The 46436-nt window shown below is 71.5% G+C and carries 48 protein-coding genes and 1 pseudogene; 25 read left to right on the forward strand and 24 right to left on the reverse strand.

All coding sequences use genetic code 11. The features are described 5' to 3' along the window. Together E6U81_RS35035 and E6U81_RS35040 are read left to right on the forward strand one after the other, a co-directional pair. Positions 1 to 911 (forward strand): annotated as a pseudogene (locus tag E6U81_RS35035) (zinc ribbon domain-containing protein); the annotation flags it as partial. A gap of 56 nt (positions 912 to 967) precedes the next feature. Beyond that, a complete protein-coding gene (locus E6U81_RS35040) occupies positions 968 to 1507 on the forward strand; it encodes a GNAT family N-acetyltransferase (RefSeq protein ID WP_136234044.1) in 540 nt (179 codons plus the stop codon). Here the strand turns inward: E6U81_RS35040 and E6U81_RS35045 are convergent. Further along, complete coding sequence (locus E6U81_RS35045) at positions 1491 to 2387, reverse strand: NADP-dependent oxidoreductase (protein WP_136234086.1); 897 nt, start codon at positions 2385 to 2387, stop codon at positions 1491 to 1493. The genes E6U81_RS35040 and E6U81_RS35045 overlap by 17 nt on opposite strands. Positions 2388 to 2533: 146 nt before the next feature. On the opposite strand from E6U81_RS35045, the gene E6U81_RS35050 reads away from it, so the two are divergent. Both E6U81_RS35050 and E6U81_RS35055 read left to right on the forward strand, forming a co-directional pair. Then, positions 2534 to 2950: a helix-turn-helix domain-containing protein gene (locus E6U81_RS35050; protein ID WP_136234045.1), complete on the forward strand. Its 417-nt coding sequence runs from the start codon at positions 2534 to 2536 to the stop codon at positions 2948 to 2950. Between the two features lie 42 nt (positions 2951 to 2992). Continuing rightward, positions 2993 to 3721, forward strand: a complete 729-nt coding sequence (locus tag E6U81_RS35055; protein WP_136234046.1) for a Mut7-C RNAse domain-containing protein — start codon at positions 2993 to 2995, stop codon at positions 3719 to 3721. Between the two features lie 72 nt (positions 3722 to 3793). Here the strand turns inward: E6U81_RS35055 and E6U81_RS35060 are convergent, their stop codons facing one another. Continuing rightward, positions 3794 to 4279: a hypothetical protein gene (locus tag E6U81_RS35060; protein ID WP_240804197.1), complete on the reverse strand. Its 486-nt coding sequence runs from the start codon at positions 4277 to 4279 to the stop codon at positions 3794 to 3796. Positions 4280 to 4394: 115 nt separating this feature from the next. On the opposite strand from E6U81_RS35060, the gene E6U81_RS35065 reads away from it, so the two are divergent. The 3 genes from E6U81_RS35065 to E6U81_RS35075 all read left to right on the forward strand — a co-directional run bounded on the left by E6U81_RS35065 (position 4395) and on the right by E6U81_RS35075 (position 6031). Further along, entirely contained in the window at positions 4395 to 4730 is a 336-nt protein-coding gene (locus tag E6U81_RS35065; protein WP_136234048.1) for a YnfA family protein, read from the forward strand. Between the two features lie 62 nt (positions 4731 to 4792). Next, positions 4793 to 5557 (forward strand): SDR family oxidoreductase, encoded by a 765-nt coding sequence (locus tag E6U81_RS35070; protein WP_136234049.1) that lies wholly within the window; start codon positions 4793 to 4795, stop codon positions 5555 to 5557. A gap of 33 nt (positions 5558 to 5590) precedes the next feature. Further along, positions 5591 to 6031, forward strand: a complete 441-nt coding sequence (locus tag E6U81_RS35075) for a Uma2 family endonuclease (protein ID WP_136234050.1) — start codon at positions 5591 to 5593, stop codon at positions 6029 to 6031. A 79-nt stretch (positions 6032 to 6110) separates the two neighbouring features. Here E6U81_RS35075 and E6U81_RS35080 read toward each other — a convergent pair whose 3' ends face one another. Then, entirely contained in the window at positions 6111 to 7304 is a 1194-nt protein-coding gene (locus tag E6U81_RS35080) for an RtcB family protein (RefSeq protein WP_136234051.1), read from the reverse strand. Between the two features lie 190 nt (positions 7305 to 7494). Between E6U81_RS35080 and E6U81_RS35085 the strand changes: the two genes are divergently transcribed. From E6U81_RS35085 to E6U81_RS35095, 3 genes are all read left to right on the forward strand, one after another. Further along, positions 7495 to 8367, forward strand: a complete 873-nt coding sequence (locus E6U81_RS35085) for a DUF3558 domain-containing protein (protein ID WP_240804198.1) — start codon at positions 7495 to 7497, stop codon at positions 8365 to 8367. 113 nt (positions 8368 to 8480) lie between these two features. Further along, complete coding sequence (locus E6U81_RS35090) at positions 8481 to 9239, forward strand: DUF3558 family protein (protein WP_136234052.1); 759 nt, start codon at positions 8481 to 8483, stop codon at positions 9237 to 9239. A 125-nt stretch (positions 9240 to 9364) separates the two neighbouring features. Then, the gene (locus tag E6U81_RS35095; RefSeq protein WP_136234053.1) at positions 9365 to 10711 is read left to right on the forward strand and encodes a DUF2637 domain-containing protein; all 1347 of its coding nucleotides are present in this window, start codon (positions 9365 to 9367) and stop codon (positions 10709 to 10711) included. Between the two features lie 94 nt (positions 10712 to 10805). Here E6U81_RS35095 and lysS read toward each other — a convergent pair whose 3' ends face one another. Beyond that, positions 10806 to 12545, reverse strand: coding sequence for a lysine--tRNA ligase (gene lysS / locus E6U81_RS35100; RefSeq protein ID WP_136234054.1), 1740 nt, complete (start codon positions 12543 to 12545; stop codon positions 10806 to 10808). A gap of 181 nt (positions 12546 to 12726) precedes the next feature. On the opposite strand from lysS, the gene argS reads away from it, so the two are divergent. The 3 genes from argS to E6U81_RS35115 all read left to right on the forward strand — a co-directional run bounded on the left by argS (position 12727) and on the right by E6U81_RS35115 (position 16115). Continuing rightward, on the forward strand, positions 12727 to 14496 hold the full coding sequence (gene argS, locus E6U81_RS35105) for an arginine--tRNA ligase (RefSeq protein ID WP_136234055.1): 1770 nt from the start codon (positions 12727 to 12729) through the stop codon (positions 14494 to 14496). Positions 14497 to 14672: 176 nt separating this feature from the next. Further along, a complete protein-coding gene (locus tag E6U81_RS35110) occupies positions 14673 to 15197 on the forward strand; it encodes a hypothetical protein (RefSeq protein WP_136234056.1) in 525 nt (174 codons plus the stop codon). Between the two features lie 120 nt (positions 15198 to 15317). Further along, positions 15318 to 16115 carry a VOC family protein gene (locus tag E6U81_RS35115; RefSeq protein WP_136234088.1) on the forward strand — a complete coding sequence of 266 codons (798 nt, stop codon included), beginning with the start codon at positions 15318 to 15320 and terminating at the stop codon, positions 16113 to 16115. Positions 16116 to 16120: 5 nt separating this feature from the next. On the opposite strand, the gene E6U81_RS35120 is transcribed toward E6U81_RS35115, so the two are convergent. Next, complete coding sequence (locus E6U81_RS35120; protein WP_240804199.1) at positions 16121 to 16555, reverse strand: ATP-binding protein; 435 nt, start codon at positions 16553 to 16555, stop codon at positions 16121 to 16123. Positions 16556 to 16668: 113 nt separating this feature from the next. Between E6U81_RS35120 and E6U81_RS35125 the strand changes: the two genes are divergently transcribed. The 4 genes from E6U81_RS35125 (at position 16669) to E6U81_RS35145 (ending at position 20095) form a co-directional block, all read left to right on the forward strand. Next, positions 16669 to 17493: a helix-turn-helix transcriptional regulator gene (locus tag E6U81_RS35125; protein ID WP_136234058.1), complete on the forward strand. Its 825-nt coding sequence runs from the start codon at positions 16669 to 16671 to the stop codon at positions 17491 to 17493. After that, positions 17490 to 17678, forward strand: a complete 189-nt coding sequence (locus E6U81_RS35130) for a DUF397 domain-containing protein (RefSeq protein ID WP_136234059.1) — start codon at positions 17490 to 17492, stop codon at positions 17676 to 17678. Before E6U81_RS35125 ends, E6U81_RS35130 begins: the two co-directional genes overlap by 4 nt. Positions 17679 to 18150: 472 nt before the next feature. Then, entirely contained in the window at positions 18151 to 19359 is a 1209-nt protein-coding gene (locus E6U81_RS35140) for a hypothetical protein (protein ID WP_136234061.1), read from the forward strand. A 16-nt stretch (positions 19360 to 19375) separates the two neighbouring features. Then, entirely contained in the window at positions 19376 to 20095 is a 720-nt protein-coding gene (locus tag E6U81_RS35145; protein ID WP_240804200.1) for an alpha-ketoglutarate-dependent dioxygenase AlkB, read from the forward strand. Positions 20096 to 20586: 491 nt separating this feature from the next. On the opposite strand, the gene E6U81_RS35150 is transcribed toward E6U81_RS35145, so the two are convergent. Beyond that, positions 20587 to 21372: a TetR/AcrR family transcriptional regulator gene (locus E6U81_RS35150; protein WP_136234063.1), complete on the reverse strand. Its 786-nt coding sequence runs from the start codon at positions 21370 to 21372 to the stop codon at positions 20587 to 20589. 112 nt (positions 21373 to 21484) lie between these two features. Between E6U81_RS35150 and E6U81_RS35155 the strand changes: the two genes are divergently transcribed. Together E6U81_RS35155 and E6U81_RS35160 are read left to right on the forward strand one after the other, a co-directional pair. Next, positions 21485 to 22420, forward strand: a complete 936-nt coding sequence (locus E6U81_RS35155) for an ATP-binding cassette domain-containing protein (RefSeq protein WP_136234064.1) — start codon at positions 21485 to 21487, stop codon at positions 22418 to 22420. After that, complete coding sequence (locus tag E6U81_RS35160; protein WP_136234065.1) at positions 22417 to 23172, forward strand: ABC transporter permease; 756 nt, start codon at positions 22417 to 22419, stop codon at positions 23170 to 23172. The genes E6U81_RS35155 and E6U81_RS35160 overlap by 4 nt, the downstream gene beginning before the upstream one ends. Before the next feature lie 47 nt (positions 23173 to 23219). On the opposite strand, the gene E6U81_RS35165 is transcribed toward E6U81_RS35160, so the two are convergent. Continuing rightward, on the reverse strand, positions 23220 to 23492 hold the full coding sequence (locus tag E6U81_RS35165; protein ID WP_030027023.1) for a DUF1876 domain-containing protein: 273 nt from the start codon (positions 23490 to 23492) through the stop codon (positions 23220 to 23222). A gap of 605 nt (positions 23493 to 24097) precedes the next feature. On the opposite strand from E6U81_RS35165, the gene E6U81_RS35170 reads away from it, so the two are divergent. After that, positions 24098 to 24460, forward strand: coding sequence for a hypothetical protein (locus E6U81_RS35170; protein WP_136234066.1), 363 nt, complete (start codon positions 24098 to 24100; stop codon positions 24458 to 24460). A 6-nt stretch (positions 24461 to 24466) separates the two neighbouring features. Here the strand turns inward: E6U81_RS35170 and hemB are convergent, their stop codons facing one another. Both hemB and E6U81_RS35180 read right to left on the reverse strand, forming a co-directional pair. Next, positions 24467 to 25465 carry a porphobilinogen synthase gene (gene hemB, locus E6U81_RS35175; RefSeq protein ID WP_136234067.1) on the reverse strand — a complete coding sequence of 333 codons (999 nt, stop codon included), beginning with the start codon at positions 25463 to 25465 and terminating at the stop codon, positions 24467 to 24469. A gap of 43 nt (positions 25466 to 25508) precedes the next feature. Further along, complete coding sequence (locus E6U81_RS35180) at positions 25509 to 25967, reverse strand: ATP-binding protein (RefSeq protein ID WP_136234068.1); 459 nt, start codon at positions 25965 to 25967, stop codon at positions 25509 to 25511. Between the two features lie 79 nt (positions 25968 to 26046). Here E6U81_RS35180 and E6U81_RS35185 point away from each other — a divergent pair, with 79 nt between their 5' ends. Together E6U81_RS35185 and E6U81_RS35190 are read left to right on the forward strand one after the other, a co-directional pair. Beyond that, positions 26047 to 26871, forward strand: a complete 825-nt coding sequence (locus E6U81_RS35185; RefSeq protein WP_168714832.1) for a helix-turn-helix transcriptional regulator — start codon at positions 26047 to 26049, stop codon at positions 26869 to 26871. Continuing rightward, the gene (locus E6U81_RS35190; RefSeq protein WP_136234070.1) at positions 26868 to 27053 is read left to right on the forward strand and encodes a DUF397 domain-containing protein; all 186 of its coding nucleotides are present in this window, start codon (positions 26868 to 26870) and stop codon (positions 27051 to 27053) included. The genes E6U81_RS35185 and E6U81_RS35190 overlap by 4 nt, the downstream gene beginning before the upstream one ends. Here the strand turns inward: E6U81_RS35190 and E6U81_RS35195 are convergent. From E6U81_RS35195 to E6U81_RS35225, 7 genes are all read right to left on the reverse strand, one after another. Beyond that, entirely contained in the window at positions 27031 to 28371 is a 1341-nt protein-coding gene (locus tag E6U81_RS35195; RefSeq protein ID WP_240804201.1) for a HEAT repeat domain-containing protein, read from the reverse strand. The two genes, E6U81_RS35190 and E6U81_RS35195, sit on opposite strands and share 23 nt — an antisense overlap. Continuing rightward, complete coding sequence (locus E6U81_RS35200) at positions 28368 to 29843, reverse strand: HEAT repeat domain-containing protein (RefSeq protein ID WP_136234071.1); 1476 nt, start codon at positions 29841 to 29843, stop codon at positions 28368 to 28370. The genes E6U81_RS35195 and E6U81_RS35200 overlap by 4 nt, the downstream gene beginning before the upstream one ends. Positions 29844 to 29996: 153 nt before the next feature. Continuing rightward, positions 29997 to 31664: a bifunctional uroporphyrinogen-III C-methyltransferase/uroporphyrinogen-III synthase gene (locus E6U81_RS35205; RefSeq protein ID WP_136234072.1), complete on the reverse strand. Its 1668-nt coding sequence runs from the start codon at positions 31662 to 31664 to the stop codon at positions 29997 to 29999. Then, complete coding sequence (gene hemC, locus E6U81_RS35210) at positions 31661 to 32629, reverse strand: hydroxymethylbilane synthase (protein ID WP_136234073.1); 969 nt, start codon at positions 32627 to 32629, stop codon at positions 31661 to 31663. The genes E6U81_RS35205 and hemC overlap by 4 nt, the downstream gene beginning before the upstream one ends. Next, positions 32626 to 34365 (reverse strand): glutamyl-tRNA reductase, encoded by a 1740-nt coding sequence (locus E6U81_RS35215; protein WP_136234074.1) that lies wholly within the window; start codon positions 34363 to 34365, stop codon positions 32626 to 32628. Before E6U81_RS35215 ends, hemC begins: the two co-directional genes overlap by 4 nt. Beyond that, a complete protein-coding gene (locus E6U81_RS35220; RefSeq protein WP_136234075.1) occupies positions 34362 to 35171 on the reverse strand; it encodes a redox-sensing transcriptional repressor Rex in 810 nt (269 codons plus the stop codon). Before E6U81_RS35220 ends, E6U81_RS35215 begins: the two co-directional genes overlap by 4 nt. A 272-nt stretch (positions 35172 to 35443) precedes the next feature. Beyond that, entirely contained in the window at positions 35444 to 35731 is a 288-nt protein-coding gene (locus tag E6U81_RS35225) for a glutaredoxin family protein (RefSeq protein ID WP_136234076.1), read from the reverse strand. A gap of 122 nt (positions 35732 to 35853) precedes the next feature. Between E6U81_RS35225 and E6U81_RS35230 the strand changes: the two genes are divergently transcribed. The 3 genes from E6U81_RS35230 (at position 35854) to E6U81_RS35240 (ending at position 39467) form a co-directional block, all read left to right on the forward strand. Next, positions 35854 to 36837: an HAD-IB family hydrolase gene (locus E6U81_RS35230; RefSeq protein ID WP_136234077.1), complete on the forward strand. Its 984-nt coding sequence runs from the start codon at positions 35854 to 35856 to the stop codon at positions 36835 to 36837. Positions 36838 to 37207: 370 nt separating this feature from the next. After that, a complete protein-coding gene (locus E6U81_RS35235) occupies positions 37208 to 38026 on the forward strand; it encodes an ECF subfamily RNA polymerase sigma factor, BldN family (protein WP_136234078.1) in 819 nt (272 codons plus the stop codon). 235 nt (positions 38027 to 38261) lie between these two features. Beyond that, the gene (locus E6U81_RS35240; protein WP_136234079.1) at positions 38262 to 39467 is read left to right on the forward strand and encodes a DUF5667 domain-containing protein; all 1206 of its coding nucleotides are present in this window, start codon (positions 38262 to 38264) and stop codon (positions 39465 to 39467) included. Positions 39468 to 39521: 54 nt separating this feature from the next. Here the strand turns inward: E6U81_RS35240 and E6U81_RS35245 are convergent, their stop codons facing one another. The 8 genes from E6U81_RS35245 to E6U81_RS35280 form a co-directional block, all read right to left on the reverse strand. Beyond that, positions 39522 to 40523, reverse strand: a complete 1002-nt coding sequence (locus E6U81_RS35245) for a lysophospholipid acyltransferase family protein (protein ID WP_136234080.1) — start codon at positions 40521 to 40523, stop codon at positions 39522 to 39524. After that, positions 40523 to 41599, reverse strand: coding sequence for an NAD-dependent epimerase/dehydratase family protein (locus E6U81_RS35250; protein ID WP_136234081.1), 1077 nt, complete (start codon positions 41597 to 41599; stop codon positions 40523 to 40525). Before E6U81_RS35250 ends, E6U81_RS35245 begins: the two co-directional genes overlap by 1 nt. Positions 41600 to 41694: 95 nt before the next feature. Next, complete coding sequence (locus E6U81_RS35255) at positions 41695 to 41793, reverse strand: AURKAIP1/COX24 domain-containing protein (RefSeq protein WP_003948845.1); 99 nt, start codon at positions 41791 to 41793, stop codon at positions 41695 to 41697. A gap of 142 nt (positions 41794 to 41935) precedes the next feature. Then, entirely contained in the window at positions 41936 to 42145 is a 210-nt protein-coding gene (locus tag E6U81_RS35260; RefSeq protein ID WP_008738568.1) for a helix-turn-helix domain-containing protein, read from the reverse strand. Between the two features lie 114 nt (positions 42146 to 42259). Next, entirely contained in the window at positions 42260 to 43090 is an 831-nt protein-coding gene (locus E6U81_RS35265; RefSeq protein ID WP_136234082.1) for a phosphatase, read from the reverse strand. A gap of 94 nt (positions 43091 to 43184) precedes the next feature. Continuing rightward, positions 43185 to 44333, reverse strand: a complete 1149-nt coding sequence (locus tag E6U81_RS35270) for an acetoin utilization protein AcuC (RefSeq protein ID WP_136234090.1) — start codon at positions 44331 to 44333, stop codon at positions 43185 to 43187. Beyond that, entirely contained in the window at positions 44305 to 45537 is a 1233-nt protein-coding gene (locus E6U81_RS35275) for an MFS transporter (protein ID WP_136234083.1), read from the reverse strand. Before E6U81_RS35275 ends, E6U81_RS35270 begins: the two co-directional genes overlap by 29 nt. Positions 45538 to 45580: 43 nt before the next feature. Continuing rightward, entirely contained in the window at positions 45581 to 46234 is a 654-nt protein-coding gene (locus tag E6U81_RS35280; RefSeq protein ID WP_136234084.1) for an HAD family hydrolase, read from the reverse strand. Between the last annotated feature and the right edge of the window lie 202 nt (positions 46235 to 46436).

Genomic DNA, 46436 nt, shown 5'->3' on the forward strand with positions numbered 1-46436 from the left:
TGGCCACCGCCTACGTGCCGGGCCCGTCGCTGCACGAAGTGGTGCGGCGGCACGGGCCGTTGCCGACGCGCACCGTACTGCTGCTCGTCGCGGGCATCGCCGAGGCGCTCCAGGCCATTCACCGGGCGGCCGCGTCCCCCGCTCCCGTGCTGCCGGCCATGCCCGTCGCGCCGCGCCCCGTCGTGCGTCCCCTCGCGGTGAGCGACGACGTCGCCGGCGTGCCGTGCCCGGCCTGCCGCACACCCAACCCGCCCGACCGCCGGTTCTGCCGCCGCTGCGCGACACCCCTGACGCCGTCCACCGCCGCCGCCCCCCTGCCGTGGTGGCGCACGGTCTGGCCGTTCCGCCGCCGCACACGCGCCGGCTCCGGCCGGATGGTCCGCTTCCTGGTGGTCCTGACCGTCGTACTGGCGCTGTGCGCCGCCGGCTTCCTGCTCCTGCCGGCCGGACGCCACCTGGTGCAGGACACCCTGGACAAGCTCGGCAAGGCCAAGGCCGTGACCCCCACCCGCGTCCGGGCGAGCGCCGAGCTCCCCGGCCACCCGGTGGGCGAGAGCACGGACGGGCTCAGCAACCGCTACTGGGGCGCGCCCGGACCCGGCACCTCGGCGACGTACACCTTCGGCAAGCCGTTCCGGCTGGTCGCCGTGATCGTCACCAACGGCGCCTCGCCGGCACCCGAGGAGTACGCGAAGCGGGGACGGGCGCTGCGGATCGACATGGAGGTCACGGACCGGGACGGCGTCACGGTCCGCAAGAAGCTCGTCCTCAGCGACAAGCCCGGACCGCAGACCTTCTCCACGGGCATCAGCGACGCCACGACGATCCGGCTGATCCTCGAAGAACCCGCCGGTTCGGCTCCCCAGGGCCCCCTCGCCCTCGCGGAGGTGGAGTTCTTCCAGCGCAGCTAGTGGCCCCGGCGGGGGCTCACCCGATGCGGCTGCGGCACCGTCCGTAGGGTGGGCCCGTGGAGGAGACACGCGTACGACTCGAACCGTGGTCCGACCGGGACTTCCGGCTGCTGCAACGCGCGAACGAGCCGGTCATGACCGAGCACCTCGGCGGCCCCGAGTCCGACGAGCGGCTCCGCGACCGCCAGCGGCGCTACGAGGCCCTGAGCGCGCGGGAGCCGGCCGCCGGCCGGATGTTCCGCGTGGTCCTGGAGGCCTCCGGCGACAGCGTCGGGTCCATCGGCTTCTGGGAACGGCAGTGGCGGGGCGAGCCGGTCTACGAGGCCGGCTGGGGCATCCTGCCCGAGTTCCAGGGCCGGGGGCTGGCCGTGGCGGCCCTGGCGGAGCTCCTGGCCCACGTACGGGCGCACGGCTCCCGCGACAGCGTGCACGCCTTCCCCGGAACGGACCACCCCGCCTCCAACGCCGTCTGCCGGCGCGCCGGGTTCGAACGCCTCGGCGAGGTCGACTTCGAGTACCCGCCCGGCGTGCCCCACCCGAGCGTCGACTGGCGCTACCGGGTGGGGCCGCGACCCGCGGTCACGCCGTCAGGATGATCCGGCCGCGCACGCCCGGCGTCGCGAGCCGGTCGTGCGCCTTCGCCACCTCGGCGAGCGGGAAGACGTCCGCGACCCGCAGGGTGAGCGCGCCCTCCTCGACGAGGGACACCAGGTGGGCCAGCAGCTCCCCGTCCGCGGCGACCTCCTGCTCCTCCACCCGGATCCCGCGCTCCGCCGCCGGGGCGTGGTGCGGGATCAGGCCCACGTAGACACCGCCGTCGCGGACCGGGGCCAGCGCGGCCCCGCCCAGGACGGCCGCGTCCAGGACCCCGTCCACCGGCCCGGCCGGAGCCCCGCCGCGCGGGACGAAGGCGGCCGCGCCCAGCGACCGTACGAGCTCCTCGTCCCCCGGGCCCGCCAGGGCCGTCACCACCAGGCCGGCCCGCGTGGCGAGCTGCACCGCCATGCCGCCCACCACGCCCGCCGCGCCGGTGACCAGCACCGAGGCGCCGGGGGCGAGCCCCAGCTGCTCCACGGCGCGGGCGGCGGTCAGGCCGGCCAGCGGAAGCGACGCCGCGGCCAGGTCGTCCGCCGCGGTCGGCGCGGCGGCCACGGCGGTGGCGTCGAGCACCGCGTACTCGGCGTGCGTGCCCAGCGGCTTCACCGTGCCGTGGTGCAGGCCCACCACCCGGTCGCCGCGGCTCCAGCCGGTCACCTCGGGGCCGGTCTCGTCGATCTGTCCGGCGACGTCCCAGCCGAGGCCGAGCCGCTGTCCGGCGCCGCCGAAGATCCCGGCGCGGACCCCCGCGTCCACCGGGTTGAGCCCGGCGGCCACGACCCGGATCCTGACCTGGCCCGCCGCGGGACGCGGCACCGGCACCTCGGCCAGTTCGAGCCGCTCCGGGCCGCCGAACCCGTTCACCACGGCCGCCAGCATCGTCCGCTCGCCCATCGCCCGCTCGCTCATCGTTCTCCCCGTTCCGTCGTCTTCGCTCGTTCCGATGACCACTAACCTAGGGAGAGGTACTCTCCTTTCGTAAGTGCGTACTCCGAGGTGCGTACCGGACTTGGAAGTGGGTGCCCATGGCCACCAGTACCGCCGCGGCCCGCCGCGAGGAAGCCCGTTCCGCCTACGACGCCTTCCTCAAGGAATGCCCCACCGGCCAGCTCCTGGCCCGGATCAGCGACAAGTGGGTCGGCCTCATCGTCAGCGCCCTCGGCGAGGCCGACGACCGCTCCTTGCGCTACAGCGACCTCGGCCGCAAGATCCCCGGCGTCAGCCAGAAGATGCTCACCCAGACCCTGCGCTCCCTCGAGCGCGACGGCCTCGTCACCCGCCACGTCACCCCCACCGTCCCCGTCCGCGTCGACTACCGGCTCACCGACCTCGGCAGCAGCCTCGGCTGCCTGCTCTCCTCCGTGAAGGTCTGGGCCGAGAACCACTTCGACGAGGTCAGCGCCCACCGCGACACCTACGACCGGGCCGCCGCGGCCTCCTGAAATCAGGCGCGACCACCCGCCCCGCAATGGCATGCTGACAGGGTGAACGGACCCGGCATTCAGCTCACCCTCGCCCCTGAACTGCGCCTCTTCGCCCCGCCCAGCCGGCGCACGGACCGCGTACCGACCGCTACCGACGGCTCCTCCAGCCTCGGCCACGTCGTCGAATCCGCCGGGGTTCCGCTCACCGAGGTCGGCCGACTCCTCGTCGACGGCCACGAGGTCCCCGTCTCCTACGTGCCCCAAGACGGCCAGACCGTAGAGGTGTTCGGGGTCGAGCGCCCCCAGCAGGTCACCGGCGCCCCGCTCCGCTTCCTCCTCGACGTCCACCTCGGCACGCTCGCCCGCCGCCTGCGCCTGCTCGGCGTCGACGCCGCCTACGAGAACGAGGACATCGGCGACCCCGCCCTCGCCACCCGCTCCGCCGCCGAGCGGCGCGTCCTGCTCTCCCGCGACCGCGGCCTGCTCCGCCGCCGCGAGATCTTCGCCGGCGCGTACGTCTACAGCGACAACCCCGACGAGCAACTGCGCGACGTCCTCGGCCGCTTCGCACCCGCGCTCGCCCCGTGGACCCGCTGCACCGCCTGCAACGGGCCGCTCCACGAAGCCGACAAGGAGAGCGTCGGCGACCGCCTGGAACACGGCACGCACCGCTCCTACGACGTCTTCGCGCAGTGCACCGCGTGCGAGCGCGTCTACTGGCGCGGCGCCCACCACGCCCGCCTGGAGCGGATCGTCGACGAGGCACTCGTCGAATTCGGCACCGCCTGACGGAACGCCTGCCCCTCCGAGGACCCTGACCGGTCCGGGGCCGGTCCCGGACCGGCCCCGGACCCAGGCCGCCTAGAAGGCGTAGGCGTCACCCGTGTCCAGGGCCAGCACCACGTGCTCGTTGTTCGCGCGGTTCCGGTCCGTCGCACCGCCGTTCCACCACGTGTCCACCCCCACCACCACCTCCGCCGCCGGCTCCCGCAGCTCCAGCGCCAGCCCCACGTGCCGGCCCCGCCCGTGCAGCGGCAGCGGTCCCGTCTCGCACACCACCTCGCGCAGACCGGCCCGCGCACAGCCCGCCGCCAGCTGCTGCCGGTCCGCGAGGTCCGCCGACAGCCGCACCCGCAGCGTCGCGTTCGGCAGCGCGGCCGGCCCGTCGTTCTCCGGGACCAGCCAGACCCGCAACTGCGAGCCGGACAGGGCCACCCGGCCGTGGTAGGACACGTCGGCCTCCGGGCCGGCCCACCCCGCACCCCACGCCTGCGCCGGCCCGGGCACACCCGCCCCCAGCGCCAGCAACCCCGCCACCACCACACTCCGTACGGCGACACGGCGCACCGCCACCACCTCCTCGCGTCTCGCGCGGAGGCTAGCCCCCACCCGCCCCGAAAAGTCGGACCATCACACGAAAGAGGGCGCGCCCTCCCCCATCTGCCCTGCGTACCTTTGAGCCATGCTGATCGCCCGCTCCGCCGCCCTCTTCTCCCTCGCCGCGCTCCTGGAGATCGGCGGCGCCTGGCTCGTCTGGCAGGGCGTGCGCGAACACAAGGGGTGGGCCTGGATCGGCGCCGGCGTGATTGCCCTCGGCCTCTACGGCTTCGTCGCCACCCTCCAGCCCCAGGGCGACTTCGCCCGGGTCCTCGCCGCCTACGGCGGGGTCTTCGTCGCCGGCTCCCTCGTCTGGGGCGCCGTCGCCGACGGCTACCGCCCCGACCGCTGGGACATCGTCGGCGCCCTCGTCTGCCTCGCCGGAATGGCCGTGATCATGTACGTCCCGCGCGGCCGCTGAGCGGCCCGGCCGCGCCTATGCTGGCGGGTAATCGCCCGTACGAACGACCGAGGAGCACGCACATGAGCACGGCCGCCACCCGAACCGCCGTAGTCACCGGCGCGAGCAGCGGCATCGGCGCGGCCACCGCCCGGCAGCTCGCCGCAGCCGGCTACCACGTCGTCCTCACCGCCCGCCGCAAGGACCGCATCGAGGCCCTCGCCGCCGAGCTCACCGACGCCGGGCACACCGCGACCGCCCACGCCCTCGACGTCACCGACCGAACCGCCGTCGACGCCCTCGCCGCCTCCCTCGACCGCTGCGACGTACTCGTCAACAACGCGGGCGGCGCCATCGGCGCCGAGCCCGTCGCCACCGGCGACCCCGCCGACTGGCGCACCATGTACGAGGTCAACGTCATCGGCACGCTCAACGTCACCCAGGCGCTGCTCCCCGCCCTCACCGCCTCCGGCGACGGCACCGTCGTCGTCCTCTCCTCCACCGCCGGCCACGCCACGTACGAGGGCGGCGCCGGCTACGTCGCCGCCAAGAACGGCGCGCGCGTCCTCGCCGAGACCCTCCGCCTGGAGATCGTGGGCCAGCCCGTACGCGTCATCGAGATCGCCCCCGGCATGGTCCGCACGGAGGAGTTCGCGAAGACCCGCTTCCGCGGCGACGCGGACAAGGCGGAGAAGGTCTACGCGGGCGTCGCCGAGCCCCTCACCGCCGACGACGTGGCCGACACCATCACCTGGGCGGTGACCCGCCCCAGCCACGTCAACATCGACCTCCTGGTGGTCCGCCCCCGCGCCCAGGCCTCGAACACGAAGGTCCACCGCGAGCTCTAGGGCGTCCGCCCACAGCACCCCGGCACTCCTCAGGTGCGGCATCAGGGCCGCCGGCCTCAGCCCGGCGGCCCGCGCCGCGTCCAGGGCCCTCAGGGCATCGGAATCTGGCTGCCGACCGACCCCGACGACTACGCCATCGCGGACTTCTCCCCGGTGGAAGGAGACTTCCTGGACTCCAGGGGAGGGAACAACCGGTACTCGCCCGAGGTGTTCCGCCTCGTGGTCGAGGTGACCTCGTCGGACTGGTCGGACGACCTCGGCACCCAGGCCGAGAGCTACGCCGCAGCCGGCATCCCCGTCTACATCATCGCCGACCGTCACCACGACGAGGTCGTCGTCTGCCGCGATCCGCGCGAGGGCACCTGCCGACTCCGCACCACGCACAAGCGGGGCACTTCCATCGGCGCCCCCGAGTGCGTGGGCGTCTGTCTCGAACTCCCGGTCGACCTGCTCCTTGACGGCATCACCGGCTGACGCACGCGGAGGGGCCCGGACCGGTCTGCACCGGTCCGGGCCCCTCCACTCCCCCGACAGCCTCGCCCAGGCTCAGACCTCAGCCCTTGACGCAGATGACCTGCTTGAGCTTGGCCACGACCTGGACGAGGTCGGTCTGCTGGTCGATGACCTGCTCGATCGACTTGTACGCGCCCGGGATCTCGTCCACGACGCCCGCGTCCTTACGGCACTCGACGCCCTTGGTCTGCTCCGCCAGGTCGCGCGCCGAGAACTTCTTCTTCGCCGCCGTCCGGCTCATCTTCCGGCCCGCGCCGTGCGAGGCCGAGTTGAAGGACTTCTCGTTGCCGAGGCCCTTCACGATGTACGAGCCGGTGCCCATGGAGCCCGGGATGATCCCGTAGTCGCCGCTGCCGGCGCGGATCGCGCCCTTGCGGGTGACCAGCAGGTCCATGCCGTCGTACCGCTCCTCCGCCACGTAGTTGTGGTGGCAGCTGATCTCGCGGTCGAAGGAGACCTTGGCCTTGCGGAACTCCTTGCGGACGACCTCCTTGAAGAGGCTCATCATCGCCGCGCGGTTGAACTTCGCGTACTCCTGGGCCCAGAAGAGGTCGTTGCGGTAAGCCTCCATCTCGGGCGTCGCCGCGAGGAAGACCGCCAGGTCCCGGTCGACCAGGTTCTGGTTGTGCGCGAGGCCCCGAGCCACGCCGATGTGGTGCATGGCGAGCTCGTTGCCGATGTTCCTGGAGCCGGAGTGCAGCATCAGCCAGACCGAACCTGACTCATCGAGACAGAACTCGATGAAGTGATTGCCTGTTCCGAGCGTTCCGATCTGCTTCGTGGCACGTTCTTGACGGAATTTGACCGAGTCGGTGAGGTAGTCGAACCGCTTCCACAGGTCCTCGTACCCCTCCACCGAGAAGCCGTAGAGCCGCGACGGGTCCACCGCCTCCTTGTGGAGGCCCATCCCCACCGGGATCGCCTGCTCGATCTTCGAGCGGAGCTTGGAGAGGTCGCCCGGCAGGTCGTTCGCCGTCAGGGAGGTCTTCACCGCCGACATGCCGCAGCCGATGTCCACCCCCACCGCCGCCGGACAGACCGCGTCCTTCATGGCGATCACCGAGCCGACCGTGGCCCCCTTGCCGTAGTGGACGTCCGGCATGACCGCCAAGCCCTTGATCCACGGAAGCGTGGCGACGTTGTGGAGCTGCTGCATCGCTCCCGCCTCGACCGACGCCGGGTCGGTCCACATCCGGATCGGGACCTGCGCCCCCGGTACCTCTACATACGACATAGGAATCAATCCCCCGAAACCAACAGAAAGGTGAGAATGCGCAAAAGCCTCGCTCTTGATCCCAAATACGACAGGGGACCGGCGCCAGCACCAGCGTGTGCGATAGACATTGTGTCCAGCCGCGCCCAAGTCGCGGCAACGCATTTTCCTGACCGTCGGGGGGCCCGCCGGTCGAAGGGAGCCAGTGGACGTGCAGCGCACAGCGGTACGGCGAGTCCTGCCCGGCCTCGCGATGCTCACCGCGCTCGCGGCCGGTGCGGCCGGCCTGACCGGGTGCAGCGGCGCGAGCGACGGCGGAAGCACCAGCGACTCGAAGGCCGGCGGCAGCTCCGCCGCGCCCGCCCAGCCGGGGAAGTACCGCAGCCTGCCCGCGCCGTGCAGGGCGGCCGCCGACAGCAAGAAGCTCAAGCCCATGCTCCCCGAGGCGGAAGGCCTCACCCCCGAACAGCGCGACCAGATGTACGCGGGCGTCGCCGACGCCTCGTACGACGGCGACCGGCACGTCGGCTGCCGCTGGACCGCGCAGACCCCCGAGGAGACCCGGCTGCTGTCCGTCGGCTTCGAGCGCGTGGTCTCCTACGACCGCGGCGCCGCCAGCGACGACGACAAGGCGAAGCAGGTCTACGTACGCCTGCTCACCGACGCGCGCCTGCCCTTCCCCGGCCCCGCCACCACCCCCGGCCAGGGCGCCGCCAACCCGGCCAACCCGGCCGCCTCCCCGCCCCCGCCCGCCGCACCGCCCGCGAGCGGCTCGCCGTCGGCCGGGGCGCCGGCCGCGGGGACGCCCGCCCCCGGCACCAGCCCGTCGGCCCAGCCCGAGCTCGGCTCCCGCGTCCTGGAAGGGCTCGGCACCGAGGCCTTCCTGGACGACAAGCTGAGCGCCGCCGGGGCCACGGCCGCCCAGTCGCGCACCGTGCGGATTGTGTTCCGCACCTCGAATGTCATCGTCAAGGTCGAGTACAGCGTGCAGCCGACCCTGCCCGGCACCATCCCGCCGAGCGGTGAAACCCAGGACAAGGCACGGCAGTTGGCGCAGGCTCTCGCCGAACGCTTCAACGAGTGAGCGGTGCGCGCCACACCCCCGCGTGACGGCGCGCACAGCAGTGCGACACCCAATCGGGCTACCGTTGACCGGGTCCCGCGTCCGAAGAAGACCCCCAGAGCACTGAAGGAACCATGCACCGATCAGCCTCGCGCCTCACCCGCGTTCTCGCCTGCGCAGCCGTCCCGGTGATCCTCACCGTGGCCGGGTGTTCGTCCGACTCGGGCAAGGAATCGGCCGCGAAGGACGAGAAGAAGTCCGGTTCGTCCGCCTCCTCGAAGCCCGGCGAGAAGTCCAAGCCGGAGCTGGAGAAGGCCGCCTTCGCCGCGCTCCCGGACCCCTGCAAGGCGCTCCAGGCAGGGACGATAGACACCCTCGTCCCGGAGGCGAAGGACAAGAACGGTACGGCGACCAAGTCGAACGACCTGGCCACCCGCGCCAGCTGCTCCTGGAACGGCCTGGACGAGGACGGCCTGAAGGGCTCGCAGTACCGCTGGCTGTCGCTCTCCTTCTTCCGCACCGACTCGCACGCCTCCCTCGGCAGCGCCAACAAGCGCGCCGAGGAGCAGTACGGCAAGCAGGTCGAGGCGGCGAAGGCCACCGAGGGCGCGCAGAACGTCAAGGCCGAGGCCGTCGAGGGCCTGGGCGACCAGGGCACCTCGATCGTCTACTCGGTGAAGAAGGACGGCGACTTCTTCAACACCACGATCGTGGCGCGCACCCAGAACGTGGTCGTGACGCTCGACTACAACGGCGCCGCCTACGAGGGCGCCGGTGCCCCGGACCAGGCGAAGCTGCTCCAGGACGCGATCACCGCGGCCAAGGAGGCCGTGGGCTCGGTCGCGGGCGCCAACAAGCCTGCGGAGCAGCCGCAGTCCCCCCAGCCCCAGTAGGAGCGGTGGCAGGTCGGGGCCTCCTGGAGCGCTGACTTCCGGTCACCCGTACGCTGTGCCTGCCGCAGCTCCGTAAAGGCGCGGTAAGCGCTCGGTCTGTGCTCGACAAGGGGAGGGGATCGCGGGTGGCCGCGATGCAGCTGACTCGTACGCACCGAATACTCATCGGTGTCGTGGTCGCCGGAGCCGTCGTCATCGCGGGAATCGGCTTCGCGGGCTCGTACGCCGCGGTGCGCGAGCTCGCGGAGAAGAAGGGGTTCGGCAGCTTCTCCCTGGTGTTCCCGATAGGCATCGACGCCGGTATCTGCGTGCTCCTGGCGCTGGACCTGCTGCTGACCTGGATGCGGATCCCCTTCCCCCTGCTGCGCCAGACGGCGTGGCTGCTGACGGCTGCGACGATCGCGTTCAACGGCGCGGCCTCGTGGCCGGATCCGCTCGGTGTCGGCATGCACGCCGTGATCCCGATCCTGTTCGTGGTGACGGTGGAGGCCGCCCGGCACGCGGTGGGCCGGATCGCCGACATCACGGCGGACCGGCACATGGAGGGCGTGCGCATCACGCGGTGGCTGCTGTCGCCGGTGCCGACGTTCAAGCTGTGGCGCCGCATGAAGCTGTGGGAGCTGCGGTCGTACGAGCAGGCGATCGGCATGGAGCAGGACCGGCTGATCTACCAGGCGCGCCTGCAGGCGCGGTACGGGCGTTTCTGGCGGCAGAAGGCGCCGGTGGAGGCGCTGATGCCGCTGAAGCTGGCCCGGATCGGTGTCCCGCTCTCGCAGACGACGCCGGACGCGTTGGCGGCGACCGGGATCGACCCGGCGGTGCTGCCTCCGCTGGAGCCGCAGGTCGCGGGTGTGGGTGCGGCTCCGGCTCCGGCCCTGGAGGCCGCGGCGGCCGGCCCTGCGGCGGGCGCCCCGGAGCTGGAGCTGGACGGGCCGGACCGGCAGTTCCAGCAGCAGGCCCAGGTACAGCAGGCACAGGCACAGCAGGCCGCAGCGGCCTCGGCGGCCGCCACCCACGCCCCGCCGGCCTTCGCGGTGGACCCGACGGCTATGCCCGCGGCCCACAACAGCGCCTGGTTCGCGGCGCCGCTCGCGCCGCAGGCCGCGTACGAGGGCGGCTACAACCCGCAGTACGTCGAGGGCCTGGAGCCGACCCCGGTGCAGGCCCCGATGGGCCCGGACGAGCCGCAGGCGCAGGCGCCCGTACCCGGCCCCCGCGCCGAGGCGGACGCGGCCGCCGAGGCCGGGGCCGACGTCGACGGGGACGCGGAGAAGTTCGCGGAGGCGGCGTACGAGGTCTTCCGCACCCACCTGGTGGAGAGCGGCGAGGTGCTGACCGCCGAGCAGCTCGACATACTGCTGGCCGACCGCTACGGGGTGGTCCACCCGCGCAGCGGCTCGCTGATCCGCAAGATCTTCCCGCAGCTGAAGCTGCGCTACCAGCGGGAGCTGGAGAACGAGCACATCGCCTAGAGACGGCCCGCCGCTGTCGCCGTACGCGGGAAGGGCCCGCACCCCGAGGGGTGCGGGCCCTTCCGCGTGCCCGGGCACGGCCCGCGGCGGGGTCTCAGACGGCGAGCAGCTTGCGCACGCGGTCCGCGCCCACCGCCAGCAGCAGCGTGGGCAGTCGCGGCCCGGTCTCCCGGGTCACGAGGAGCCGGTAGAGCAGGGCGAAGAAGGTGCGCTGCGCGACCTTGAGCTCGGGGGTCGGCTTGGCGTCGGGCTCCAGCCCGGCCATGACCTTCGGGACGCCGTAGACGAGCGTGGTCAGTCCGTCGAGCGACCAGTGCGAGTCGAGGCCTTCCAGGAGCAGGCGCAGGGACTCGCGGCCCTCGTCGTCCAGGGAGGACAGGAGCTCGGTGTCGGCGTCCTCGCGTACGAGGGTCCGCTGGTCGGCCGGGACCTGGGTGGTGATCCAGTTCTCGGCGCGGTCCAGGCGCGGCCGTACCTCGTCGAGGGAGGTGAGCGGCTTCTCCGGCTCCAGGTCGGAGAGGATGCGCAGGGTCTGCTCGTCGTGTCCTGCGGTGATGTCGACGACCGACGCGAGCGTGCGGTACGGCAGCGCGCGCGGGGTGCGCGGCAGCTCGTGGGAGGCGACGCGTACGGCGCGGGCGTGCGCGGCGGCGTCGGCGGGCAGCACGCTGCCGTCCGCGACCTTGGCCTCCAGCTTGTCCCACTCGTCGTAGAGGCGCTGGATCTCCTGGTCGAAGGCGATCTTGAAGGACTGGTTGGGCCTGCGGCGGGCGTAGAGCCAGCGCAGGAGCTGCGGCTCCATGATCTTCAGGGCGTCGCCGGGGGTGAAGACCCCGCCCTTGCTGGAGGACATCTTGGCCATGCCGCTGATGCCGACGAAGGCGTACATCGGGCCGATCGGCTGCTCGCCGCCGAAGATGTGGACGATCTGGCCGCCGACCTGGAAGGAGGAGCCGGGCGAGGAGTGGTCGACGCCGGAGGGCTCGAAGATCACGCCCTCGTAGGCCCAGCGCATCGGCCAGTCGACCTTCCAGACGAGCTTGCCGCGGTTGAACTCGCTGAGCTTGACGGTCTCGGTGAACTCGTCCTCGGTGCAGACGTAGGTCAGCTCGGTGGTGTCGTCGTCGTACGAGGTGACCTTGGTGAAGTCCTTGCCGCACCGGCCGCAGTACGGCTTGTACGGGAAGTACCCGCCCTCGCCGGCGCTGCCGTCGTCCTCGGCGGCCGCGCCGGAGCCCTCGGCGGCCTCCAGCTCGGCCTCGTCGACCTGCTTCTGCTGGGGCTTCTTGCCGCCCGGCTTGACCTTGGTGCGGTACTGGGCGAGGACGGCGTCGATGTCGCCGCGGTGCTTCATCGCGTGCAGGATCTGCTCGCGGTAGACACCGGTGGTGTACTGCTCGGTCTGGCTGATCGGGTCGTACTCGACGCCGAGCTCGGCCAGCGACTCGGCCATGGCGGCCTTGAAGTGCTCGGCCCAGTTCGGGTACGCGGAGCCCTCGGGGGCGGGGACGGCGGTCAGCGGGCGCCCGATGTGCTGGGCGTGCGACTCCTCGGTGACGCCGGGGATGCCCTTGGGGACCTTGCGGAAGCGGTCGTAGTCGTCCCAGGAGATGAGGTGGCGGACCTCGTGGCCGCGGCGGCGGATCTCGTCGGCGACCAGGTGCGGGGTCATGACCTCGCGGAGGTTGCCCAGGTGGACCGGGCCGGAGGGGGAGAGTCCGGACGCGACGACGACGGTTTTGCCCGGGGCTCGGCGCTCCGCCTCGGCGATGACCTCGTCCGCGAAACGGGAGACCCAGTCGGTCTCGGTGCTGCTCTGCGCGCTCTGAGCCACGACACGTCCTTCTATCTCGAATGATGGCTTCGGCCATTCTCCCAGACGGAACGGGCCACTCCGGGGTTGCTTCCCACCCGGTGATATCCCGCGAAACGGATGGCGCCCCCGTGGGATACTCGGCACTTGTCGGAAGACCCAAGTCCGACCCCAGTACCAGACCTCACAGGAACGGCAGCTCATGGCCTCGGTCCCTTCGCTCGCTTCGTCCGTCAACCAGCGCGTCGCCGACGCCCTCGCCTCCGCCCTGCCGGAGGCCGGTGGCGCCGACCCGCTGCTGCGACGAAGCGACCGGGCCGACTTCCAGGCCAACGGCATCCTGGCGCTCGCGAAGAAGGCGAAGGCCAACCCGCGCGAGCTGGCCACGACCGTGGTCGAGGGCATCCCGACCGGTGACCTGATCCAGGAGATCGAGGTCTCGGGCCCGGGCTTCCTGAACATCACCGTCGCCGACGGGGCGATCATCTCGACGCTGGCCGCCCGCGCCGCGGACGACCGGCTCGGCGTTCCGCTGAACGCCTCCGCCGGCACCACGGTGATCGACTACGCGCAGCCGAACGTCGCCAAGGAGATGCACGTCGGGCACCTGCGGTCCGCGGTGATCGGTGCGGCGATGGTGGAGATCCTGGAGTTCACGGGCGAGAAGGTGGTCCGGCGCCACCACATCGGCGACTGGGGCACCCAGTTCGGCATGCTCATCCAGTACCTGCTGGAGCACCCGCACGAGCTGGACCACAAGTCGGACGCGCAGGTCTCCGGCGAGGAGGCCATGTCCAACCTCAACCGCCTCTACAAGGCCTCGCGCGCCCTCTTCGACTCCGACGAGGAGTTCAAGACGCGGGCCCGGGCGCGGGTGGTGGACCTGCAGGCGGGCGAGCCGGAGACGCTGGCGCTGTGGCAGCGGTTCGTGGACGAGTCGAAGATCTACTTCTACTCCGTCTTCAACAAGCTGGACATGGACATCCAGGACCCGGACGTCGTCGGCGAGTCCGGCTACAACGACATGCTGGTCGAGACGTGCAAGCTGCTGGAGGAGTCGGGCGTCGCGGTCCGCTCCAACGGTGCGCTGTGCGTGTTCTTCGAGGACGTCAAGGGCCCGGACGGCAACCCGACCCCGCTGATCGTGCAGAAGTCGGACGGCGGCTTCGGTTACGCGGCCACCGACCTGTCGGCGATCCGTGACCGCGTGACCAACCTCGGCGCGACCGAGCTGATCTACGTGGTCGACGCGCGGCAGTCGCTGCACTTCAAGATGGTCTTCGAGACGGCGCGCCGGGCGGGCTGGCTGAACGACGACGTCAAGGCCGTGCAGCTGGCCTTCGGCACCGTCCTCGGCAAGGACGGCAAGCCGTTCAAGACCCGTGAGGGCGAGACGGTCCGGCTGGTGGACCTCCTCGACGAGGCCGTGGAGCGGGCGACCGCCGTGGTCCGGGAGAAGGCCGAGAAGGTGGGCCTGACGGAGTCGGAGATCGTCGAGAACGGCCAGTACGTCGGCATCGGCGCGGTGAAGTACGCCGACCTGTCGACGTCCGCCTCGCGCGACTACAAGTTCGACCTGGACCAGATGGTCTCCCTGAACGGCGACACGTCCGTGTACCTCCAGTACGCGTACGCCCGGATCAGGTCGATCCTGCGCCGGGCCGGTGACCGCAAGCCGGTCGCCCACCCGGAGCTGGAACTGGCCCCGGCGGAGCGCGCACTGGGCCTGCACCTGGACGGCTTCGGCGAACTGATCTCCGAGGCGGCCGCGGAGCACGCCCCGCACAAGGTGGCGGCGTACCTCTACCAGCTGTCGTCGCTGTTCACGACGTTCTACACCGAGTGCCCGGTCGTGAAGCCGGAGCCGGAGCTCGTCGTGGGCGAGAACCGCCTGTTCCTGTGCGAGCTGACGGCCCGCACCCTCTCGAAGGGCATGTCCCTCCTGGGCATCCGCACCCCCGAGAAGCTCTGACGCACCTCGTACGCCGGCGGCCCCGTCTCCTCCCGGAGGTGGGGCCTTCCGCGTTCCGTCACGGCACGGAGGCCGGCGCCGGACGTGTCAGGAAACGGCCGGTTTCCTCCTGCTGCGGCTGGGGTTCCGCTGCGAGTCTGCGGGCGTCCATCCGGATCACACCGCACGGAGTCCGCATGAACCGATTACGCATCCGCCCGTCCCTGGTGGCCGCTGCCGCGATCCTGGCCCTGGCCCCGACCGGGCTGGCCGCCACGGCGGCGCAGGCCGCCCCTGCCGCCGCGGCGACAGCCGTGAACAGTGACACCGAAACGATCATCACGGGAACTGCCGGGCTGAACCGGGGCGAGGCCTGGTACTCGCCCGACCGGCAAACCATGCTCGTGCAGCAGACGGACGGCCACGTCGTGCTCTACCACCAGGGCAGGGCCATCTGGACGGCCGTCGGCAGCTACGGCTACGGCAACACCTTCTACATGCAGGCCGACGGCAACCTCGTCTCCTACGACGCCGCCATGCGCCCGCTGTGGAACAGTGCCACCGACCGCCACTGGGGCGCGCACCTGGCGATCCAGAACGGCGGCAACATCGCCGTCTACTACGGCGGAACCCCGATCTGGTGGTCCAACTTCCGGCCGGGCGGCCCGGTCGACCCGGACCCCGGCGAGTGCCACCCGCGCCCCGGCCACCTCTGCCCGTAGCCGTCTGCTCCCACTGATGCCCGCCCAGATTCACCCGTACGGCCCGATTCGGGCCGCACGGGCCGGGTAGGGGACGGCGCGTCCTTCCCCCATCCACCAGCGGAGGCATCCGTGCCCGACATGAACGGCCCCTACAAGCCCGGCACCCCGTGCTGGATCGACCTGATGGTCCCCGACCAGCAGGCGGCCCTCGACTTCTACTGCGACCTCTTCGGCTGGCAGGGCGAGGTCGGCCCGGCGGAGCAGGGCGGCTACTCCGTCTGCCTCCTCAAGGGCAGGCCCGTCGCCGGGATCATGAAGGCGTCCAACCCGGACGGCTCCGTGCCCGACCCGATGCCGCCGACCGCGTGGACCACGTACCTGGCCACCGACTCCATCGACTCCACCCTCAAGTCCGTCACCGACGCCGGCGGCTCGGTGATGATGGGCGCGATGGACGTCATGGACCTCGGCCGGATGGCCGTGATCATCGACCCGACGGGCGCCGCGGTCGGCCTGTGGCAGGCCGGCACCTTCGACGGCGCGGGCATCGTCAACGAGCACGGCGCGCTGATCTGGAACGAGCTGAGCACCGGCGACGTCCCCGCCGCGGCTGCCTTCTACACCTCCGTCCTCCCCGTCACCACGGCCAGGTCCGAGATGCCCGACGCCGGGGAGTACACCGAGTTCAAGGTCGGCGACCGCGCCGTCGGCGGAATGATGGACCTCGCCAAGCTCCCGCCCGGCGTGCCGCCGCACTGGATGCCGTACTTCCACGTCGACGACGTCGACGAGATCCAGGCCGCCGCGGTGCGCTCCGGGGGCAGCGTCATGGCCCCGGCCTTCGACATGGTCGCGGGCCGCATGGCCGTCCTCTCCGACCCCCAGGGCGGCACGTTCTCGGTGATCAAGGCGACCGCCCCGGAGCAGCCCGCCTGATCCGGTCATTCCCTGCGCGAGTGCCCTCCGGCTGATTCCGGTAGTCGGGGGGCGTTCCGGAACTCGCACCAGACGACCTTCCCGGGCGTCCGCGCCAGCACCCCCCACTCGTCGGCGAGCGCCTGGACGAGAGTGAGGCCCCGTCCGTACGGCCGCCCGGTGATCCGCGACAGCCCGGGCCCACTGTCGTGCACCTCGGCCCGGACGGTCGCGTCCTCGAAGCCGAACAGCCGCAGGAGATAGCCGCGGCCGTGCGGGACGCCGTACCGCACGGCGTTGGTCGCCAGCTCGCTCACGCAGAGCGACATGTCGTCGAGGCGTTGGTCCACGCCCCACGCCTGCAAGGTGTCACGTGTGAACTGGCGCGCAGCTGCGACGGTCCGGGGTGAGCGCAGGTAGAGCCGCTCGCGCACGAGCGCCGCCTGAATAGTTGGATTCACGGCACGATCGTCGCGCTGCGTCACTAGCGTATGGCTGAGCGCCGACCCGTACTCCTCGATGAGTACGGGTCCGCACGGGGTATTCCGCATGTGCGGGTGGGGAGTTCGCTGTCATGCCACCGAGGAAACGCGCACGGCCGAACGCGACGACCATGAAGATGGTCGGCTCGCAGGTGGCCGCCGGCCGAGTCGCCAAGAACCTGACCCAGCGACAGCTGGGCGAGCTGGTCCGCCTGGACGCGGAGACGATCGCGTCGATCGAACAGGGCCGGCGCGCCCTGATGCCGAACGTCGCCGAACTGATGGACCAGCATCTGGGGTTGCCGGGGTTGCTGACGCTGGCGGCCGTCGGAATGCCGGCGGTCGACGCGACTCCGCCGTGGGCGGAGGAGTACATGGCCCTTGAGGACAGCGCGATCGCACTCTCCTGGTTCGACAACCAGGTGGTACCTGGCCTGCTCCAGACGGAGAACTACGCCCGGGCCGTCTTCAGGTGCCGCGTCCCCGCCTACCCGGAAGCAGAGATCGACGCCCTGACCGCCCGCCGCCTCGCCCGCCAAGACATCCTGCGCCGCAGCACTCCTCCGACGCTGAGCTTCGTCGTCTGGGAAGCGGTACTGCGTGACCGCCTCGGCGGGGACGAGGTGTACGCGGAGCAGCTGCGCCACCTCCACAGGTGCACGGGCCTCCCGGACGTGAGCCTTCAGGTGCTGCCTCTGGGGCGGACCTCACACGCCGCTCTCGACGGCCCGTTCACCATCGTCGAGACCCAGGAGCACCAGCACCTCGGCTACACCGAAACCCAACGTGGCAGCCAGCTCATCTCGAAACCCAACGAGGTCAGCATCATGGCGCGCAGGTATGCGATGCTGCGGACTCAGGCCCTCAACACCGAGCAGACAAGAGGCCTGTTGGAGCGCCTGCTAGGAGAGACATGAGCGCTACGACCTCACTGAAGTGGTTCAAGTCCAGCTACAGCGGCAGCGACGGCGGTCAGTGTGTGGAGGTAGCCACCAGCGGCCCGGACGCGGTCCACGTCCGGGACTCGAAGGTCCAGGACGGCCCGGTCCTGGCGCTCGCGCCGGCGAGCTGGACGGCACTGACGGGCTGGCTCGCTCGCTAGCCCGCGGTTGAGCGGCGGCAGACAGAGACAGGCCCGTCGCGAACCGAAGCCGCGCCCTGGGGACGGCATCCACGACGGGCGGCATCAGGGATGTGCTGGGGGTTTCCCGTCAGTCCCATCGTCTCTCCGTGTCGTGCCGGTCCCTCAAGGGCGCTCGTTCCTCGCGTCGCTTCGCGATGGCCTTCGGCGACCCTTGACCGCCCGTCCCGCCCCGGAAATACGAGGACAGCCGGGAAGCCCCCAGAGGAACGGGCCGGGACAGAAGGAGAGAGACGGGACGTCGGAGAGAGCCGGGCAGAGCCCGGTGCGCCTCAGATCGCTACGCGGTCCTGTCCGTCGGCGCCTGCGGGCCTCTGTGGCTGGCGTAGGACGCCTCTGACCGCTACGCGCTTCTCGATCACGCGACTGCAGACCGTTCGGGGCCGGTCCGCGGTTCAATTGATCAAGATCTACGAAGGGGAGGTGCCGTTCTATGCACCCGGCAGGGCTGACAGAGGCCCGCATTGATGATGCGAGCAACATCCTGGTTGCGCCTTCGGCGTTGCAGGACGACGACTTGATCAGGGACTTCTTCGGGTCCACGATCACGCCGGAGGAGCTGGGGTCGACTGACCTCACCCAGAAGACCGTCTACCTGTGCGGCGACGCGTCCGGGATCAGCAGGCACCAACTGGATTCGGCAGAGCGGGTGTTCATCGTCCGGGAGCTGTCGCACGAATACCACGAGAACGACACAGGTTGGACCGTCGTCGATGGGGGCCGAGTTCCCATCCGGGTGCACGGCGCGGGGGTGTACTACCGCCGCTTCTTCGACCTCGACGCCGATCACTTCGGGCGGATCCGTGCGGAGCACGCCTTCCAGTCGCTGACGGAGTCCAACAAGCCTGGAACGGCTCATCGCAGCGGGATCTATCTGACGCCCGTCACACGAGAGGGTGACGAGCTGCATTTCCGTCTGCTCCGGTGCTCCACGAATCTCTCAGGGCCGACCGAGGGGTTTCGACCGACGGACATCCGAATGGTCGAGGATCTGAACCGCGAGGCCGCCACCGTATTCCGGAACCACGCGCCGCTCAATCATGTCCTCGCGCAGGTCTACCACAACACCCTGGCCACGGCCGAGCGCAAGCAGTCCAAGGCGAAAATATCGGCGCACGCCGACAAGACCAAGGACATGCCCGGCAACGGAATCATGGCTTTCTGCACGTTCTATGACGGACTCGACAAGCTGCATCCGATGGCGGAAGACGCCTTCGACTACGGCGTGAAGCGTGCCAGCGGGCTGACCCGACTGCATTTCCGTCTCAAGGAACCGGCAACGGACGCCCTGCCCCCTCAGTTCACCGTGACCCTTTATCCCGGCTCTGTGTTCTTCATGCCGCTGTCCACCAACCGGCTGTACACGCACGAAATCCGGCCCTCGACGCTGGACGCTGGCATGCTCCCCACCCGCCTGGGCTACGTGGTGCGCTGTTCGGACACCGAAGCGGTCCACAAGAACGGCCGGACGTTCCTCAAAGCGGCGGAAGACCTGGTGGAGCTGGGGCCGCCCACGCCCGAGGGCATGGACGAGCTGCGCAAGCTGTACGCCGAGGAGAACAGGACCTCGTCCCTCATCGACTACGGCGACAGGTTTCTCTTCAGCATGAACACGGGAGACTACGTTGCCCCCCGAGCCTAGGATCACCTCGCTTTCCTTGCCGACCGAGCGGGACCTCTTCGCGGAGCTGTCGGCATCGGCTGCTCTGGAAGACGTAGGGAAGGGCCGGCGAGGCGCCACGCTCACCCACGTCGACGAGGAAAACGGAGTGCCTCTCGTACGCACCACCACTCAGTACAGCGGTCCGACGCAGCGTTTCCGTGCGGTGCACGAATGGCTGGCGCACCAGATCCAAGAACACGCGGCGATCCCCGTCGGCTTCAACAACGCCCTCATCGAGAGCTACACGAATGCCTACAGAACCATGGGCAGCCATTCCGACCAGGCCCTGGATCTGGCCGACGACTCTTTCATCGCCGTCCTCTCCTGCTACCAGCACCCCGAAGTGAGCCCGAGGAAGCTGGTCTTCGAATCCAAGGAGTCGGATTCCGACGGGTTCGAGATCCCCCTCACCCACAACAGTGTGGTCGTGTTCTCCGTCGAGTCGAATCGGCGGTTCAAGCACAAGATCGTGCTGGACACCGACCCGACGGCGGACAACCAATGGCTGGGCGTGACGTTCAGAACGTCAAAGACCCTCCTTCGGTTTCGCGATGGACACGCCTACCTCCCGCAGGGCGCGCGCCTCACGTCGGCCGACGACGAGCAGCGGCGCGAGTTCTACCGACTGCGGCGCCGCGAGAACGACGAAACGGACTTCACCTACCCCCCGTTGACGTACACCGTCAGCGAGAGCGATCTGCTGCCACCCGTCTGACCTGTGCTTCCGCCCCCCCCCCCGTCAGCCCCGAACGAGGGGCGGACGCCGTCTCGCAGAAGCGTGTAGCGATCGATGGCGGCTTATGCCCAGCCCAAGGGGTCTGCGGACGCCGTCGGGCGGGACCGTGTAGCGATCTGAGGCGCTCCCCCGACCACCCCGCGCATCGCTGATGTGCCCGTCCCTCTATCTCTCCCCCCGGCCCGTTCTTCTGGGGGCTTCCCGGCTGTCCTCGATTTTCCGGGGCGGGACGGGCGGTCAAGGGTGGAGCGCAGCGACATCGCGAAGCGACGCGACGAAGGAGCGCCCTTGAGGGACCGGCACGAACCGGAAGACGATAGGACGGACGGGAAACCCCCAGCACAACCCTGATGCCGCCCCGCACAGGCCCCGCCCCCGCACCACCGCCCCGCGCTCAGCCATCCCGCCCACCGAAGCCCCGCCCCCTCCGGCGCCGCCCGCCGCCCGACCTCTCCCGGGCCCCCGCCCCCTCAGGCTCCGCCCGTCCGCACCGCCACCAGCGCGGCCAGGCCGTCCAGGATCCGGTCGAGGCCGAAGCGGAATTGGAAGTCCGGCTCGTCCGAGCCCGTGAACGCGTCCGACTCCAGCAGTCGCGTCACGGCCGGGTGGCTGTCCGGGCCCGTCATCAGCCGCAGCGTGCGCACGTACTGGCCCAGGACCTGGTCCGGTGCGACGCCGGACTTCACGATGGCGTCCATCATGTCCGCGGCCATGGTCGCCTCGTTGCGGACCAGGCCGCCGATCAGGATGATCGTCGAGATCTTCTCGCCCTCGGTCAGGGCCGTGCCGGCCATCGCCGCCAGCCCGCGCTCCATCCAGGCCAGCTGGTTCGGGCTGACCGGCGCCCCGGTGATCGGGATGCGCAGGATCCAGGAGTTGACCATCAGCACGGCCCGCTGCGCGTACGCCCACTGGGTCAGCAGCTCGCGCCAGCCCCACCCCTCCGCCTCCGGCGGCAGCGCCGGCGGCGCGCCGACACCCGCGTCCGACATCAGGATGTAGAGCTCCTCCTTCGCCGTGACGTACCGGTAGAGGGACATCGTCGAGACGCCCAGCTCCTTGGCCACCCGGCCCATGGAAACTGCGTCCATCCCCTCACCGGCCGCCAGTGTCACGGCCGTCTCCACGATGCGCGGCAGCGTGAGCGTGGGGCGCGGCCCCTTGCCGGGGCGTTCGCGCAGGCCCCAGGCCATTTCCAGGCTGGCCGGGAGCCCGGTTCCACCGCCTGCGCCGCCCTCGTCGTCCTCGTCCGCCATGACCGCCCACTCCTCGATTGACCCCCATCCTAGTTCTGTGTATTACTTACACAGAAGAGCGTAAGGCATACGCAGAAGCGCAGCAGAGCCCACGAAGGGAGCGCATCCCCTCATGACCACGCACGCCTCCGGCGCCCTCGGGATCCACGCCACCGGCCTGACCAAGTCCTACGGCGACGTCCGCGTCCTCGACGGCATCGACCTCGCCGTCCCCCGCGGCAGCGTCCTCGCCCTCCTCGGCCCCAACGGCGCCGGGAAGACCACCACCGTCCGGATCCTCGCCACCCTCACCGCCCCCGACGCGGGCACCGCCCGCGTCGCCGGGCACGACACCGTCACCGAGCGGGCCCTCGTCCGCGAACGCATCAGCCTCACCGGCCAGTTCGCCGCAGTCGACGACCTCCAGACCGGTGCCGAAATGCTCCGCATGATGGGCCGGCTCAGCGGACTCACCCCGCGCGCCGCCCGCACCCGCGCCGACGAGCTCCTCACCCGCTTCGGCCTCGCCGACGCCGCCGCGCGCACGGCCAAGACCTACTCGGGCGGCATGCGACGCCGCCTCGACCTCGCCGCGAGCCTCGTCTCCCGCCCCGAGGTGATCTTCCTGGACGAGCCGACCACCGGCCTCGACCCGCGCAGCCGCCAGGACCTGTGGGAACTCGTACGGGAACTGCGCGCCGACGGCACGACCGTGCTGCTCACCACCCAGTACCTGGAGGAGGCCGACCGGCTCGCCGACCGCGTCGCCGTCCTCGCCGAGGGACGGATCGCCGCCGAGGGGACGCCCGCCGAGCTCAAGGCCCGCGTGTCGGGCCACCGCCTGGACCTCACCCTCACCACGCAGGCTGCCTACGAGGCCCTGGTCCCGCGCGCCGTCCACCTCGCCCCGGACGAGCTCACCCTCGGCGTCGCCACCGACGGCAGCGCCGCCCACGTCCGCGCCCTGCTCGACGAACTCGACCCGGACCGCACCTGCGTGGACCGCTTCGCCGTCCGCACCGCCACCCTCGACGACGTGTTCCTCACCCTGACGGGAGCCGACCGATGACCGCCGTACCTGTGAGCGCCCTCGCCCTGGCCGGCCGCAGCCTGCGCATCAGCCGCCGCAGCCCGGACGCCCTGATCGCCGCCCTGATGCTGCCCGTGATGCTGATGCTGATCTTCGTCTACTTCTTCGGCGGGGCCATCGACACCGGCACGGAGTACGTGACGTACGTGGTCCCCGGCGCCATGCTCCTCTGCGCGGGCTTCGGCGCGGCCGGCACCGCCGTCAGCGTCGCCGACGACATGCGCAACGGCGTCATCGACCGCTTCCGCACCCTCGACATCGGCGGGATCCCCATCCTGGCCGGACACGTCACGGCCTCCGTCCTGCGCAACCTGATCTCCACCACCCTGGTCCTCACCGTCGCCCTCGCCATCGGCTTCCGCCCCCAGGCGGGCCCGGCCGCCTTCCTCGCCGCGGCCGGCCTGCTGTTCGCGTACATCACGGCGATCTCGTGGCTGGCCGCCACGCTCGGACTGCTCGCCAAGACGCCGGAGGCGGCGGGCGGCTTCACCTTCCTGATGATGTTCCTGCCCTACCCGTCGAGCGCCTTCGTCCCCATCGAGACGATGCCCGGCTGGCTGCACGGCTTCGCCGAGCACCAACCGCTCACCCCGGTGATCGAATCCCTGCGCGCGCTGCTCCTCGCGCAGCCCGCCGGAAGCACCCCCTGGACGGCCCTGACCTGGTGCGCCGGCATCACGGCCGTGGCCGTGACCTTGGCCGCCGTCCTCTTCCGCAGCAGGACCCGCTGAGCGGCTCCGGCAGGAGCCCCTCAGCGGGCCGGTGGTCCGCCCGCCGCTCAGCGGTTGAGCGGGTAGGAATGACGGCCCGTCGCCTCGTCGATCTCCGAGTGGGCCTTCTGCAACATCTGCTGCGCGAGATCCATGAGCGCACGGGCGCCCGCGATCTCTTCCCCGACCCTCATCTGCTCCGGGTCGGAGGGGTGGCGCAAGGCATAGCCCCGCGCCCTGATCTCGGAGCCGTCCCCGAGCCGTACCAGGGCCGCCGCACTGGTGCGGTGGCCCTCCTCGGTGAATTCCAGCTCCACATGCCACCCGACGAGCGTGGCCATGGTGCATCACCTCCAGGGTCACCTGTTCCCTCCAGAGTGCGCCTACACCCCGACACGCGCGAGCGGGGGTTCGCCCCACCGCCAGGCGGTGGGGCAGCGGCCCTCCGGCCCATCCGCAGTCAGCGGACGACAACGGGGGGCGGGGCCGGAGCCTCGGGAGCGGGCGGGGCCGGAGCCTCGGGAACCGACGGGTAGCCGCTGTCGTCCTCGGGGGGCTTCGGTGTCGTGGGCTTGTCGGGGCACGGGGGACCGTCGTTGCCGTTGGTGCCGGTGCCGTTCGTACCGTTGCCGTTGCGGCCACCGCAGCGGCCGTTACCGCCGCGGCCGATGCCTCCGGTCCCGGTGCCGCCCGGAGCCGTGCAGACAGGGGCGTCCCCTGGTGCGGTTCTTGCCGCACCACCAGTAGGCCTCCCGAACAGGGCCGGCACAGGTTCCGGATACTCGGGGCTTGTCAGGGGTCACCGACATCAGGTAAGCGTCCCGTGCGCCTCTGCGGGCGCGACGCACGTGCGTGCCTATACCTACGAGGCGCACGGCCCCTGCGTGCCGCGCACCCGAGTACGTGCGCTCATGTCCGGGACCAACTCGCGGAGTTCACTGGATCCATGACCACGACCCCGACCCCGGTCGCCGGCACCGACCGGCACCCGCACGCGTTCGTCGCGCCGCTCGTCTCCACCCTGCTGACACTGCCGGTGGCGGCCGTCGCGTTCTTCTTCGTCGGGCTGGCCCCGATGGCCTGCGACTCCTGCGAGGGCGAGGTGAGCGACCGGTTCGACGCCTCCTACGACCTGGCCTTCCCGGTCTTCGGGTTCGGCCTGGTGGTGGTCCTGGTCGTGCTGCTCTCCGCGTGGGCGCTGCCCTGGCGGCGGCGCAACGCCGCCGCCAGGGTGTGGCCGGCCGTGATCGCCCCGGCCGCCGTCGTCCTCGACTTCATCGTCTTCCACGGCCTCGTCGACTGGCCGTAGAACGGATCAGGCGTTGCGCAGCCAGCCCGCCACCTCGGTGGCCCAGTAAGTGAGGATCGTGTCCGCGCCCGCGCGCTTGATGCCCATCAGGGACTCCAGGATCGCGCGGTCGCGCTCGATCCAGCCCTTCTCCGCGGCCGCCTCGATCATCGCGAACTCACCGCTGATCTGGTACGCCGCCACCGGTACGTCCACGGCCTGCGCGACCCGGTACAGGATGTCGAGGTAGGGGCCGGCCGGCTTGACCATCACCATGTCCGCGCCCTCCTCCAGGTCGAGGGCGAGCTCCCGCAGGGACTCGCGGGCGTTCGCCGGGTCCTGCTGGTACGTCTTGCGGTCACCCTGGAGGGACGAGGCGACGGCCTCGCGGAAGGGGCCGTAGAAGGCGGAGGTGTACTTCGCCGTGTAGGCGAGGATCGAGACGTCCTCGTGCCCGGTCTCGTCGAGGGCGTCGCGGATGACGCCGACCTGGCCGTCCATCATGCCGCTGGGCCCCACGACGTGGACGCCCGCGTCGGCCTGGACCTGCGCCATCTCGGCGTAGCGCTCCAGCGTCGCGTCGTTGTCGACGCGCCCGTGCTCGTCGAGGACGCCGCAGTGGCCGTGGTCGGTGTACTCGTCGAGGCACAGGTCCGACATGATCACCAGGTCGTCGCCGACCTCGGCCTTCACGTCGCGGATCGCGACCTGCAGGATTCCGTCCGGCTCGGTGCCCGCCGTGCCCAGCGCGTCCTTGTTCTCGTCCGCCGGAACGCCGAAGAGCATGATCCCCGCGACGCCCGCCTCGACCGCCTCCACGGCCGCCTTCCGCAGCGTGTCCCGCGTGTGCTGGACCACGCCCGGCATCGCCGAGATGGCGAGGGGCTCGCTGATGCCCTCGCGCACGAAGGCCGGGAGGATCAGGTCCGAGGGGTGCAGCCGGTTCTCCGCGACCATCCGCCGCATCGCCGGGGTGGTACGCAGCCGGCGGGGCCGCGAACCGGGGAAGGATCCGTACGTGCTCATGTTCCAGTCGCCTCTTCGAGCATCGACAGCAGTCGCCCCAAGCCTAGAGCCCGTCCGGTGGCGCTCCCGCCCCGACGGCGAACTCGCACCACACCGCCTTGCCCGGTACCCGTGCCACGGTGCCCCACCGGTCCGCGACCGCCGCCACCAGCAGCAACCCGCGCCCGCCCTCGGCGGCCGGGTCCCGCCGCCCGATGCGCGGCCGGCCGCCTCCGCTGTCGTGGACCTCGACCCGTACGGTGCCGTCGTAGCGCAGCATCCGCAGCCGGTAGCCCCGGCCGGGCGGGACCCCGTGCAGCAGGGCGTTGGTCGCCAGCTCGCTCACGCAGAGCAACACGTCGTCGCGGCGGCATGTGACACCCCACGCGTGAAGTGTTTCTGCCGCGAACTCCCTGGCAGGGCAGACGGTTTGACGACTGCGGGGATAGAACCGCTCGCGCAGCAGGGCCGGTTGGATTTCTACGTTCACGGGGTGATCGTTGCCGTGCGTGACTAGCGTCATCAAGGCAAGCGACCCGTACTCCTTGATGAGTACGGGTTGGCAGCCGCATCACGCCTGTGCCCATGGGGAGTTCACCGGTATGTCACCACGCAAGAGACCCCGGCTGAACCAGACGGCCCTGAAAATGGTCGGCGCGCAGGTTGCCGCCGCCCGCGCCGCCTCAGGAATGACCCAACGAGCCCTCGCCGAGGCTGTGCACATCGACGTGGAAACCGTCGCCTCCATCGAGCAGGGGCGGCGCGCCCTGATGCCGAACGTCGCCGAGAGGATGGACGAGGTCCTCGGCCTTCCGGGCCTGCTGGCGGTAGCCGCCAACGAGATGCCCGTGGTCGACGTGATACCGCCCTGGGCCGAGGAGTACTTCGCCAACGAAGCCGAGGCGGTCGCGCTGTCCTGGTACGACGCGATACTCGTGCCCGGCCTGCTTCAGACCGAGGCATACGCCCGCGCGGTGTTCAGCTGCCGCGTCCCTTACATGGGCACGGAGAAGATCGAATTCCAGACGGAGCGCCGGATGAAGCGTCAGGACATCCTGTACCGCGCGATTCCGCCGACCCTCGGGTTCATCATCGCGGAATCAGCGCTGCGCGACCGTCTCGGCGGTAACGACATTCGACGCGAGCAGTTGCGCCACCTGCGCCTTTGCGCCGACCGTCCCGCGATCTCCCTCCAAGTCCTCCCCCTGGGACTCACCGCTCACGCAGGTCTCACAGGTTCGTTCATCCTGTTGGAAACGCCCGATCACCATCGCCTTGCGTACTCGGAGAACCAGCGCGTCAGCATCGCCGTGCATGATCCGAGCGAGGTCAGCATCCTTGCGCAGAAGTACGCCATGCTGCGATCCCAAGCCCTCAATGTCACGGACACCAAAGTCCTGTTGGACCGGCTGCTAGGAGAGACATGAGCACCCCACTGAAGTGGTTCAAGTCCAGCTACAGCGCCAGCGAAGGCGGCCAGTGCGTCGAAGTAGCCACCTGCCCCTGCGCCGACACCGTCCACGTCCGGGACTCCAAGGTCGCCGACGGGCCCGTCCTCACCCTGGCTCCCGCCGCCTGGGACGGGCTCACCCGCTGGGTTCGTTCCTGAGCTTCCAGCGCCACAGGCCGTCCGCCCGGTGGTCGTGCTCGTACTCCGAGCCGTCCAGTCGGCCCACGCGCGCGTACGCGGCCGGCGTGCCCGGGTCGTCGCGCAGGGCCAGGCCGTAGGCGGCGCTGAGCCGGATGTCCTGGTCCTCGGCGTCGAGGAGGCGTACCAGTGCCTCGGTGGTCTCCGGTGAACGGTCCGCGCCCCGGGCGATGGCGTAGGCGGCGCGGCGCGCCACGTGCGGGTCGGCGTCGACGAGCAGGGCCAGGAGCAGCGTGCGGTCCTCCACCGACGGCGCCTCCCCGCCCAGGGACTCGGCGGCAGCCGCCCGTACCCCGGCGTCGGGGTCCCGACACAGGGACCGTACGGCTCCGGCCGCCCGCGGGGTCAGGGGCCGGTCTAGCAAGCCCGGCACCTCGCGGCGGACGCGCGCGTCGGCGTGCCCCGCGTGACGCAGGCCGACGGCTTCCGCTTCGGGGAAGCCCTCGTCCACCAGCGCCCGCAGCAGGCGAGCCAGGACGACTGCGTCGTCCTCCACGTCCACCCAGGTGCCCAGCAGCTTCAGGCGTTCGCGGTGGTACCAGCCGGCGTGCTGGGTGGAAGCGCCCGTCAGCGCGTGCATGTCGAGCACGTCGGCGACGAAGAGGCGGGGCAGCGGGTCGGGGTGCCGGTGGAAGGCCACCACCTCGGCCCAGGTCTCGGCGCTGCGCCGCTGCGAGAGGGTCCACTCGGACGCCCACCAGTCGGCGTGTTCGGGGTCTCCGTGCCGTACCGCGCGGGCCACCAGTTCCGCGGGCGGTGTCAGGATCCGGAAGGCCCATTCCAGGCCGGTCAGGATGCCGCCGTGACCGTCGCGGACGCGCCGCCCGCCGAGGGTGTGCTCCGTGAGGGTGCCGTACTCGCGCTCCGGGACGGCCTGCGCACGCACCGGGCCCGGGTCCGCCGTCAGGCGGCACAGCCGGGTCGCCGGGCCCTCCTCGTACCAGCCGCGGGCCGCCGCCAGCAGCTCCTCGCGCCGCTCCGGGGCGAGCCGTAGCCGTGGCTCGCGGCCGAGGGTGGCCTCGAACACCGCCGGGGAGCCGCCCTCGATCGCCCGCAGGAGCGGGGTCGTGCCGTCCGGCAGTTCCCGGTCCGGGTCGGCGCCCGCCTCCACCAGGGCCTCGGCGACCTCGTACGCGAAGGCCGCCACCGCCGTGCACAGCACCGGCAGCCCGTCCTCCCCCGCCGCGTCGGGGTCGGCGCCCGCCCCGAGCAGGTCGCGTACGCGCGCGGTGTCGCCCACCCGTACCGCCGCCGCCAGTGCGGCGTCCCGCTCCGTCACCCGTTCCCCCTGTCGGGCGACGGCTCGTTGCGTCCGCGCCAGTCCGCGAGAGCGTTCGCCCGGTGGTCGGGGCGGTGGATCGGGCCGAGCTCCTCCACCCGTACGTACGCCTGAGGCGTGTACGGGTGGTCCCGCCGGGCCAGGCCGTAGGCGCCGACCAGGCGCAGGATGCGGTCGTCGGTGTCCAGGAGGGTCAGCAGGACCTCCGTGGCGTCGGCCGTGCGGTCGTCGGACTCGGCCAGGAACTCCGCGGCCCCGCCGCGCACCGGGCTGTGCGGGTCGCGGACCAGGTCGCGCAGGACGGCCCGGGGGCCGTCCCGGTCTTCGCGTTCGTCCCCGAGCAGGGTCAGGGCGGCTTCGAGGCGCACCTCGTCGTCCGCATCGTGTGCCAGGCTCCTCAGGGCGCGGGCGGCCTCGGCCGTCAGCGGCCGGCCGGACCACCAGAGGCAGTCCGGCACCCTGCGGCGCACCCGCCGGTCGGGGTGGTCGGCGTACCGGAGGCCGATGGCCTCCAGCCGGGGGTGTTCCCGCGTGTGCTCGGTGAGGGCCCAGAGCACTTCGGCGAGCACCACGGCGTCCGTCTCGGTCTCCGCCGAGGCGGCGAGGAGGTCGCGGTCTTCCTCGTCGTGCGCGTACGCGTCGGCATCCGCGAACAGCGGCCGGTGTCCCAGCCAGTCGGTGGCGAACCGGCGGTGGCGGGGTGAGGGGTGGTGGCGCAGGGCCGTGACCGCGTCCCGGGCCTCCTCGCCGAGGCTGTTGCGGAGAAGGGAGCGTGCGGTGGCCCAGTCCACGTGCGCGGGGTCGGAGTGCCGGACGGCACGGGCCACCAGTTCCGCCGGCGGGGCCAGGACGCCGAACGTCGACTCCAGGGTGGTCAGGACGGCGCCGTGTCCCGCGCGGACGGTCAGACCTCCGAGCTCGACCTGTTCGACCTCGCACCACTGCTCTTCGACCGTGGCGGTCCGGGCCGGGCCCGTGGCTCCGGTGCGGCGGCGCAGTTCGGCCTCCGCGCCCGTCCCGTACCAGTGGCGGGCCGCGGCGAGCAGCCGCTCGCGCACCGGCTGCGTCAGGCGCAGTTCCGGCGCCCGTAGGTACTCGGACCACAGCAGCGCATCGACCGTCGCCGGGGAGCCGCCTTCCACGGCCCGCAGCAGCGGGGTCGTACCGTCCGGCAGCACCTGGTCGGGGTCGGCCCCTGCCCACACGAGGGCCGTGACGGTCCTGTAGGCGAACGCGGCCACCGCCGTGCACAGGACGGGCTCACCGTCCGCGTCCACCGCGCCGGGATCGGCGCCGGCCCTCAGCAGGGCCTCGGCGATCTCCTCTTCGCGTGCGGCCACCGCCGTGCACAGCACCGGCAGCCCGTCCTCGTCGGTCGCGTCGGGGTTGCTCCCCGGCCCCAGCAGGGCGTGGACCTCCCGGAGGTTCCCCGCCCGTACCGCCGTCACCAGGCGTGCGTCCCGGTCCGTCATCCGCTCCCCCGTGTCCCCGTTCCGTCCGGCGGTGATCCTTTCCGGGCAGGGGCCCGCCGCACAACGGGATTACGCAAGCGCGAGGGGCCCGGGTGCGTGTGCACCCGGACCCCTCGACCGCTGCTCCGGACCGCGTCCGGCCGGCTAAGCCGCTCACGTCGTACGACGCCTGCGCGCGCCCGGCCGCCGCTCGCTCGGGCGGAAGACCGTCTCGCCGGCCTCCTTGGCCGCCTCGCGGCGCGCCGCGCCGTACTCGGCGAGGGCCTCCGCCAGCTTCGACACCGACGGCTCCGGGGAGAGGACGTCGACCCGCAGGCCGTGCTCCTCGGCGGTCTTGGCCGTCGCCGGCCCGATGCAGGCGATGACCGTCACGTTGTGCGGCTTGCCCGCGATGCCGACCAGGTTGCGGACGGTCGAGGACGAGGTGAAGAGAACGGCGTCGAAACCGCCGCCCTTGATCGCCTCGCGCGTGTCCGCCGGCGGCGGCGACGCGCGCACGGTCCGGTACGCGGTGACGTCGTCGACCTCCCAGCCGAGCTCGATCAGCCCGGCGACCAGCGTCTCCGTGGCGATGTCGGCGCGCGGCAGGAAGACGCGGTCGATCGGGTCGAAGACCGGGTCGTACGGCGGCCAGTCCTCCAGCAGCCCGGCGGCGGACTGCTCGCCGCTCGGCACCAGGTCCGGCTTCACGCCGAACTCCACCAGCGCGGCCGCGGTCTGCTCGCCCACCGCGGCGACCTTGATGCCCGCGAAGGCACGCGCGTCGAGCCCGTACTCCTCGAACTTCTCGCGGACGGCCTTGACGGCGTTGACCGAGGTGAAGGCGATCCACTCGTAGCGGCCCGTCACCAGGCCCTTGACCGCGCGCTCCATCTGCTGCGGGGTGCGCGGCGGCTCCACGGCGATCGTCGGTACCTCGTGGGGCACCGCGCCGTAGGAACGCAGCTGGTCGGAGAGCGAAGCGGCCTGCTCCTTCGTCCGCGGTACGAGGACCCGCCAGCCGAACAGCGGCTTCGACTCGAACCAGGACAGGTCCTCGCGGCGCGCGGCAGCGCCGTGCTCGCCGACCACGCATATGACGGGGCGGGCGCCCTCGGGCGAGGGCAGCACCTTGCCCTGCTTGAACACCTGGGCGATCGTGCCCAGGGTCGCCGACCAGGTCCGCTGGCGCGTCGTGGTGCCGGAGACCGTCACGGTCAGCGGGGTGTCGGGCTTGCGCCCGGCGCTCACCAGCTCGGCGGCGGCGGCCGAGGCCGTCTCCAGCGTCGCGGAGACGACGAGGATCCCGTCGCTCGTCCCGGCCTCGCTCCAACAGCGCGCCGACGCGGTCTTGGCGTCGACGAACCGCACGTCCGCGCCCTGCTTGTCGCGCAGCGGGACACCGGCGTACGCGGGCACGCCGACGGCGGTCGCGACGCCGGGCACCACCTCGAAGGGGATCCCCTCGTTGGCGCACGCGAGCATCTCGTCGGCGGCGTTGCCGTCGAGTCCGGGGTCACCGGTGACGGCACGCACGACCCGCCTGCCGGAGCGTGCGGCCTCCATGACAAGATTGGTCGCGTCCCGGATCACCGGGACCCCGGCGGCTGCTGACACTTCGTCAGCTACCGTCAGCTGCGGCGTGTCGACACCCGCGCGCGCATGCGTCCGTACGACCTCGAGCACCTCGGGCTCCGCGATCAGTACGTCCGCGGCGGCGAGCGCCTCGACGGCGCGCAGCGTCAGCAGACCCGGGTCGCCCGGGCCGGCACCGAGGAAGGTGACGCGCCCGTGAGCGGCGACGGCCGGAAAAGCGGAGGTGGTCGGACTTGAGGGGTTCAAAGCGATCGCTCCCCCATCAGACCGGCCGCGCCCTTGGCCAGCATCTCGTCCGCGAGTTCGCGGCCGAGCGCCATGGCCTCGTCGTACGACTGGGGCACGGGACCGGTGGTGGACAGCTGCACCAGCGTCGAGCCGTCGAGGGTTCCGACGACGCCGCGCAGGCGCATTTCATTGACAATCCGTCCGTCGGCCAGCAGGTCGGCGAACGCGCCCACGGGTGCGCTGCAGCCGGCCTCCAGGGCGGCGAGCAGAGAACGCTCCGCGGTCACGGCGGCCCGGGTGTGCGGGTCGTCGAGCCTGCTGAGCGCGGCGATGAGGTCCGTGGAGGACGCAGGGCACTCCACGGCCAGGGCTCCCTGGCCGGGAGCGGGGAGGATGCTGTCGACGGACAGCAGGTCGGTGGCCTCGTCGCCGCGGCCGATCCGGTTCAGTCCGGCGGCCGCCAGGACGACGGCGTCGAGTTCGCCGTCGCGGACGAATCCGATGCGGGTGTCGACGTTGCCGCGGATGGGCACGGTCTCGATCCGCTTGCCGAGCGAGCGGGCCAGGTGGTTGAGCTGGGCGGTGCGGCGGGGCGAGCCGGTGCCGATACGGGCGCCGTCGGGCAGCTGCTCGAAGGTCAGGCCGTCGCGGGCGACGAGCGCGTCACGGGCGTCCTCGCGCAGCGGCATGGCCGCGATCACGAGGTCGTCGGGCTGCGCGGTCGGCAGGTCCTTCAGCGAGTGCACGGCGAAGTCGACCTCGCCGCGCAGCAGCGCGTCGCGCAGGGCCGTGACGAACACGCCGGTCCCGCCGATCTGGGCGAGGTGCTCGCGCGAGACGTCGCCGTACGTCGTGATCTCCACGAGCTCGACGGGCCGGCCGGTGATCGCCCGGACCGCGTCGGCGACGTGCCCCGACTGGGACATGGCCAGCTTGCTCCGCCGCGTACCGAGCCGCAGCGGCTGGTCGGGACGTGTGTTCATGATGCCCGTCCTGGGTCGTCGTCGTTCTTCGGATCGGCCGCGTCCGCCCGGCTGACGGAAGCAACCGTCTGAGGGTCGAGGTCGAAGAGTTCGCGCAGTGCGTCGGCGTACCCGGCGCCGCCGGGCTCGCTCGCGAGCTGCTTGACGCGCACGGTCGGCGCGTGGAGGAGCTTGTCCACGACGCGGCGCACGGTCTGGGTGACTTCGGCGCGCTGTCGCTCGTCGAGATCGGGGAGCCGTCCGTCGAGGCGGGCCACTTCCATGGCCACGACCTCGGCCGCCATGGCACGCAGGGCGACGACGGTGGGCGTGATGTGGGCGGCCCGCTGTGCCGCGCCGAAGGCGGCGACCTCCTGGGCGACGATCCCGCGTACGGCGTCGACGTCGGCCGCCATCGGGGCGTCCGCGGACGCCTCGGCGAGGGACTCGATGTCCACGAGCCGGACTCCGGGGATCCGGTGCACGGCGGCGTCGATGTCCCTGGGCATGGCCAGGTCGAGCAGCGCGAGCCGGACATCGGTGGCGTGGGCCTGCGTACGGGCGCTCCTGCGGGGCTGGCGCTGTGCGGCGGCCTCGCCCTGGTCGGCCCAGGTCCCGTGCAGTTCGAGGGAGTTGGCGTCGACCCCGGTCAGCGCGGAGCGTCCGTCGAGGCCCACGGGGCACCCGTCGGCCTCGGCGTCCGCGGGTGCGCTGATGGTCCGCGCGGCTCCGGCGTCGGCGATCCGTCCGCCGGCCTCGGCGGCGGCGACCAGCCGGGCGAGCACGTCGGTGTCCAGGCCCACCGGTGCGTGCGGCGCGGAGTCCGGGGCGGAGCCCGGGTCGGTGAGCCGCACGACGCCGCCCGCGGGCGACTGCGGCCCGGGGATGCGGGGGCGGAGTCCCGGCTCGGCCCAGCCCTCTCCCCCGGCCACCGCCGCGAGCACGTCGTCGGCGGTCAGCACGAGCCCGGTGGCTCCGGTGCAGGACACCACCACGTCGACTCGTGTCAGTTCATCGGCGACCTCGGCCATCGGGATGGCGAGGGCGGTGACCCCGGTGCCCGAGGCAACCAGAATCTCCGCGAGTCGCTCCGCCCGCTCGGCGGTCCGGTTCGCCACGGCGATCTCGGCGACGCCGACCCGCGCGAGGGTCGCGGCGGCCAGCGAGGACATCGACCCGGCGCCGATCACCAGGGCCCGCTTGCCCCGGGCCCACTCGGCCACCGGCGTGCCCAGCGCGAGCTGCTCCAGGCCGAAGGTCACCAGCGACTGGCCGGCGCGGTCGATCCCGGTCTCGGAGTGCGCCCGCTTGCCGACCCGCAGCGCCTGCTGGAACAGGTCGTTGATCAGCCGGCCCGCGGAGTGCAGCTCCTGGCCCAGCGCGAGGGCGTCCTTGATCTGGCCGAGGATCTGCCCCTCGCCCACGACCATCGAGTCCAGTCCGCACGCCACCGAGAACAGGTGGTGCACCGCCCGGTCCTCGTAGTGCACGTACAGGTACGGGGTGAGCTCCTCCAGCGCGACGCCGCTGTGCTGGGCGAGCAGCGTGGACAGCTCGGCGACACCGGCGTGGAACTTGTCCACGTCCGCGTACAGCTCGATGCGGTTGCACGTGGCGAGCACCGTCGCCTCCGTCGCCGGCTCGGCGGCGAGGGTGTCGTGCAGCAGCTTGGTCTTGGCGTCGGCCGACAGCGAGGCGCGCTCCAGCACGCTCACGGGGGCACTGCGGTGGCTCAGCCCAACGACGAGCAGGCTCATGCCGGCATCACCGCCGGGACGTCACCCTCGGGGCCGCCCTTGCGCGCCTCGGCGGCGGTGCGTCCGGCCGGCGGCACGACGGCCGCGGCGGGTGCGGCGCCGCCCACGGCGGAGGCGGGCTCGGCGGCGGCCGCTGCGGCCTCCTCGCCGGCCTTGCGCTGCTCGTGGAAGGCCAGGATCTGGAGCTCGATGGAGAGGTCGACCTTGCGCACGTCCACGCCGTCCGGCACGGACAGCACGGTCGGCGCGAAGTTCAGGATGGAGGTGACCCCGGCCGCGATCAGCCGCTCACTGACCTGCTGGGCGGCGCCGGCGGGCGTCGCGATGACGCCGATCGAGACACCGTTCTCCTCGATGATCTTCTCAAGGTCGTCGGTGTGCTGCACGGCCATGCCGGCGACGGGCTTGCCGGCCATCGCCGGGTCGGCGTCGATGAGGGCCGCGACGCGGAATCCGCGCGCGGAGAAGCCGCCGTAGTTGGCGAGGGCGGCGCCGAGGTTACCGATGCCGACGATGACGACCGGCCAGTCCTGGGTCAGGCCGAGCTCGCGGGAGATCTGGTAGACGAGGTACTCGACGTCGTAGCCGACGCCGCGGGTGCCGTAGGAACCCAGGTACGAGAAGTCCTTGCGCAGCTTGGCGGAATTGACTCCGGCGGCGGCCGCGAGCTCCTCGGAGGACACCGTGGGGACCGATCGCTCGGAGAGCGCGGTCAGGGCACGCAAGTACAGCGGAAGCCGGGCGACAGTGGCCTCGGGAATACCTCGGCTGCGGGTCGCCGGTCGGTGAGTTCGGCCAGTTGCCACGATGCTCCTGCGGGATGAGCGGGGCTGCAGGCGGCCTCTTGTCCCAGGACCGCCCCGTCGACAGCAGGCTATGCCTTTGTGAACGCGTGCACAAAGATTGTGTCCGCTTTGTCCGACCAAAGTGACCGGGGTCACGCGAGTTCGGCAGACAAACCCGGAACCGGTGACACGCCGAACCCGTTCAAATACCAAAGGGGGCAAAACCGTGCACACTCCTCACAGATACGCCCCCAGACCCCACAAATCGCCCATGATGGTAACCGGGGAGGGGGTCACCCACCCAACGCCCGCCGGAGCCGGTCCGGGTTCACCCTCCAGAAGGTGTGCTGCTCGCCGTCAACCAGGACCACCGGAATCTGCTCCCAGTGGAGCCGGTAGAGCTCCTCGTCCTGCGAGATGTCCTTCTTCTCCCATTGCGCACCGGTCTCGGCACACACCTTCGCCACGACCTCCTCGGCCTCGTCGCACAGGTGGCACCCCGGCTTCCCGATGAGCGTCACCATCCGCTCGCCGGGGCTCTTCTTCTCTTTACGGCGCAACAAAGGGCTCATGCCCCACATTCTCCCGCGCCCGCGGGGCCCGCCCCCGCCCCGTCCGCCGCCCCCGGTGGCGTCGCGAAGAGTTAACGCCTCCGTTTCCCACCGGTTCGGGAACTCCCGAACACAGTGGCTATGCTCGCGTCATGGCCGCTCTCGGATGGCTCCCCCCTCGTAGGCGCTCCGCCACCGCACGCAGCGTGCTGGCAGGCGAAGCCTCGGCCGAAGCCGCCCGCAAGACCGCGCAGGCCGGGGCGGACCAGCTCACCGGAGCCGAGGCGGACGAATCCGACCTCGACCTCCTGGAAGCCGAGGAACCGGGCGAGGGCATCGAGGAACCCGCCTTCCCGGTCGCCGGCGACGACCTCGCCGCCGCCTTCTTCGACCTCGACAACACCGTCATGCAGGGCGCCGCGATCTTCCACTTCGGCCGCGGCCTCTACAAGCGCGAGTTCTTCCGGCGCCGCGAACTCGCCCGCTTCGCCTGGCAGCAGGCGTGGTTCCGGCTCGCCGGGGTCGAGGACCCCGAGCACATGCAGGACGCCCGCGACAGCGCCCTGTCCATCGTCAAGGGCCACAAGGTCTCCGAGCTGATGGCGATCGGCGAGGAGATCTACGACGAGTACATGGCCGAGCGGATCTGGCCGGGCACCCGCGCCCTGGCCCAGGCCCACCTCGACGCCGGACAGAAGGTGTGGCTGGTCACCGCGGCCCCCGTGGAGACCGCCACGATCATCGCCCGCAGGCTGGGCCTGACCGGCGCCCTCGGCACCGTCGCCGAATCGGTCGACGGGGTCTACACCGGCCGCCTGGTCGGCGAGCCGCTCCACGGCCCCGCCAAGGCCGAGGCCGTCCGCGCCCTTGCCGCCGCCGAGAGCCTCGACCTCGAACGCTGCGCCGCGTACAGCGATTCGCACAACGACATCCCGATGCTGTCACTGGTCGGACATCCGTACGCGATCAATCCCGACACAAAACTGCGCAAGCATGCCCGGACCAACGACTGGCGGCTGCGCGACTATCGGACCGGCCGCAAGGCCGTGAAGGTCGGCGTCCCGGCAGCGGCCGGAGTCGGCGCGATCGCGGGCGGCGCGGCCGCCGCCATCGCCCTGCACCGGCGCCGCAAGTAGCGGATCCGGCCCAGGCCCGGGCCACACCGCGCCCGCGACCGCCGGCGCCACCTCCCGGCCCCGCCACGGGCATTCGCTCACCTCTACCCGCGCTGCGGGCGCGGCACTCCGCCCTGCCCGACTCGGTCGCGGGGCCCCTTGGAAGCGTCCATTCCGCGCACCCAAGTGATCAAGAATCGATCACCAACCGCGACTGAATATGCCCTCGACACGCAACAGAAGTGTCGGAACCGGTGATTTGAGCAACTGGGTGTAGCGCCGCCTGTACGAAGCGTTATTCTCCTCAAACGCATGCCACCGGCCATCTGTCGCCACGACGGGTGAACGGTCCCGCACTGCACGTGATGGAAGCTCTGCCTCTGGGAGTCCCGTGTACCCACCTGTCGGGGTTGACGCCTCGGGCCTGGCTCAGCTGCGCGCAACGGTCCTCGACCACCTGCGCGGCTTCGTCCCCACCGCGTACACCGCCCCCGCCTTCGCCGCCGCGGTCCCTGCCGGCTTCGGCCCGGCCGGTCCTTGCTACGCCCTGACCGACGGCGGGGCGACGGTGGGCAGACGAGGCCGCTCGGCCGCCGGGGGCTCGAACGGCGCAGCCGGCACGAGCACCCAGGCCGCCCCCCGCCGCCCCCTGGCGGACAGCGACCAGGCCCGCATGATGGACCTGGTCGAGCGCGCCCAGGCCGGAGAGGCCGAGGCCTTCGGCCGCCTGTACGACCAGTACAGCGACACGGTCTACCGCTACATCTACTACCGCGTCGGCGGCAAGGCGACCGCGGAGGATCTCACCAGCGAGACCTTCCTGCGCGCCCTGCGCCGCATCTCCACCTTCACCTGGCAGGGCCGCGACTTCGGCGCCTGGCTCGTGACGATCGCCCGCAACCTGGTGGCGGACCACTTCAAGTCCAGCCGCTTCAGGCTGGAGGTCACCACCGGGGAGATGCTCGACGCCAACGAGGTGGAGCGCAGCCCCGAGGACTCCGTCCTGGAGTCCCTTTCCAACGCGGCCCTCCTGGAAGCCGTACGGAAGCTGAATCCGCAGCAGCAGGAGTGCGTGACCCTGCGCTTCCTGCAGGGCCTCTCGGTCGCCGAGACGGCCCGGGTGATGGGGAAGAACGAGGGCGCCATCAAGACGCTCCAGTACCGGGCGGTCCGCACCCTGGCCCGCCTCCTCCCCGAAGACGCCCGCTGACGGACCGTCCAGACAACACAACCGACCTCACATCCGGTGACCCCTCGATGACGCTGTGGTCCGATCATCCTTCGTCCGTAACCCAACTGCCGCGACGCTCGTTGTGCGGAATGCAGGCTCCCTGTGGATACGCCCTGCCCGAAGCCGCTCACTCGAAAGTGTGGATGTGCTCAAGGAAGGCAACCTTCCGGACACCTTGGGGAGTCGATCGTCATGACGAGAGGAGGTGCCGCCAGTGATCGCGAACGTGACCCCGCACCGGCGGGCGAACGCCTTCGCCCAGGCCCTGGAGGATCGGAACCCATCCGACCTTTCGGAACCGGACCCGGCGGCCGAGCAGTCCGAGGCACCTGCCGAACCTGCTGACCACGACCGGTTGTTGGCCCTGGCGAGCGTGCTCGGCGAACGAATGCCGCGCCCAGTGCTGGACCCCGAGGTCAAAGTGGTGCAACGAGCACAGCTCGTTGCCGCCATGGAGGCCATGGTGCTGGAGGAGAGGGCCGGGGGCGGTGCCGCCTCGGACCCTCAGGTGCCCGAACAGCGGACCGGCCGCGGCGCCCACCGGGCGACCCCGCTCCGGAAATTGCGGCCCCGCTCCCGCTGGTCCAAGGGCATCGCAGCGGGCGGCCTCACCGTGGGTGTGGCCGCGGGGGCCTTCAGCGGAGTGGCCGCTGCCAGTTCCGACGCCCTGCCCGGTGACCACCTCTACCCCGTGAAGCGGGGCATGGAGGACCTGAAGCTGGGGATGGCCGACGACGACGCGGAGCGCGGCGAGCTCTATCTCGACCGCGCGTCCAACCGTCTGTCGGAAGCCCGCAGGCTGATGGAGCGGGGCCGGACGGGCACCCTGGACCACGAGTCCCTGGGCGCTATCCGGCGGGCGCTCTCGGGCGTCAAGCACGACGCGGAGGAGGGCCACCGACTCCTCCAGGCGGCGTTCGACCGGGACGGCTCGCTCGGCCCGATCCAGACGCTGTCGTCGTTCTCCCGCTCCCACCGCGACGCGTGGGGCAAGCTGCGCGAGAAGCTCCCCGTGCAGCTCACCGACGTCGGCGGCGAAGTGGACTCGGTCTTCCAGGCCATAGACGAAGACGTGGCGCCGCTGCAGAGCCTGCTCCCCAAGGCGCCCGAGCAGTCCCGCGGCACCGGTTCGTCGGGGTCGCCCGCCAAGCCGGACGCGTCCAGCGGTGCCAAGCAGTCCTCCCCGGCCGCGGGCACCCCGTCCGGCAGCAGCCCGGCGCCGTCCCCCTCGGGCAGCACCCGGCCACCGGCCGACGGCGGCCTCCTCGGCGGTACGGGCGACCTGCTCAACCCGCCCGGGGGACAGTCGGCACAGCCCTCCGCCGGCACCCAGGAGAACCCGAAGCCGGAGATCACCCTCCCGCCCCTGCTCCCGGGACTCCTCCCGGGCCTGGGCCTCGGTGCCGAGGACGCGGAGTAGGGACGCCGGTAAGAGCGGTGGTGGGCCGGGACGTGCAGTCCCGGCCCACCACCGTCAGAAGAACACCGACCTGCGCTGCACCAGCAGCTTGTAGAGCGTGTGCTGGATCTGCTCCCGCACCTGGTCCGTCAGGTTGAACATCAGCATCGGGTCCTCCGCCGCCTCCGCGGCGTACCCGTCGGTCGGGATCGGCTCACCGAACTGGATCGTCCACTTCGTCGGCAACGGCACCGCCCCCAGCGGCCCCAGCCACGGGAACGTGGGCGTGATCGGAAAGTACGGGATCCCCAGTAGGCGCGCCAGCGTCTTCGCGTTCCCGACCATGGGGTAGATCTCCTCCGCCCCCACGATCGAGCAGGGCACGATCGGCGTGCCCGCCCGCAGCGCCGTCGACACGAACCCGCCCCGCCCGAAGCGCTGGAGCTTGTACCGGTCCCCGAACGGCTTCCCTATGCCCTTGAAGCCCTCCGGCATGACACCGACCAGCTCCCCGGCCTCCAGGAGCCGCTGCGCGTCCTCCGCGCACGCCAGGGTGTGCCCCGCCTTGCGGGCAAGCTCGTTCACCACCGGCAGCATGAACACCAGGTCCGCCGCCAGCAGCCGCAGGTGACGCTCCGCCGGGTGCTGGTCGTGCACGGCGACCTGGAGCATCAGCCCGTCCAGCGGGAGCGTCCCGGAGTGGTTCGCCACGATCAGCGCGCCGCCCTCCGCCGGGATGTTCTCGATGCCCTTGACCTCGACCCGGAAGTACTTGTCGTACAGCGGCCGCAGCATGGACATCAGGACCTGGTCCGTCAGCTCCTTGTCGTAGCCGAAGTCGTCGACCTCGTACTCCCCGGTGACCCGCCGGCGCAGGAACGCCAGCCCGCCGGCGATCCGCCGGTCCCAGCCGTCACCGCGCTCCGCCGGGGCCGCCTCGGGCTCCGGCGCGGGCTCCGGCGCGGGAGCGAGCGGCTCCTGCTCCGCCGGCCCGGGTGCCGGCACCGCCCGCACCCGGCGGGGCATCCGCCGGCGCGGCCGGTCCTCGTCGAAAGGAATGACCTTGGCGTCCGCCACTATCGCTTCGCTCCTTCAACCGTGTCGACGTCGTCCCGCAGGCCGTCCGCATCCAGCATGGCCGCCACCCGGTCCACGGCGCGCCCGACCCGCTCGGGCGGCAGCAGCCCGTTGCCCCGGCTCCGCGCGAAGTCCGCGAAGGTCTCGGTGGTCGTGTAGAGCGGTTCGAAGCCGAGCACCTCGCGCATCTGCGTGGTCTCCACGACCCGGCCGTGGGTGAGCAGCCTCATCTGCTCGGGCGAGAAGTCGGTGACCCCGACCGCCCGCAGCGCCGACCCCACCCAGGTGAGCGCCGGCAGCAGCAGCGGCAGCGTGGGCCGCCCCAGCCGCCGCGAGCACTGCGACAGCAGCAGCACGCCGTCGCCCGCGATGTTGAAGGTCCCGCTGTTCAGCGTCCCGCGCCTGGGCTCCTGCGCGGCCAGCCGCAGCACCTCCAGCACGTCGTCCTCGTGGACGAACTGCAGCCGCGGGTCGTAGCCCAGCACGGTCGGCATCACCGGCATCGAGAAGTACTCGGCGAGCGCCGAATCGGCGAAGGGCCCCAGGATGTTCGCGAAGCGCAGCACGCACACCGCGACGTCCGGCCGCCGGCGCGCGAAGCCCCGTACGTATCCCTCGACCTCGGCGGCGTCCTTGGCGAACCCGCCCGACGGCAGCGACTTCGGCGGCGTGGTCTCGGTGAAGACGGCCGGATCCCGCGGGGTGCCCCCGTAGACGCTGGTACTGGACTTCACCACGAGCCGCCGTACCGTCGGCGACTTCTGGCAGGCCCCCAGCAGCTGCATCGTCCCGATGACGTTGGTCTCCTTGACGGCGCTGTGCGCGCCGCCGGCGACCGGACGGCCGCCCGTGACCGCCAGGTGCACCACCGTGTCCACGGCGTGCTCGGCCAGGACCCGGGCGATCGACGACTGCCTGATGTCCGTACGGACGAACTGCGCGGACCCCAGCCGGTGCGGCGGTGTCACGGCGTCCACCGCGATCACCCGCTCGACCTCCGGGTCGCGCTGGATCCGGCGCACGAAGCGGCCGCCCAGCTGCCGGGCAGCCCCGGTGACGAGTACGACCTTCCCCACGAGCTCAGCGCCTCCCTCGAAGAAGTACCCGGCTGCACCGCAGCCCCTCCACCAAGGATGGTGGAGGGGCTGCGGAGAACACGTACAGCTGCCGTTTACTTCTTGTTACGGCGCTGGACGCGGGTGCGCTTGAGCAGCTTGCGGTGCTTCTTCTTGGCCATCCGCTTACGCCGCTTCTTGATAACAGAGCCCACGACTACCCTCGCTCACTTCTCTTCACTGGTGCGGGGCGTCTGGGCCCACACGACCTACGTCGGCCTAGCCTACCCGCCCGAGCTCCGAGCCCGTAATCCGAGTGCCTCACGGGGGTTACGAAGGCGTCAGGGTCCGTCAGTCTCAGGCCGACTCCACCCCCACATAGGACTCTCGGAGGTACTCGTGGACCGCGTTCTCGGGGACCCGGAAGGACCGGCCCACCCGGATTGCGGGCAGATGACCGTTGTGCACCAGCCGGTACACGGTCATCTTCGACACTCGCATCACCGAGGCGACCTCCGCCACGGTCAGGAACTGAACCTCACTGAGAGGCCTCTCGCCAGCAGCCATGACACACCTTGACCTTCCGCGCATGACGGGCACCGGCTTCCCCTCCGGTTACTCCTCGTCGTCGCACGCTCACTCCCCAGAGTAGGGGCGCGTGATACGAGTGGGGAAGAGGAGCTACGGCCACTCCTGTCGCCCCGTCAGACTCGCCCGGCCCAACACGTACCGGGCAAGCGGATGGTAGTAGTCCGATCGCACCGCGTCATCAAGCGGAACGGCCACCGCGACCCGCCCCTCCGCCTCCCCGACGAACAGTGCGGGATCATCCGTGTCGGCCAGCCCTATCGCCTCCACACCGAGCTGACCTGCACCGCAGACCCATCCGTGGTCCCCGACCACCAGGTCCGGAAGCGGCTCGCCGGCCTCCGCGAGGGCCCCCAGAGCCACCCGAACAGGCAGTGGCGAATGACTGTGCACGCCGGTCGCACTCCCCGGCGCCTGCACGCCGGGTTCCCGCACCAGTGCGACCCCCCGTACGTACGCGATGCGGTGCGTGCGTACGCCGAACCGGGTCGTCATGTCGACACGCGTCCCCTGCGCGGGTGTGAGGACAACACATCCCGCCGCCGACATCGCCTCGGCCAAACCGGCGTAGAAGCCCAGGAGCCGATGCGGATGACCGGTCCCGAACAGCACGCGCGACCGCGTCCTCGCCGCCTCGCCGAGCCGCCCCGCGAACGCCTCCAGCGCCGCCACCGTCCGCTCCGGATCGATCACGTCCGGCCCGCTGACGTGCGAAGGATCCGCCGACACCCCGCACTTGTCCGCCATCAGCCTCAGCAGATCACCCTCGCCCCAGCCCCACTCGGGATCCAGCCCCAGCAGCACCCGCGGATCCCCCGCCGCGAACAACCGGTAACTGCGCAGGCTCTCCTCCCGTGAGGTGGCGACGGGCCCGGCCAACCGGGCGGCCAGCAGATGCGCACGCAGCGCGCCGGTGCTCAACACCCTCCGATGCTCTCCCAACCCATCTGTCGGGTCATCAATTCCGGCGAACAGCCCCACAGTTGGCGTAACGATGCGGCATGATCCGCACAGCCGGTCAGGTCAGCATGCCGCGCAGCGGGAACACCGCCCGCCGCGTGGCGAGAACGGCCTGATCCGTCCGGTCCGCCGGGTCGTAGCCGGCCTCCCATTCCCGCCACGAAGGGCTCCGCCCGTCGGTCATCCGCCCCGGCGCCAACTGACGCGTCCGCGCGTACACCTCGTCGCGCCACGACGCCGGTACCGCCGTCTCCGGGTCCAGCGGCCGGTGCGCGGCGATCGCCACCAGGTGCGTCCACGACCGCGGCACGACGTCCACCACGGCGTACCCGCCGCCGCCCAGCGCCAGCCACCGCCCGTCCGCGTACTCGTGCGCCAGCCGGTGGCAGGCCTCCTGCACGGCCCGCTGGGCGTCCAGGGACACCGCCAGGTGGGCGAGGGGGTCCTCGAAGTGGGTGTCGGCCCCGTGCTGGGTCACCAGCACCTGCGGCCGGAAGTCCGCCAGCAGCTCCGGCACCGTCGCGTGGAAGGCCCGCAGCCACCCCTCGTCCCCGGTGCCGGCCTCCAGCGCCACGTTCACCACCGACCCCTCCGCCGCCGGACCGCCGGTCTCCTCCGGCCAGCCGGTCTGCGGGAACAGCGTCCGCGGATGCTCGTGCAGCGAGACGGTCAGCACCCGCGGGTCGTCCCAGAAGGCCGCCTGCACGCCGTCCCCGTGATGGACGTCCACGTCCACGTACGCGACCCGCTCCGCCCCCAGCTCCAACAGCCTGGCGATGGCCAGCGACGCGTCGTTGTACACGCAGAAGCCGGCCGCCCCGCCCGGCATGGCGTGGTGCAGCCCGCCGGCGAAGTTCACGGCGTGCTCGGCCTCGCCGCGCCAGATCGCCTCGGCTCCCGCCACGGACTGCCCGGCGATCAGCGCGGACGCCTCGTGCATCCCGAGGAAGGCCGGATCGTCCGTCGTACCCAGCCCGTACGACCCGTCGGCGGCACGCGGGTCGTCCGACACCTCGCGCACCGCGGCGACGTAGTCCTCCCGGTGGACGAGCCTCAGCGTCGAGTCCCCGGCCGCGGGGGCCGCCCGTACCTCCATCTCCCGGTCCAGCCCGAAGGCACGCACCAGGCCCATGGTCAGCGCCAGGCGCACCGGGTCCATCGGATGGCTCGGTCCGAAGTCATACCCCGTTACCGCCTCGTCCCACATCAACAGCCCGGTCACCGGCTCGCCGCTCATGGTCGACACCGTATCGGGCCTCCCGCGGCCCGAACGAGCGGGCATGGAACAGCGTGATCAGGACGAGGACCATCGGCACCAGCATCGCGCCCCGGTAGCTCCAGGCGTCGCCGATCGCCCCGACGAGCGGCGAGCCGATCAGGAACCCGACGTAGTTGAAGATGTTCAGCCGCGCGACGGCCGTGTCGGAGGCACCGGGGAACAGCCTCCCGGCCGCCGCGAAGGTCTGCGGCACGATCACGCACAGCCCGACCCCCAGCAGCGTGAAGCCGAGCATCCCCACCCACACCCCCGGCGCGGCCGCCACGACCGCGAACCCGCAGGCCGCGAGCAGCGTCCCCGCGCGCACGACCGCCACCGCCCCGAACCGCCGCACACCCAGGTCGCCCACGGCCCGCCCCACCAGGGTCGTCACCATGTAGACGTTGTAGGGGACGGTCGCCGTCTGCTCCGAGCTTCCGAGCACGTCCTGGAGGTACTTGGCACTCCAGTTCGCGACCGTCGAGTCCCCGATGTACGCGCACGCCATCACCAGACAGAGCGGAAGCAGCAGCCGGAACCCGCCGCCGCCGAGCCCTTTCTCCGTCTCGCCCGCCGGCCCGGTCCGGTCCCCCCGGTCGACGTAGGACCGGCTCCCCAGCAGTACCAGCGGCAACAGCACGGCCACGGCCGGCAGATAGCTGGCGAACAGCCCCAGGTGCGCGTGCGCCCCGTACCAGGCCGCGGACGCCCCCAGGATCCCGCCCAGGCTGTACGCGGCGTGGAAGCCCAGCATGATGCTGCGCCCGTACGCGCGCTGCAGGCTGACCCCGAGCATGTTCATCGAGGCGTCGAGCGCACCCACCGACAGCCCGAACGCCCCCAGGGCGACCGCCACGTGCCACAGCCGCTCGCCGGCGCCCACCCCGAGCAGCGACAGCAGGACCAGCGGCTGGGCCCACCGCAGTACGACGCTGGGAGCGACCCGCTTGACCAGGTGCTCGGTACCGACGCTGGCCACGCCCGCGAGGACGGGGACGGCGGCGAGGAAGACGGGCAGCAGGCCGTCGGATATCCCGTACCGGTCCTGGATGGCCGGGATCCGGGTGACGAGCAGGGCGAAGGTGACGCCCTGCACGAAGAAGCTGAACCCCAGGGCGCCGCGGCCGCGGCGCAGCCGCACATCATCCGTCATGGCGGGTCAGCGTAGGCCCCGGGGCTACCCGTGGGTAGAGAGATCACACGGGTAGTTGGAGGAGCAGCGGAAGCTGCATCATGTCGCCGAAGTACCCGGTGGCTCCGGGCAGCTGGTCCGCCGGCAGCAGCGCCGTGTACCCGTACACGTCCATCCCGGCGGCAGCGGCGGCCTGGATCCCGCGGAGGCTGTCCTCGATGACGACGCACCGTGCGGGTTCGACGCCCATCTGCCCGGCGGCGTGCAGGTAGAGGTCGGGGTCGGGCTTGCCCCGGCCCACGTCGTCCGCGCTGAAGATCCACTCCTCTTCGAACCACCCGTCGAGGCCGGCCACGCGGTGCCCGACCCGGATCCGCTCGTGACTGCCGGAGGAAGCCAGGCAGTACCCGATCCCGTGAGCGGTCAGCGCTCCGAGGACCTCTTCCACTCCGGGCACGGGCTTGAGCTCCTGCTCGAACGCGGCGCAGGTCCGCGCGTGGAGCGTCTCGTCGAAGTCCGCCGGCAGCCGCTCCCCGGTCCTTTCGAGGACGAGCTCGTGCACCCGGTGCACGGCGGCCCCCATGTAGTCGCGGACCGACTCCTCATAGGTGGTCGGGTGCCCCAGCTCGGTCAGGTACCCGGCGAGGACGTTGTTGGCGAGCGGCTCACTGTCCACCAGCACGCCGTCGTTGTCGAAGATGACGAGGTCGTAGCCCATAGCCCCACATTAGGGAGCAAAGGGATGAGGCCGCGGTTCCGCCGTGCCCACCCCGGCACCGGGTCACCCGACCGGCCCGTAAACGCAGAAAAGCCCCGCACCCAGAGGGTGCGGGGCTTTCCCACAATGATTGTTCGGCGGCGTCCTACTCTCCCACAGGGTCCCCCCTGCAGTACCATCGGCGCTGAAAGGCTTAGCTTCC

The sequence above is a fragment of the Streptomyces sp. A0592 genome (genome assembly GCF_004795115.1).
Lineage (GTDB): Bacteria > Actinomycetota > Actinomycetes > Streptomycetales > Streptomycetaceae > Streptomyces > Streptomyces erythrochromogenes.

Excerpts from the sequence above, each read along its gene's own strand:
- E6U81_RS35045 (WP_136234086.1), bottom strand. The coding sequence starts at position 2,387 with ATGCTGGCGGCCGTGGTGAACGGGTTCGGCGGCCCGGAGCGGCTCGAA.
- E6U81_RS35050 (WP_136234045.1), top strand. The coding sequence starts at position 2,534 with ATGGCCACCAGTACCGCCGCGGCCCGCCGCGAGGAAGCCCGTTCCGCC.
- E6U81_RS35065 (WP_136234048.1), top strand. The coding sequence starts at position 4,395 with ATGCTGATCGCCCGCTCCGCCGCCCTCTTCTCCCTCGCCGCGCTCCTG.
- E6U81_RS35070 (WP_136234049.1), top strand. The coding sequence starts at position 4,793 with ATGAGCACGGCCGCCACCCGAACCGCCGTAGTCACCGGCGCGAGCAGC.
- E6U81_RS35080 (WP_136234051.1), bottom strand. The coding sequence starts at position 7,304 with ATGTCGTATGTAGAGGTACCGGGGGCGCAGGTCCCGATCCGGATGTGG.
- E6U81_RS35090 (WP_136234052.1), top strand. The coding sequence starts at position 8,481 with ATGCACCGATCAGCCTCGCGCCTCACCCGCGTTCTCGCCTGCGCAGCC.
- argS (WP_136234055.1), top strand. The coding sequence starts at position 12,727 with ATGGCCTCGGTCCCTTCGCTCGCTTCGTCCGTCAACCAGCGCGTCGCC.
- E6U81_RS35110 (WP_136234056.1), top strand. The coding sequence starts at position 14,673 with ATGAACCGATTACGCATCCGCCCGTCCCTGGTGGCCGCTGCCGCGATC.
- E6U81_RS35115 (WP_136234088.1), top strand. The coding sequence starts at position 15,318 with ATGAACGGCCCCTACAAGCCCGGCACCCCGTGCTGGATCGACCTGATG.
- E6U81_RS35125 (WP_136234058.1), top strand. The coding sequence starts at position 16,669 with ATGCCACCGAGGAAACGCGCACGGCCGAACGCGACGACCATGAAGATG.
- E6U81_RS35130 (WP_136234059.1), top strand. The coding sequence starts at position 17,490 with ATGAGCGCTACGACCTCACTGAAGTGGTTCAAGTCCAGCTACAGCGGC.
- E6U81_RS35140 (WP_136234061.1), top strand. The coding sequence starts at position 18,151 with ATGCACCCGGCAGGGCTGACAGAGGCCCGCATTGATGATGCGAGCAAC.
- E6U81_RS35150 (WP_136234063.1), bottom strand. The coding sequence starts at position 21,372 with ATGGCGGACGAGGACGACGAGGGCGGCGCAGGCGGTGGAACCGGGCTC.
- E6U81_RS35155 (WP_136234064.1), top strand. The coding sequence starts at position 21,485 with ATGACCACGCACGCCTCCGGCGCCCTCGGGATCCACGCCACCGGCCTG.
- E6U81_RS35160 (WP_136234065.1), top strand. The coding sequence starts at position 22,417 with ATGACCGCCGTACCTGTGAGCGCCCTCGCCCTGGCCGGCCGCAGCCTG.
- E6U81_RS35165 (WP_030027023.1), bottom strand. The coding sequence starts at position 23,492 with ATGGCCACGCTCGTCGGGTGGCATGTGGAGCTGGAATTCACCGAGGAG.
- E6U81_RS35170 (WP_136234066.1), top strand. The coding sequence starts at position 24,098 with ATGACCACGACCCCGACCCCGGTCGCCGGCACCGACCGGCACCCGCAC.
- hemB (WP_136234067.1), bottom strand. The coding sequence starts at position 25,465 with ATGAGCACGTACGGATCCTTCCCCGGTTCGCGGCCCCGCCGGCTGCGT.
- E6U81_RS35180 (WP_136234068.1), bottom strand. The coding sequence starts at position 25,967 with ATGACGCTAGTCACGCACGGCAACGATCACCCCGTGAACGTAGAAATC.
- E6U81_RS35185 (WP_168714832.1), top strand. The coding sequence starts at position 26,047 with ATGTCACCACGCAAGAGACCCCGGCTGAACCAGACGGCCCTGAAAATG.
- E6U81_RS35190 (WP_136234070.1), top strand. The coding sequence starts at position 26,868 with ATGAGCACCCCACTGAAGTGGTTCAAGTCCAGCTACAGCGCCAGCGAA.
- E6U81_RS35200 (WP_136234071.1), bottom strand. The coding sequence starts at position 29,843 with ATGACGGACCGGGACGCACGCCTGGTGACGGCGGTACGGGCGGGGAAC.
- hemC (WP_136234073.1), bottom strand. The coding sequence starts at position 32,629 with ATGAACACACGTCCCGACCAGCCGCTGCGGCTCGGTACGCGGCGGAGC.
- E6U81_RS35215 (WP_136234074.1), bottom strand. The coding sequence starts at position 34,365 with ATGAGCCTGCTCGTCGTTGGGCTGAGCCACCGCAGTGCCCCCGTGAGC.
- E6U81_RS35225 (WP_136234076.1), bottom strand. The coding sequence starts at position 35,731 with ATGTGGGGCATGAGCCCTTTGTTGCGCCGTAAAGAGAAGAAGAGCCCC.
- E6U81_RS35230 (WP_136234077.1), top strand. The coding sequence starts at position 35,854 with ATGGCCGCTCTCGGATGGCTCCCCCCTCGTAGGCGCTCCGCCACCGCA.
- E6U81_RS35260 (WP_008738568.1), bottom strand. The coding sequence starts at position 42,145 with ATGGCTGCTGGCGAGAGGCCTCTCAGTGAGGTTCAGTTCCTGACCGTG.
- E6U81_RS35270 (WP_136234090.1), bottom strand. The coding sequence starts at position 44,333 with ATGTGGGACGAGGCGGTAACGGGGTATGACTTCGGACCGAGCCATCCG.
- E6U81_RS35275 (WP_136234083.1), bottom strand. The coding sequence starts at position 45,537 with ATGACGGATGATGTGCGGCTGCGCCGCGGCCGCGGCGCCCTGGGGTTC.
- E6U81_RS35280 (WP_136234084.1), bottom strand. The coding sequence starts at position 46,234 with ATGGGCTACGACCTCGTCATCTTCGACAACGACGGCGTGCTGGTGGAC.